Origin of the sequence: Streptomyces sp. NPDC086766 (assembly GCF_044746005.1) — a bacterium.
In the GTDB taxonomy this organism is placed as follows: domain Bacteria; phylum Actinomycetota; class Actinomycetes; order Streptomycetales; family Streptomycetaceae; genus Streptomyces.
The window spans coordinates 57,672-115,342 of sequence record NZ_JBIVBI010000014.1; the positions used below are offsets into that span (position 1 = coordinate 57,672).

A 57,671-nucleotide genomic window follows, 5' to 3' on the forward strand; every position below is an offset into this window, starting at 1 on the left:
CCGCGCGAGCGGACCCCCACCGCCGTCGACGTCCGATGTCCTACCGGGCCACGAACTTCCGGCTGACCGAGTCGTAGACGCCCTTGGCCACCGTGCCCAGGCGCGGTCCCGCCAGCCAGCCGGCCGTCACCGGACCGATCGAGGTGTTGGAGACCAGGGCGGGCTTGCCGTCCGGTCCCGTCTCGACCCAGCCGCCGCCGGAGGAACCACCGGTCATGGTGCAGCCGATGCGGTACATCGTCGGGTCCGGGGTGTTCAGCGACAGCCGTCCCGGCTTGTCCTGGCACTGGTACAGTCGCTGGCCGTCGTACGGCGGCGCCGCCGGGTAACCGGTCGCGGTGATGCTGTCCACCTTCGGTACGGCCGGGGCGTCGAAGTCCACCGGCAGCGCGCCGCCGACCGTCTCCTCCAGCGACTTGCCGTCGCCGCCCTTCTCCGGCGTCACATGGATGACCGCGAAGTCGTACGAGGCGCCCTGCCCGCCGGTCGAACCGCCCTGCTCGATCCACTGCTGCGAGGTCTGCGCCCAGTCGCCCCACCACACGCCCAGCGGGGCGACCTGCTCCCGGGTGGCGCCCTCCAACTGGCCCTCGCTGCGGCCCGCGTCGTTGTACGACGGCACGAAGGCGATGTTGCGGTACCAGCCGCCCTTCTTGCCGGCGTGCACGCAGTGCCCCGCCGTCCACACCATGTTGGACCTGCCCGGATGGGCCGGGTCCCGCACGACCGTCGCCGAGCAGACCATCGTGCCCTCGGGGGAGTCGAAGAACACCTTGCCCGCCGTCGCCGCGTTGGCGTGGTAGGCCGGCCGTACCGCCTGGGCCCTCACCGGCGCGGGAGTCGGGTCGGTGACCCCCTGGTCGCCGGAGAGGTCGTTGTCGTCGACCGGTTTGTCGGGGTCCTCGGCCCGGCGCATCCGGTCCGGGTTCCACAGACCCTTGATGATCGGGTTGACGAAGTCGTTCGCCTCGCGCAGCCAGTCGTCCCGGTTCCAGTTCTTCCAGGCGCCGTTCTTCCACCGGTCGACGTCGATCCCGTGTTCCTTCAGCTTCCGCCTGATGTCGTCCGGGATCCTGACCTTGCCGTCGCCGGTGGCGCCGGGGTCACCGGCGGTCGCGGAGGCGGTCGCGGCCCGGCCCTCCGCCGTGTCCTTCCCCGAGCCGCAGCCGGTGGCCGTGAGCGCCAGCGCCGAGACCAGGACAACGGCGGTCAGCGCGGGGGGACTTGCGTGACGGGCGCCTCCTCCTCGGCGGGCGGTGCGGGACGGCCGTATGGGTCGCATGCTGGTGACTCCCCCTGATGTGGTCGAACGCGTCGGTGCGGCCGCGGCACTCCACCGGCCGCGGCGGACGGCTCTCGGGACGTGCCCACGGCGAGCTGGAACGGCACCACACACTATGCGCTCGCGGTGGGGGGCCACCGACGGAACGGCAACGGTTTCGCTACGGGGGCGGCCCGGCCGGCGCTCCCGTTCCCCGGCTCTTTCCGTCTCCACGCGTGGATCTCCGAACAACCCGTAACCGAGCGGGCGTTCTGCGGTTGTAGCGGGTGGGGGGCCCGCTGCCCAAGTCCGGGTCCACCTGTGGCGAGGGCGGAAAGCCGCCTGGTCAGCGCGAGAGCGCCTGGGGACATCGGGAGGACAGAGAGCCGTGACCGTGACCGAGTCAGCGCCCGGGGAGTGCGCGCCCACGGGGGCGCGCGCCGCGCACGAGGGGATCCTGCGGCGCCAGTCGGCGCGCGAGTCCGCGGCGCGCACCTATGCGCGCGCCCTGCCGATCGTCCCGGTCCGGGCGCGCGGACTGACCATCGAGGACGCCGAGGGCCGGCGCTACCTCGACTGCCTCTCCGGCGCGGGCACCCTCGCCCTCGGGCACAACCATCCGGTCGTCCTGGAGGCCGTCCGCGCGGTCCTCGACTCGGGCGCGCCGCTGCACGCCCTCGACCTCGCCACACCGGTCAAGGACGCCTTCATCACCGAGCTGTTCCACACTCTGCCGCCGGGTCTCGCCGACCGCGCGCGCGTGCAGTTCTGCGGACCGGCCGGCACGGACGCGGTGGAAGCCGCGTTCAAGCTGGTGCGTGCCGCCACCGGCCGCACCACGATGGTCGCCTTCGCCGGCGCGTACCACGGGATGACCGCGGGATCCCTCGCCGCCTCCGGACACGCGGCCGACGTGCAGGTCGCCCGCCTGCCCTATCCGCAGGACTACCGCTGCCCCTTCGGCGTCGGCGGCCCGCGCGGCGCCGAACTCGCCGCCCGCTGGACCGAGTCCGTCCTGGACGATCCCAAGTCCGGAGTCCCGCTGCCGGCCGGGATGATCCTCGAACCGGTACAGGGGGAGGGCGGGGTGATCCCCGCGCCGGACGCCTGGCTGCGGCGGATGAGGCAGCTCACCGCGGACCGGTCGATCCCGCTCATCGCCGACGAGATCCAGACCGGTGTCGGGCGCACGGGCGCCTTCTGGGCGGTGGAACACAGCGGCGTGACACCGGATGTGATGGTGCTGTCCAAGGCCATCGGCGGCAGCCTGCCCCTGGCCGTCGTGGTCTACCGCGACGACCTCGACGTCTGGGCACCCGGCGCCCACGCGGGGACATTCCGCGGCAACCAGCTCGCCATGGCCGCCGGTACCGCCACGCTCGCGTACGTCCGTGCGAACGCGCTCGCCGAACGCGCCGCCACCCTGGGCTCCCGGATGCTGGCCCAACTGGAGCGCCTCGCCGCGGAGTTCCCGTGCGTCGGCGAAGTGCGCGGGCGGGGACTGATGATCGGGCTGGAACTGGTCGATCCGCGGGGGGAGGCGGGGGAGTCGGCCGGTGCTCAGGGGCCGCACCCCGCGGCGCCGGAACTCGCCGCCGCCGTACAGCGGGAGTGCCTGCGGCGCGGCCTGATCGTCGAACTCGGCGGCCGGCACGCGAGTGTCGTACGGCTCCTTCCGCCCCTGACGATCAGCGACGAGCAGGCGGCGGCGGTGCTCGACCGGTTGTCCGACGCGGTCGCGGCGGCCTCCCGCGCCCAAGACGAACGGCCCGGGCGGCCGGAATCGTCGAACGAGCGGCCGGGCCCGCCGAACGGACGTACGCACGAGTGGATGCCACGCCCGGCCGGGCCCGGGGTGGGGGCGGGGTAGCGCCGGGGAGCGGGTGCTCCGGCCGGGGCGCAACTGGCCGGGCCGGGTGCGGGCGCCCGGTCGGCGCGGGCGGCGGGGCCGACGCCCGACCTGACCGGGACCGCCCGCCGCCGTAACCGGCCCGGCAGAGAGTGCCTCGGCCCGAGGTGACCGGCCGGGGCCGGCCCTGCCGTCGCCGACCCGGCAGAGACTGTCCCGGCCCGACGTGACCCGACCGGGTCCGCCCCCGCCCGTAGCCGACCCGGCCGGGAGTGCCTCGGCCGGCGAAGACCCGGGCCGGGAGCTCCCCGGCCGGTGCGCCCGTCGGCGCGGAGCCGCCGCCCCCTCCGTCACCGCCCCGAACCCGCGACGACCCGAACGACCCAAGAGGACCTCCTTGAACACCACCCCCGCACCCGACGGCCGCTCCCGGACCCACGACGCGACCGAGATCGAGACCGTGCCCGAGACCGCGACCGCGACCGAGATCGAGACCGTGCCCGAGACCGAGTTCGAGGCCGCGACCGCGACCGAGATCGAGACCGAGTTCGAGGCCGCGACCGCGACCGAGATCGAGACCGAGTTCGAGGCCGCGACTGTGCCCGCGACCGCGACCGCGACCGCGACCGTGCCCGAGACCGAGTTCGAGGCCGAGACCGGAACGGTCCCGCACCAGCGGGAAGGGGCGGACGCCGGGCAGCGGCCGGACCCCGGGCCGCAACCGGGCCCGCGGCTGCGGCCGGACCCCGGGCATCGGTCGGACACCGTTCAGCAGGGGAACGGCGCGGCCGCCGACCTCCTGGACCACCCCGACCCGCACACCGCCGCCCAGGCAGCCGCCACCGAGAGCCTGCTGCGCTGCTGGGTCCGTGAGACCGGCACCGCCGCCCCCGGCGACGGCACCCTCCGCATCCCTCTCCCGGCCAGCGCCACGGCCCTGTGCGTGCCGGTACGTCACTGGTCCCCTACCGGCTGGCACCGCTTCGGCCCGCCGCGCCTCGCCGGAGCCCCCGAGGACGCCCCATCCGTCGACGCCCCCACCCTCGCGGCCCTGATCGCCCGGGAAACGCGCACACGGCCTTCCGCACCGGCGTTCCCGGAACCGGAGCCGCCCACTCCGTCACGGCCCCCGACCGGGGCACCGAGGGCATCGGCGTCCGCGGGCTCCGCCGACGCCGTCGATCTCGTCGCGCGGGTCGCCGACTCCGTCCGCCGTACCGCGCTCTTCCTGGCCGAACGCCGGGAACGCCCCGCCGACGGCCCCGACCTCTTCCTCTCCGCCGAACAGGCCCTGCTGTTCGGACATCCGCTGCACCCCACCCCGAAAAGCCGCGAGGGCCTGTCGGAAGCCGAGGCCCGCCTGTACTCACCGGAGTCGCGCGGCTCCTTCCCGCTGCACTGGCTGGCTGTCGCCCCGGCCGTACTCGCCGCCGACTCCGCCTGGACCGAACGCGGCCGCGCCGTCCCCGCAGCCTGGCTCACGACCCGGCTCGCCGGTGCGGACCTGCCGCTGCCCGACGGCCACGCGGCCCTGCCGCTGCACCCGTGGCAACTGCGGGAGGTCCGTCATCGCGCGGACGCGGCGGCCCTGTTCGATGCGGGACTGCTGCGCGACCTCGGCCCCCACGGCCCCTCCTGGCACCCCACGTCCTCCGTACGCACCGTGCACCGCACCGGTTCCCCGGCCATGCTCAAGCTGTCGCTGGGCCTGCGCATCACCAACTCGCGGCGCGAGAACCTCCGCAAGGAGCTGCACCGCGGCGTCGAGGTCCACCGGCTGCTGCGCACCGGTCTCTCCCGGCAGTGGCGAGCGGCCCATCCGGGCTTCGACGTCGTCCGCGATCCGGCCTGGCTCGCCGTGGACAGCGAGGACGGTGCCCCCGTACCCGGACTGGACGTGGTGATCCGGCACAACCCGTTCGGCCCGTCGGACGACGTCTCCTGCATCGCCGGCCTCGTCGCACCCCGCCCCTGGCCCGGCGCCGAGTCGGGCCCCCAGTCCCACGCGGGGGCCGCCGCCCCGCCCCTGCGCTCCCGGCTGGACGACGTCGTCACCCGCCTGGCCCTCCGCACCGGCCGCCCCCGGGGGGCCGTCGCCGCCGAGTGGTTCCTGCGCTATCTCGAACAGGTCGTACGACCCGTTCTGTGGCTGGACGGCGAGGCCGGTATCGCCCTGGAGGCCCACCAGCAGAACACCCTGCTCCTGCTGGACGCCGACGGCTGGCCCGCGGGCGGCCGCTACCGCGACAACCAGGGCTACTACTTCCGTGAGTCCCGACGGGCGGAACTCGACGCCCGGCTGCCCGGCATCGGCGAACCGAGCGACACGTTCGTGGCGGACGAGGTCACCGACGAGCGCTTCGTCTACTACCTCGCCCTGAACAACGTCTTCGGCCTCATCGGCGCCTTCGGCTCCCAGCGCCTCGCCGACGAACGACTGCTGCTGGCCGCCTTCCGCCGCTTCCTCGGCGCCCTCGCCACCGGTCCCGCCCGCATGCGCTCCACCCTCCCCGGCCGGCTGCTCGACTCACCGGTCCTGCGCTGCAAGGCCAACCTCCTGACCCGGCTGCACGGCCTGGACGAACTCGTCGGCCCGGTCGACACCCAGTCCGTCTACGTCACCATCGCCAACCCGCTGCACCCCTGACCGCCCCCGCCTCCCCCCTTCTCGTCTCCACGGGGCACGCCCCACCCCGTCTCCTGAGAGGAACCCGCCATGCCTCCCACCGACGCCGACGCCAGTACGGACGCCGGCCAGGCCTCCGCCACCGGGACCTCCCTCGGAACCGCCCCGGGGCCCGCCACCGGAGCCGCCCCCGGCCCCACCACCGCCGGCGCCCCGGTGGAGCCGGGCCGCGTGGACCCCGACACCGAGGACACGCTCGATCTGCGCCTGCCGGACGACTTCCTCGCCCTCTGCGCCGAGACGAAGCGGACCCACGCCCCCGCCCCGGCCGTGGACGACCTCCTCGACGACGTCGGCGGCTGGGGCCCCACCGCGACCCCGGCCGGCGCCTTCCACCTGGTCCCCGTCCGCCTCGATCGTGACCTCCCGCTCATCAGCGGCTGGATGAACGACCCCGCCGTCGCCAAGTTCTGGCACCTGGCCGGTACTCCGAGCGTGACCGAGGCCCATCTGCGCGCCCAGCTCGACGGCGACGGGCGCAGCGTGCCCTGCCTCGGCGTCCTGGAGGGGATCCCGATGAGCTACTGGGAGATCTACCGGGCGGACCTCGATCCGCTCGCGCGCCACTTTCCCGCCCGCCCGCACGACACCGGCGTCCACCTGCTCATCGGCGGTGCCGCCGACCGCGGACGAGGGCTCGGCCGTGTGCTGCTCAGAGCCGTGGCCGACCTGGTGCTCGACCGGCGGCCGGCCTGCGCGCGCGTCGTGGCGGAACCCGATCTGCACAACGCACCGTCCGTGGCCGCCTTCCTGAGCGCCGGCTTCCGGTTCTTCGCCGAGATCGAACTGCCCGCCAAGCGGGCCGCCCTCATGATCCGCGACCGATCCCTGCGCGACCAGCCGTGACACGAGGTCCCCGTGTGCCTCCGTCCGCCGTGCCACGCGTACGGATCCGGTTCCCGGTCCCTGCCGTACCCGGGGCAGCGTGCCCGGTCCCCGCTTGATCGCACCTTTGTCAGTCCCGAGCCGTAGGGTGGTCGCGCTATGACGAAGCCCTCCCTCCCCGAACTTCTGCACGCCGCCGTCTCCGCCGTCGGCGGCACGGAGCGCCCCGGCCAGGTGACCATGGCCCAAGCCGTCGCCGACGCGATCGACGACGGCTCACACCTGCTGGTCCAGGCCGGCACCGGCACCGGAAAGTCCCTGGGCTACCTCGTGCCCGCGCTCGCTCACGGGGAGCGGGTGGTCGTGGCGACCGCCACCCTCGCCCTGCAGCGTCAGCTCGTGGAGCGGGACCTGCCCCGCACGGTCGACTCCCTGCACCCCCTGCTGCGCCGCCGCCCGGAGTTCGCGATGCTCAAGGGCCGGTCGAACTACCTGTGCCTGCACCGCCTGCACGAGGGCATGCCGCAGGACGAGGAGGAGGGCCTCTTCGACCAGTTCGAGGCGGCGGCGCCCACCAGCAGACTGGGCCAGGACCTGCTGCGGCTGCGCGACTGGGCGGACGAGACGGAGAGCGGCGACCGCGACGACCTCACGCCCGGTGTCTCCGACCGGGCCTGGGCGCAGGTCTCGGTCTCCTCCCGTGAGTGCCTGGGCGCCTCCAAGTGCGCCTACGGAGCCGAGTGCTTCGCCGAGATGGCCCGCGAGCGCGCCAAGCTGGCCGAGGTCGTCGTCACCAACCACGCGCTGCTCGCCATCGACGCCATCGAGGGCGCGCCGGTCCTCCCCCAGCACGAGGTGCTGATCGTCGACGAGGCGCACGAACTGGTCTCCCGCGTCACCGGCGTCGCCACCGGCGAGCTCACCCCCGGCCAGGTCAACCGCGCGGTGCGTCGCGCCGCGAAACTGGTCAACGAGAAGGCCGCCGACCAGTTGCAGACCGCGGCCGAGGGCTTCGAGCGCCTGATGGAGCTCGCGCTGCCCGGCCGTCTGGAGGAGGTCCCGGAGGACCTCGGCTACGCGCTGCTCGCGCTGCGGGACGCCTCCCGCAACGTCATCTCCGCCATCGGCGCGACCCGCGACAAGTCCGTCCAGGACGAGGACGCGGTGCGCAAGCAGGCCCTGGCCTCGGTGGAGAACGTGCACGACGTGGCGGAGCGCATCACCGACGGCTCCGAGTGGGACGTCGTCTGGTACGAGCGGCACGACCGCTTCGGCGCCTCCCTGCGGGTCGCCCCCATGTCGGTGTCGGGCCTGCTGCGCGAGAAGCTCTTCACGGACCGCTCCGTCGTCCTGACCTCGGCCACCCTCAAGCTCGGCGGCGACTTCAACGGCGTCGGCGCGTCCCTGGGCCTCGCCCCCGAGGGCACGGAAGGGGACGACGTGCCGCAGTGGAAGGGCGTGGACGTCGGCTCGCCCTTCGACTACCGCAAGCAGGGCATCCTCTACGTGGCCAAGCACCTGGCGCGCCCCGCGCGGGACGGCGACCGGGGGGACATGCTCGACGAGCTCACCGAGCTGATCCAGTCGGCCGGCGGCCGGACGCTCGGCCTGTTCTCCTCGATGCGTGCCGCCCAGCTCGCCGCCGAGGACCTGCGCGCCCGTATCCCGGAGTTCCCGATCCTCCTCCAGGGCGAGGAGACGCTGGGCGAGCTGATCAAGAACTTCGCGGCGGACCCCCGGACGTGTCTCTTCGGCACGCTGTCCCTGTGGCAGGGCGTCGACGTGCCCGGCCCCAGCTGCCAGCTGGTCGTGATGGACAAGATCCCGTTCCCGCGCCCGGACGACCCGCTGATGAGCGCCCGCCAGAAGGCGGTCGAGGACGCCGGGGGCAACGGCTTCATGGCGGTCGCCGCCACGCACGCGGCGCTTCTGATGGCCCAGGGCGCCGGGCGTCTCGTCCGGGCGTCCGGGGACCGCGGTGTCGTCGCCGTTCTGGACCCGCGGTTGGCCACCGCCCGTTACGGCAGGTATCTCAAGGCGTCACTGCCGGACTTCTGGTACACCACTGACCGCAACCAGGTGCGCAGGTCGCTGGCCGCGATCGACGCGGCCGCGCAGCAGGCGGAGGCTCAGTGACGGTGCGGTGAGTCGCCGCGGCACCGATCGAGAGCCTGGCCCGGCACGGGCGAAGCGGCCCGGGACAGCTCCAGGGGACCGGTTCGGCACAGCTCAGGAGGCCCGCCCCGGCCCAGCGCACGGTGACGCAGGCCCGTCCGCGGCGCACGGTGACGCGGGCCCGGCACAGCACAGGGCCCCGGAACCGGCGCAGGGGTTCCGGGGCCCGGTCTGAAAGCGGATCCGCGTGATCCGCCGCCCGACCGCTCGGCGAGGCCCGCCATCAGGGCGCGTGAGGCGCGCGTCCCTGCGGCCGGCCGCTCGGCCGAGCGTCAGACGCGCCGCAGAACGGCCACCACCTTGCCGAGGATCGTCGCCTCGTCGCCGGGGATCGGCTCGTAGGCCGCGTTGTGGGGGAGGAGCCACACGTGGCCGTCCTCGCGCTTGAAGCGCTTGACGGTGGCCTCGCCGTCGATCATGGCGGCCACGATGTCACCGTTCTCGGCGACCTGCTGACGTCGGACCGTGACCCAGTCGCCGTCGCAGATCGCGGCCTCGATCATCGAGTCGCCGACGACCTTCAGGACGAACAGCTCACCGTCACCCACCAGCTGCCGGGGGAGAGGGAAGACGTCCTCGACGGACTCCTCGGCGAGGATCGGGCCACCGGCCGCGATCCGGCCGACCAGCGGGACGTAGGAGGCGGCGGGCTTGCCCACCGTGTCCGTGGACTGCAACGTCGCGGCCTGGTCGGAGCCGCGGACCTCGTAGGCGCGCGGGCGGTGCGGGTCGCGGCGCAGGAAGCCCTTGCGCTCGAGTGCCATCAGCTGGTGTGCGACCGAGGAGGTGCTGGAGAGGCCGACGGCCTGGCCGATCTCCCGCATGGACGGCGGGTAGCCGCGCCGCTGCACGGAGTCCCTGATGACCTCGATCACCCGGCGCTGCCGGTCGGTGAGTCCGGAGCTGTCCGCCCGGATGCCTGGCGGTCGGCCCGGCAGGGAGCGCTTGTGCCCCTCCGGATTCACGGCTTCGTTCATCGCATGCACCGGCTCGAGTCGGCCCTGGGAGCGGTCCTGGGCAGTGATGGTGGCGCTGTCTGCGGTGGTGGTCACGTCGGCCCCTCTCGATGGTCTCCCTGCTGCACAACGGTAGATGCTTTCGAAAGGTTGCGCCAAACACACGTTCGAGTGAAAAACCACGAATCACCGGACTTGATCATGGTCCGGGGTGTATGGCTGACAGGGCTCCTGGCGGACGAAAGGACTCATTGCTTGTACTCTTCTCCGCCGGGGCGGCGACCTCGTGGGCGCCTCCCCAGTCTGCCATCCGGTGCCCCGCCGACCGGCCGCCGACTCCCATCTGCCCGGGAGTCCCACGCACCCTCCGTGCGGCGCCCACGGTATCTCCGCAACGGCACCGGCGTACGTACGTGCGCGTCTCCGCGTGTTTCCCGCGGCGATGCGGGCACCTGTCGCCTGCGGGTACGCGCGTGGCGGCGGCCGACACGCGCTCGTGGCTTCGATGTAACGGCCAATCCCCACATCTAGTGGTTGGATGGCTACAGCAGCCCACAAGTTGTGGTCCCCCGGGTCTTCGGTCCCTCGATCATCGCCTATGCTTGGGGCTGCTTCGCGGGGCTCCTGGGGCTCGGCGAGGCTATTGAGTCTGCTGTGAGGAGGGTTGGAGCCCATGCACTGCCCCTTCTGCAGGCACCCCGACAGCCGTGTGGTCGACAGTCGTACGACCGACGACGGCACGTCGATCCGCAGGCGCCGCCAGTGCCCTGACTGCTCCCGACGGTTCACGACCGTGGAGACGTGCTCGCTCATGGTGGTCAAGCGGTCCGGAGTCACCGAGCCCTTCAGCCGTACCAAGGTCATCAACGGCGTGCGCAAGGCATGTCAGGGACGGCCTGTCACCGAGGACGCGCTCGCCCTGCTCGGCCAGCGGGTCGAGGAGGCGGTGCGGGCCAGCGGAAGCGCCGAGGTGGCCGCCCACGACGTGGGGCTGGCCATACTCGGCCCCTTGCAGGAACTCGACCTCGTCGCCTATCTGCGGTTCGCCTCCGTCTACCGGGCGTTCGACTCGCTCGAGGACTTCGAGGCCGCGATCGCGGAGCTGAGGGAGGGGACGCGACCCCCCGCCGCGGAGGACGTGGACGGCGACGGCGCCGTCGCGGGGAGCCAGGAAGACGACCGCGGGCGCGGTGGGACGGCTGAGGTCCCCGTGCCCGCGCGGGCCGCCGACTGATCGGCGCGCCGGCCCGGACCGCGTGTCCGGGGCCGGCCGGGCGGCGGCGACGAAGACCGGTTGCGGGCGGCAGCGACAGGGGTGCCCGCAGCACCAGACAGAACACCGTGTCTCCGGAACATCGGGGCACTTCAGGGCGTTTTCGCCCGTAGAGGGAGGCGGCATGACAGAGACGGCGAGCGGTCCGGCACGAGGTTCCCGCGCCAAGGGCGGCAAGGGCACCAAGGGACTGCACATCGAGCGCGTCCACACCACCCCCGGCGTACACCCGTACGACGAGGTGGCCTGGGAGCGCCGTGACGTCGTCATGACCAACTGGCGCGACGGCTCGGTCAACTTCGAGCAGCGTGGCGTCGAGTTCCCCGACTTCTGGTCGGTGAACGCGGTCAACATCGTCACCAGCAAGTACTTCCGCGGTGCCGTCGGCACCCCGCAGCGCGAGGTCAGCCTGAAGCAGCTGATCGACCGCATCGTGAAGACGTACCGGAAGGCCGGAGAGGACAACAAGTACTTCGCCTCGCCCGCCGACGCCGAGATCTTCGAGCACGAGCTGGCCTACGCCCTCCTGCACCAGATCTTCAGCTTCAACAGCCCGGTCTGGTTCAACGTCGGCACCCCGCAGCCCCAGCAGGTCTCGGCCTGCTTCATCCTGTCCGTCGACGACTCCATGGAGTCGATCCTCGACTGGTACAAGGAAGAGGGCATGATCTTCAAGGGCGGCTCCGGCGCCGGCCTGAACCTCTCCCGCATCCGCTCCTCCAAGGAGCTGCTCTCCTCCGGCGGCAACGCCTCCGGTCCGGTGTCCTTCATGCGCGGCGCCGACGCCTCCGCCGGCACCATCAAGTCCGGCGGTGCCACCCGCCGCGCCGCCAAGATGGTCATCCTCGACGTCGACCACCCCGACGTGGAGGACTTCATCGAGACCAAGGTGAAGGAGGAGGAGAAGATCCGCGCGCTGCGCGACGCGGGCTTCGACATGGACCTGGGCGGCGACGACATCACGTCCGTCCAGTACCAGAACGCCAACAACTCGGTCCGTGTGAACGACGAGTTCATGAAGTCGGTCGAGAAGGGCGGCAAGTTCGGCCTGCGCGCGCGGATGACCGGGGAGGTCATCGAGGAGGTCGACGCCAAGTCCCTGTTCCGCAAGATGGCCGAGGCCGCCTGGGCCTGCGCCGACCCGGGCATCCAGTACGACGACACCATCAACCACTGGCACACCTGCCCGGAGTCCGGCCGGATCAACGGCTCGAACCCCTGCAGCGAGTACATGCACCTGGACAACACGTCCTGCAACCTCGCCTCGCTGAACCTGATGAAGTTCCTGAAGGACGACGGCAAGGGCACGCAGTCCTTCGACGTCGAGCGCTTCTCGAAGGTCGTCGAGCTCGTCATCACCGCGATGGACATCTCCATCTGCTTCGCGGACTTCCCGACCCAGAAGATCGGCGAGAACACCCGCGCCTTCCGCCAGCTCGGCATCGGCTACGCCAACCTCGGCGCCCTGCTGATGGCGACCGGCCACGCCTACGACTCCGACGGCGGCCGCACCCTCGCCGGTGCCATCACCTCCCTGATGACCGGCACCGCGTACAAGCGCTCCGCCGAACTCGCCGCGGTCGTCGGCCCGTACGACGGCTACGCCCGCAACGCGCAGCCGCACCTGCGCGTCATGAGGCAGCACTCCGACGCCAACGCCACGGCCGTCCGCATGGACGACCTGGACACCCCGGTGTGGGCCGCGGCCACCGAGGCCTGGCAGGACGTGCTGCGCCTCGGCGAGAAGAACGGTTTCCGTAACTCCCAGGCGTCCGTCCTCGCGCCCACCGGCACCATCGGTCTCGCGATGTCCTGCGACACCACCGGTGTCGAGCCGGACCTCGCGCTGGTGAAGTTCAAGAAGCTGGTCGGCGGCGGCTCGATGCAGATCGTCAACGGCACCGTCCCGCAGGCACTGCGCCGCCTGGGCTACCAGGAGGAGCAGATCGAGGCGATCGTCGCCCACATCGCCGAGCACGGCAACGTGATCGACGCGCCCGGCCTCAGGCACGAGCACTACGAGGTGTTCGACTGCGCCATGGGCGAGCGTGCGATCTCCCCGATGGGCCACGTCCGCATGATGGCCGCGATCCAGCCGTGGATCTCCGGCGCCATCTCCAAGACGGTCAACATGCCGGAGTCGGCGACCGTCGAGGAGGTCGAGGAGATCTACTTCGAGGCCTGGAAGCTCGGCGTCAAGGCCCTCGCGATCTACCGCGACAACTGCAAGGTCGGCCAGCCCCTCTCCGCCAAGAAGAAGGAGGAGGAGAAGGTCGAGGTGACCGCCAAGACCGAGGCGGCGATCCGCGAGGCGGTCGAGAAGGTCGTCGAGTACCGCCCGGTCCGCAAGCGTCTGCCGAAGGGGCGTCCCGGCATCACCACCTCCTTCACCGTCGGCGGCGCCGAGGGCTACATGACCGCCAACTCCTACCCGGACGACGGTCTCGGCGAGGTCTTCCTGAAGATGTCCAAGCAGGGCTCGACCCTCGCGGGCATGATGGACGCCTTCTCCATCGCCGTCTCGGTGGGCCTGCAGTACGGCGTGCCGCTGGAGACGTACGTCTCGAAGTTCACCAACATGCGCTTCGAGCCGGCCGGTATGACGGACGACCCGGACGTGCGGATGGCGCAGTCGATCGTCGACTACATCTTCCGCCGCCTGGCGCTGGACTTCCTGCCCTTCGAGACGCGCTCCGCGCTCGGCATCCACTCCGCCGAGGAGCGCCAGCGTCACCTGGAGACCGGCTCCTACGAGCCGATCGAGGAGGAGGTCGACGTCGAGGGCCTGGCCCAGTCGGCGCCGCGCGCCCAGGAGCTGAAGGCCGTCGTCGCGCCGAAGGCCGAGGTCGAGGCGGCCAAGCCCGCTCCGAAGCAGGCGCACACCAGCGCCGAGCTGGTGGAGATGCAGCTGGGCATCCAGGCCGACGCCCCGCTGTGCTTCTCCTGCGGCACGAAGATGCAGCGGGCCGGCTCCTGCTACATCTGCGAGGGCTGCGGCTCGACGAGCGGCTGCAGCTGATCCGGACGGCGGCGCGGTGCCGTGACACCGTGAAGTGAGGTAAGGGGCGTCGGCCAAGGCCGACGCCCCTTACGCGTCTCCCACCGGCTACGACAGGTGCGCCCGGCCCATGCGGCGGGTGAACGTCACCGGATCGTCCTCGAAGCCGTGCGTGCCGGGTCGGAAGTCCCAGCTCCCGGACTCCTCGCGCACGAACTCCGCGACGGCCGCCGCCGTCGCCCCGGGCACCCCGCCGAAGCCGTCCTCGGCGAGGACGGTGTAGCCCTCGCGGATGCGCAGCCCCGGGCCGAGCACGTCGGCGAAGGTCCGGTGGTCGTCACCCTGCTGGATGACGACGCCGACCACCACGCGCGCGTACCGGTCGGCGACCCGGTCGAGCTCCAGCGTCATGATCTCGTCCCAGCCGAACCCCTTGCCGTCCCTGCTGTCCCGGTTGAGGTAGATCGTGCCGTCCGGGGAGCGGCTGTCGAAGTGCACCACGTACGCCGGGGTGCCGTGAGGATCGTCCGCGGTGTAGGCCGCGGCGACGATGTCCAGGTCCGTCGGCGGCTGCCCCGCCGGACTCGGGTCCCACCTCAGTGACACCTCGACCTTGCGGATCCCCTTGCTGAGCCCGCTCACCAGCCTCCCCCTTCTCCGGTCGCCGTGCCTCCCCGTGCCCCAACTGCGCGGCATCGGGGGCTCGTTGTCCATCGTGCCACGCGCGCGGGGGCGCTTGCGCGGGTGCTGTCCCCACGAGCGTGACCGGCGCCACGCTCCCTGGCCTTACGATGGCGCGGTGCTGGTCAAGTGGATTCGCTGCACCGTGGTGGACCGCCGCGGCTTCGAGCGGGGGCAGCGGAAATGGGCGGGGCTTCCGGGAGAGCCGGGATTCCGGGGGCAGGGCGGTGGCTGGAGCCGGCTGCGGCCGCAGGTGGCGCACGTCTTCGCCTTCTGGGAGAGCCGTGCCTTCTACGACTCCTTCATGGCCCGCTCCCACGACCGGCTGGCGGCGGCGCAGGCCGGCACGTTCAAGGACGCACAGGTCAGGCTGTTCGACTACCGGTTCGACGTGAAGACCGGCTTCGAGCCGCGCTTCACCGACGCCGACCTGCTGCGCGTGGCCCTCTGCCGCATCCACGAGGAGCGTGCCGAGCACTTCACGCTGATGCAGGAGAAGGTCTGGAACCCGGCGATGGCGGGCTCGCCCGGCATGGTCCGCGGCCTGTTCGGCGAGGCCCCGGGGAACGAGTTCCTGGTGCTGTCGATGTGGCGGTCCTCCGCCGAACACGGCAAGTACCGCACCGAGCGGGTGGAGCGGCTCGCCCTGCGCGCCCAGACGGAGGCCGACGTCGCCGCCCTTACGGGAGACATCGTGGAGCTGGAGCCCGGCTGGACGGTATGATCCCGCCGATCACCGGGAGGCGGTGGTCGTGTGCCCTGTGTGGTGCACGGTGCACGATCCGTGTGACCTACGCCGTAGGGCGCCCTTTCGAGTCCTCGTTCGGACGTCACCCGATCTAGTGTTCTGGCATGGTACGACCACGGCGCATCGTCCTTGTCCGGCACGGCGAGTCGACGGGCAATGTCGATGACTCCGTCTACGAGCGTGAACCCGACCACGCGCTGGCGCTGACCGAGCGCGGCTGGCGGCAGGCCGAGGAGACCGGCAAGACGCTGCGCGAGGTGTTCGGGCGCGAGCAGGTCAGCGTCTACGTCTCGCCCTACCGCCGTACCCACGAGACCCTCCGCGCCTTCCATCTCGACCCCGAGCTCATCCGGGTGCGCGAGGAGCCCCGGCTGCGCGAGCAGGACTGGGGGAACTGGCAGGACCGCGACGACGTACGCCTCCAGAAGGCCTACCGGGACGCCTACGGCCACTTCTTCTACCGCTTCGCCCAGGGCGAGTCCGGCGCCGACGTGTACGACCGGGTCGGCGGCTTCCTGGAGAGCCTGTTCCGCAGCTTCGAGGCCCCCGACCATCCGCCCAACGTGCTCCTGGTCACCCACGGGCTGGCCATGCGGCTGTTCTGCATGCGCTGGTTCCACTGGACGGTCGCCGAATTCGAGTCGCTGTCGAACCCCGGGAACGCCGAGATGCGGATGCTCGTTCTGGGGGACGACGGCAAGTACACCCTTGACCGGCCGTTCGACCGATGGCGGAACCCGGAACCGTACGGGATCACCGGATAGAGTGACAAAGCGATGACCCCTGACCTCTCTCCCGAAGGGCGCCTGGAGCGCGCCCACGCAAGCCTGCGCGGACTCGCGGTGGGTGACGCCCTCGGCTCCCAGTTCTTCGTGCCGGAGAACTACCCGCTGCTCAAGCGCCGCGAGCTGCCGCCCGGTCCGTGGCAGTGGACCGACGACACGGAGATGGCCTGCTCCGTGGTCGCCGTCCTGACCGCACACCACCGCATCGACCAGGACGCGCTCGCCCTGTCCTTCGCGACCCACCACGACTTCGACCGGGGCTACGGGCCCGCGGTCAACCGCCTGCTGCGCCTGGTCAGGGAGGGCGGCGACTGGCGCGAGCTCGCCGCCGCGCTCTTCAACGGCCAGGGGTCCTGGGGCAACGGCGCGGCGATGCGCATAGCCCCGCTGGGCGCCTGGTACGCGGACGACCCGGAGCAGGCCACCCACCAGGCCGAGATCTCGGCCTACCCCACGCACCAGCACCGCGAGGCCGTGGTGGGCGCCATGGCCGTCGCCGCGGCCGCCGCGCTGGTCGCCGCCCCGGGCGGCCCGCCGACGGCCGAGGCCCTGCTCGACGGGGTCATCGCCCTGGTCCCGGCCAGAAGCGCCGTGGGCGCGGGCCTGCGGCGCGCCCGCGACATGCTCGACTACGCCGATGCGGGCACCGTCGCCGCCGTCCTCGGCTGCGGCCGGCGGACGACGGCCCACGACACGGTGCCCTTCGCCCTCTGGTCGGCCGCGCGGGCCCTCGACGACTACGAGGCGGCCTTCTGGACGACCGCGCAGGCCGGCGGGGACGTCGACACCACCTGCGCCATCGTCGGCGGAGTGCTGGCCGCCGGGAAGGCCGGCGCTCCGCCCGGCCCGTGGCTTGGACGGACGGAGACACTGCCGGAGTGGATCCCGGCCGCCGTGTGAGGTTCCCGCGCACGCGATGTCGAAGTGCCCGGGATGCCGCTCGGACTCGTGGATGCAGAGCGGGGTCAGGAAGGCGATCAGCACACCCGGCGGCGGCCCAGGATGTGGCCGGCGCAGCGCCGAGGAGCAGCAGGCCGCCGAAGGTGAGCGTGTAGGCGCTGACGACCCAGGTCGGCTGCCCCGCCCGGACGGCCACCCCCGCCCGGCGCGGCGCCGTGCTCGAACGCGCCATCCTCGACGCCGTGATGGAGCGGCTCAGCACGGTCGGCTGGAAGGGGCTGACCATGAGGGCGTCGCCGCCGGCGCCCAGACCGGGAAAGCCGCCGTCTGCCGCCGCCGGCCCTCCAAGGATGGCCTCGTCGCCGACGCCCTTCAGGCCGGACTGCCCCCGCGTCGACGGAGCACCGGGTCTGGGAAGTGTGCGCGAGGACCTGCTGGCGCTCTGCCCTCAGGCCCGCGACGCGATGTACTCCCGCCCCGGCTTCGCGCTTCGCGTCGTGATTCACGAATGCGACCCGAGTCGGACGGAGCGCTTCCACGGCGTGATCTTCGAAGGTGTGGTGGAGCGGATGATCGACCTGCTCCGCGAGGTCATCGTCTCTGGAATAGAAGGCGGTGAGGTGCGTCCCGACGCGGCTCACGGCTATGTGTTCGACTCCGTACCCGCCATGATGATGTACCGCTCGAAAATGTGCACCAGTGAATGAAGCGATCAGGATCTGGAGGAGATGATCGACCGGCTGATGGTTCCGCTGCTGCGGCCCGGCGGCCCCTGAGCGCGCGCCCGAACGGCCGTGGAGCCACCAGGGGTGACCAGGGTGTCGCGACGGGATCCGGGCGGCGTACGCTAAGGGCGCCATGCCGTACGAACCACCCACTCACACCGTCGAGCGCTCCCTCCGGGCCACGACCGGAGCGAAGGTCATTGCCGGTGTCGACGAGGTGGGGCGCGGTGCCTGGGCCGGTCCCGTCACCGTCTGCGCGGCGGTCACCGGACTGCGCCGGCCCCCTGTGGGTCTCACCGACTCCAAGCTGCTCACCGTCAAGCGCCGTACCGCGCTCGCCGGGGAGTTGCGGGGCTGGGTGACGGCGTACGCGCTCGGTCACGCCTCCGCGCAGGAGATCGACGACATGGGGATGACGGCGGCGCTTCGGCTCGCGGCGGTGCGCGCCCTGGAGGGGCTGCCGGTCCGCCCCGAGGCGGTCATCCTCGACGGCAAGCACGACTACCTCGGCACACCCTGGACCGTCCGCACGGTCATCAAGGGCGACCAGTCGTGTGTGGCCGTCGCGGCGGCTTCGGTGATCGCCAAGGTTCACCGCGACAAAATGATGGCCGAACTGGGTATCGACCATGCAGACTTCGGTTTTGCGGCCAACGCCGGGTATCCGTCGCCCGTGCACCGGGCCGCGCTGGAGGAGCGGGGCCCCACCCCGTACCACCGGCTCACGTGGGCGTATCTTGATGCGCTGCCCCGGTGGCGGCACCTCAAGAAGGTCCGCGCCTGGGCGGACGGAGGCGCTCCGGAGATCGAGGGTCAGCTCGGCTTCGACTTCTGACGGTTCCATCCGCCCCGATGTGCCACCCGCCCACGCGGGCCGTACCAACGTTTGATAAACATCAGCCCATGCCTCTCCTTCCCGAGGAGCCTCAGATTCACGAGAGTGCCCAGGGTCCCCGCGTCGCTCCGGCCACCGGCCGCACCGCGCCGACCCCCCGTCCCGTACCCGGCCCCCGCCCCGCGGCTCCGTCGCGTCCCGGTCGTCCCGGCCCTGTGCGGCCGGCGCCGCCGGCGCAACGCGTGTCACGGGACGTGACCGCTGCCAAGCCCGGACCGTCGGCTCCGGCTGCCCCCGCGCCCTCGGGGAGCCCGCAGATCCAGCTGATCCCGGCTTCGGCCGAGGGCGCGCTGGACGCGGCCGAGGAAGCGGTCGACCTGCTTCTGGACTCGGGGCGCGCGCCCGGTGAGGTGCTGGTGGTCACCACCGGCGAGCCGCACCCGTGGGCCGCCCACGAACTGTCCTTCGGCGAAGCCGCCTACTGGGCCCAGCACGACGCGGGCGACGACGTGTTCTACGCGCACGCCTCCGCGGTCTCCCGTGCCGCGGGCCGTCCCGTGGTCGTGGTCGCCGTCAACGGCGGTGCGACCGCCGCCGTCGCCCAGGCTCTGCCCCTGGCACACACCCGGGCCGGTGCCCTGCTGATCGTCTGCGGCGACCCGCAGCAGATCAACTCGGTGCTGGGCGCGAGCCTGACCGTCTGACCGCCCGTTACCGGTATGCCGGGGGGCGGGTGCGTCGGTGCGCCGGGTGCGCCCGGGTACGCCTGTCCGGCAGGCGTCGGACGCGGCAGGTGCGTTCGGACGTACGGACGTGCGGACGCGGACGTACACGGTGGAGGCGCCCTTCCGGCGCCACGGCACAGCGGGCCCTCCGGCGTACCCGGACAACCGTGCCGGCCGGCCGCGCGCCGGACGGCCGGGGGCGGCCGGGAGTGGCCTGACGGGGGTGGCTGTGGCCGGTCGGCGCGGGCCTAGCCCGCCGCCGTCGCGGTCGTAACCGGTTCGTGTGGACGTGAGGCCGTGGTGCCCGTGTTAAGTCCGCGGTGCCCGTGGCGGGTCCGCGGCGCCCCGGGTGGCGCCGCGGTCAGCGGGCCGCCACGCGCCGCAGGACCTCGGACGCTGCCCCTCCGGTGCGCGGCAGCGGAGGCAGTGACGCGGCGGAACCGAACGGTTCGGGTGCCGAGTCCGCGTTCGGCCTGCGACCGCCGCGGCCCTCACCGAGCACCTGCCAGCCCTCCCGGGTGAGCGTGATGTACGCCCCGCAGCGCAGTCCGTGCAGGGTGCAGGCGTCACGCAGCCCCCACATCCAGGCGCCGTCCTCCTCCGTCCAACGCCCGTCCCCCTCACGGCAGTAGAGCAGCACGGCGGTGCGCACCGGAGTGCGGCGCCGCAGGTCGTGCGGGATGACGCGGCGCAACTGGGAGAGCAGCGCGTTGCGGAACATCCAGCCGTCGGCGGGCGCCGGGCGGCGCACGAAGGAGGCGCTCGCCTGCACCCGCTCGTCCGGGTCGAGGACCGCGACGACGGCGGTCGCAGGTCCGGGGTGATGCCGGGCATGCAGTCCGCTGACCACTTCCCGGGGGTTGCGCAGCAGAGGGATGCCCGCGGAGGCCCACTCGGCGGGTTCGAGCACACGATGGGCGGAGGCGGCGGACGTCGACAGCGAGGCCGCCGAGGACGGAGCGAATCCGAAGGTCACGTTCCTCCCTTCGGCTACGCGCCCACACTGCGGGCGGGGTCGGATTCGGGGGAGCGCACACCGCAACAGAGCCCTACCGGATCACGTCCGAGCCGTGCGGGGAGCGGACTTCAATTCTTCCTGCCGAACTTGGATGCGGCAACGAGCAATTGGGGCCACCGACCGTTATCGGGTGAGCCGTGGCTTATATCCTTACCCCGAGTGCACCCGCGCGACGCCTGAGCCGTTCCAACCTCCCACGTTCCTACGCCACGAAGCCCCGCGCGGTCCAGAGGGGCGCACGCTCCGTGACCGGGGGAACGCGGGCAGCTCCCCGCGCGGAGCCCGTTCAGCCCTGCACGGCCAGGACCAACGGCAGCACACCCTGGGCGCCGGACCTTCTCAGCAGGCGGGCGGCGACAGCGAGGGTCCAGCCCGTCTCGGTGTAGTCGTCGACCAGGAGCACCGGACCGGGGTTCCCGGCGAGGGCCGCGGCCAGGGCGGGCGGTACCGTCAGCGCCCCGTCGAGAGCTTTGAGGCGCTGGGCGCTGTTGCTCCGGGCCGCCCGGTGCGCCTCCCCGGCGTACTCCACGGTGCCCAGCAGCGGCAGCCTTCCGATCCGAGCGATGTGCTCGCCCAGGGAGTGGATCAGCCGCGGCCGGGTGCGCGAGGCGAGTGTGACGACGCCGACCGGGCGTGGTGCCCCGTCCGCAGCCCCCGCGGCCCAGCCGTCCGGCCCCTTCGCCCAGTCCGCCAGCACGTCCACCACGGCCCGCGCCACGTCCTCCGGCACAGGGCCGTCGGGCGCGTGCGGCGCGAGCATCGGGCGCAGCCGGTTGCCCCAGCCGATGTCCGACAGGCGCCCCAACGCCCTGCCCTGCCCCGCCTGTTCACCGGCGGGAATGCGCCCCTTGAGCTCGACGCCGATCGCCGGGAGGCCCGTCGGCCACATGCGGCGGGGCTCCACCTCGACGCCGGCCCGGCCGAGATCCACGCGCGCGGCCTCCACCGCCGCGGTCGACGTGTCCGCCGTGAACCGGGCGCCCGCGCAGGTGTCGCACCGTCCGCACGGCCTGGCGGTGTCGTCGTCGAGTTGGCGCTGGAGGAACTCCATCCGGCAGCCCGGCGTCGCCGCGTACTCCCGCATCGCCTGTTGTTCGGCCTTGCGCTGCTTCGCGACCCAGTCGTACCGCTCCGCGTCGTACGACCACGGCCGTCCGGTGGCGACCCAGCCGCCCTTGACCCGCCTGACCGCCCCGTCGACGTCGAGGACCTTGAGCATGGCCTCCAGGCGGGAGCGCCGGAGCTCGACCAGCGGTTCCAGAGCGGGCAGGGACAGCGGGCCCGCCGCGCGGGCGAGCACGTCCAGCGTCCGGCGCACCAGCTCCTCGGAGGGGAAGGCCAGCGACGCGAAGTACTCCCAGATCGCCTCGTCCTCCTTTCCCGGGAGGAGGAGCACCTCCGCGTGCTCGACACCGCGGCCGGCGCGGCCGACCTGCTGGTAGTAGGCGATCGGGGAGGACGGCGAGCCCAGGTGCACGACGAATCCCAGGTCGGGCTTGTCGAATCCCATGCCGAGCGCCGAGGTGGCGACCAGGGCCTTGACCTTGTTGGTCAGCAGATCGTCCTCGGCCTGCTGCCGGTCGGCGTTCTCCGTCTTCCCCGTGTAGGAGGCGACGGTGTGGCCGCGGCCGCGCAGGAAGGCGGTGACCTCCTCGGCGGCCGCCACGGTGAGCGTGTAGACGATCCCGGATCCGGGCAGTTCGTCGAGGTGGTCGGCCAGCCAGGCCATCCGGTGCGCGGCGTCGGGCAGTCGCAACACGTTCAGGCTGAGGCTCTCCCGGTTGAGCGGGCCGCGCAGCACCAGCGCGTCCGACGCGCCGCCGGTCCCCAGCTGCTCGGCCACGTCGGCGGTCACGCGTGCGTTGGCCGTGGCCGTGGTCGCGAGGACGGGCACTCCCGGAGGGAGCTCGGTGAGCATGGTGCGCAGCCGACGGTAGTCCGGGCGGAAGTCGTGGCCCCAGTCGGAGATGCAGTGGGCCTCGTCCACGACCAGCAGCCCGGTCGCTGCCGCGAGCTTGGGCAGGACCTGGTCGCGGAAGTCGGGGTTGTTCAGCCGCTCCGGGCTGACCAGGAGGACGTCCACCTCGCCCGCGGCGATCTCGCTCTGCACGGTGTCCCACTCCTCGGTGTTCGCCGAGTTGATGGTGCGGGCGTGTATGCCGGCGCGGGCCGCCGCCTCCACCTGGTTGCGCATCAGCGCCAGCAGTGGGGAGACGATCACCGTGGGGCCGCCGCCCCGCGCCCGCAGCAGGGAGGTGGCCACGAAGTAGACCGCGGACTTGCCCCAGCCCGTGCGCTGGACGACCAGGGCGCGGCGGCCCTCGGCGACCAGCGCCTCGATCGCCCGCCACTGGTCCTCACGCAGCCGTGCCGTACCCGTGCCGTCGCCGACGAGCCGGGCGAGAACCGCGTCGGCCGCCGCCCGGAGGTCCGCGTTGTTCGTGTGCTCCATGCGTTCCATACAACAGGACGGCACTGACAATCGGGACGGCGGCGGCCCCGCGCCGGGTGTGATTGATGTGTTCCTGATCGGACTTGTCCACAGGCCAAAGCGGAATTCGGTATTCCGCGAGATCGTCGGCGTATGACGAATCACAGCGAAACGACTGGATCCCCCGAAAGCGGAGACTTCGGCGCGGGCGAATACGGCGCGGGCGAGGGCGGGAAGGGCATGTCCGGCGAGGGCGTGTCCGGCGACCACAGGCGCGGAGGGGACGCGCAGGGGGAACCCGAGAGCGACGGCGGCGACATCGCCTACGACACTCTGGCCGGCCCGGGTTCAGGTCAGGGCCCGGAACATCAGGTGACCCTCCGCACCCCGGCCGAGCTCGCCGATGCCCTGCCCTACCTGCTCGGGTACCGCCCCGAGGACAGCATCGTCCTGGTCGCGCTCCACGACCGGGACGGACGCGGCCGGTTCGGCGGCCGGGCCAGGCTCGGCATTCCACCCGGCATGGACGACTGGCCGTCGGCCGCCCGGCAGCTGGCCCACGGCCTGATCACGGGCAGCGAGCGCCGGGGCGCCAAGCCCGAGCAGATGGTCGCCTTCCTCTGCCAGGAGCCGGCGGCGGGTGAGTCGGGACGACAGGTCGTGCGGCGGCTGGAGCCGCTCGCCCAGAAGCTGCGCACGGAATGCGGCCGGCTCGACGTCCCCGTGATCGAGGCGCTGTGCATCTCCGACGGCCGCTTCTGGTCGTACTGCTGTCCCTCCGAGGGATGCTGCCCCGACGAGGGGCTGCCGATGGGACTGCCCGGTACCTCCGTACTGGCCGCCGCGGCCGCGTACGCCGGAATCCAGGTGCGGGGAAGCCTGCGGGAGATGCGGGCCAGGCTGCTGCCCTGGGAGACCTCCGCGGCGCTGGACCAGGAGATCGCCCTCGACACCGCGGGCATGGACCTGGTGCCCCGGATCCTCGACGAGGGGAGCCGTGCTGCGGTGTCCCAGCAGACGCTGGAACTCGCCGAACGCGTCGTGCGGCGGTTCGCCGAGGCACCCTTCGTCCCCGGCAGCGCGCCGGCGGACCTGCGGGACGACGACCTGCTCGCGCACGAGGAAGCCGCGCTGCTGATCCTCGGCCTGCAGGACCGCGAGACGCGGGACCGCGCGGCCGAGTGGATGGAGGGTGACGAAGCCGGCCCGGCGCTCCGGCTCTGGCGGGCACTGGCCCGCCGCTGCGTCGGCCCCTACGGCGAGCACGCGGCCGCGCCGCTGACACTCGCGGGCTGGGTCGCCTGGTCCACCGGTGACGACCTCGAGGCCAGGGAGGCGCTGGCCATGGCACTGGGGGCGGACCCCGACTACCTCTTCGCCCGCCTTCTGCACCAGGCCTGCAACGAGGGGCTGGACCCGGAGTCGGTCCGCCGCTGCCTGCGCGCGGAGCGTGACGGACGGACGCGACCGAAGGCGGGGGGAGCTGAAGTCCCTGAGGCGGGGGGCGTCCCTGAGACGGGCGGGGCCGTCGGTGCTGTCGATGCTGACGGCGGGGAGACCAACGAGGCAGCGCGTCGCGAGGCGAACCCGACGGATGCCCGGGAGCCGCACGGCGCCGCGCCCCACGGTACGTCGGAGACCGCCGACTCGGCAGCCGGACCGGCTTCCGAGAGCGACACGGACACGTCGGCACCCCCGGACGCACGGGCCACCAGCGGTACCTGCCGGCCCCCGGTATCGGAGGTGGCGACGTTGCGTCGCAGGCGTCGAACCAGGGCCGGCCGACCGGACGCCTCGCGCTCCGGCCGGGAGGGTATGCGCCAGGGCGGGGACGGGAGGCGCCCGAGCGGGACGCGGCGGGTGACCAGGACGCACCCCGCGACGTCCTGGACCGACTCCGCGCACCCGGACTCCTCACGGCCGCCGGGCCGCCCGCGCCGAGGCGCCACGGCCGAGGACGGCGCCCCGGGCCGAGGCACCGCGGCCGAGGACCGCACCCGACGTCGAGGCGCCGCAGCGAGGCACGGCGTACCGCGCCGGGGCGCCGACAGCTCCCTACGCCCGGGTACGCGAGGCGATGCCCCCGACGACACCCCGTGAGCAGCAACCTCGGGCCGGGAGCGTGCGCTGCTGGGGCGAGTGGCCCTGGCAGAAGCAGGCGGGCTCACTGCTTCGGGGCGTCCTGGCGGAGGCCGAGGCGTTCGAGCACCGGCTGTCGGAGATGTACCCGGGGGAGCAGGGCACCGGCGGAGGCGCCCCCGATGCCCCCGTTCCCCACCCGGCGGCCCTCTGCCCCCCCCGGCCACGTCGGCGGCGGCCGGGGTGCTGCTGCCGACCGTGCTCGTGGGCGTGCGCCCCGACGCCCCGGACCGGACGGTCAGGCGCCGCCCGGTGCGCTCGCACTGCTCGGAAAGAGCGGCCTCACGGGGCTGCGGGTCGCCGGTGCCCCCTTCTCCGGACGGGGCAGCCGACTCGGACTGGCCTTGGTCGAGGAGGCCGCTGACGCACTGCAACGGGGAGCGTGGCCTCGGGCGACGCGGCGCCGGATGGCGGGAGGAGAGAACATCGTGAGCGCCGTGAGAACCGTGACCGATCGAAACGGACCGGTCATGGACGCCCTTGACGGAGGGAGTGTTTATCGTCAGGCAGACGACTATGATCGCGGCATGCCCTACGACCCGTCAGCCTTTCCGCCTTTCGCCGTCACCGTGGACCTGGTCGTGCTGACCGTGCGCCGCCATGCCCTGTGCGCGCTGGCGGTGCGCAGGGGGGAGCCCCCCTTCCAGGGGCGGTGGGCGCTTCCCGGCGGCTTCGTACGGGCCGACGAGGACCTGTCGCAGGCGGCGGCGCGCGAGCTGGCCGAGGAGACCGGGCTGCGTGCCCACGACCCGACCGTTCCCGCCCAGGACAACGGCGCCCACCTGGAGCAGCTCGCGACCTACGGTGATCCCAAGCGTGACCCCCGCATGCGCGTCGTCAGCGTTGCCCACCTGGCCCTCGCCCCCGACCTTCCCGCACCCCGGGCGGGCGGTGACGCCAGCAACGCGCGCTGGGCGCCCGTCGAGGAACTGCTGCAGCAGGGCGGATACGGCCGGGACGGCGAGCCGGTGGCCCCGCTCGCCTTCGATCACGCCCAGATCCTGGCTGACGGGGTGGAACGCGCCCGCTCCAAGATCGAGTACTCGTCGCTGGCGACCGCGTTCTGCCCGCCCGAGTTCACCGTCGGCGAGCTGCGCCGGGTCTACGAGGCGGTGTGGGGCGTGGCGCTCGACCCGCGGAACTTCCACCGCAAGGTGACGGGCACGCCCGGATTCCTGGTGCCGACCGGGGGCACCACCACCCGCCAGGGCGGCCGCCCGGCTCAGCTCTTCCGGGCCGGAGGCGCCACCCTGCTCAACCCGCCCATGCTGCGCCCGGAGGTCTGACCGCCGCGCCCCGGCAAAGAGGGCTCGTCACGGCCACGGGGCGGCCCGGGACGGCCTGGGCCCGATCTCCCCGGCGATCTTCACCCTGAACGGCCGACCCGGGACCGAGATGTGGCACGGGCGGAGATCAACGCGCGTCGCGATACCCGAAAAAACGGACATAACGCGCTATCTTGCTACGGGTGATCCAGGCCTTCGGATTGACCAGCAACTCCCGCAAGGGCCTTCCGCCCGCCGTCGACGACGTCTCCTTCGAAGCGGGGGCGGGACGTGTCACCGCGCTCCTCGGAACGCCGGGGGCGGGCAAGACGACGACGCTCAGACTCATGCTCGAACTGCAACAGGGCCGCGGCATCACCTACTTCAAGGGCCGGCCCCTGCATCGCATCGCCCACCCGTCGCACGAGGTCGGGGTCCTTCTGGGCGATGTCCCGGGACACCCCTCCCGAACGGTCCGCGGTCACCTGCGCATGCTCTGCGCCGCGGCGGGCCTGCCGGTCCGGCGCGCCGACGAAGTGCTGGAGGTCGTAGGGCTCGTCAGCCTGCGCGAAGAACGGCTGGGCACCCTGTCGCGGGGTATGGACCGTCGCCTGGGCCTGGCCTGCGCCCTGCTGTCCGACCCGCACACGCTGGTGCTCGACGACCCGGCCGCCGGACTCTCCCCCCGCGAAGCCCGCTGGTTCCACGGGATGCTCCGCGCCCACGCGACCCAGGGCGGCACGGTGCTGTACACCACGGCCGACTCCAAGGAGGCGGCGCGCACGGCCGACCGCGTCGTCACTCTCGCCCGGGGCAGCCTGGTCGCCGACCAGGAGGCCGCCGACTTCGCCCGAACCCGGCTGCGCCCCCGGGTCGCAGTCCGGAGCCCGCACGCCACCCGCCTCGCGGCCGCCCTGACCAAGGAGGCTCGCACCGCCCGCCACTCCGTGGAGGTCGTGCGGGAGGAGGGCAACCGTCTGTCCGTCTACGGCAGTACGTGCGCCGTCATCGGCGAGACGGCGTTCCGCCACGGCATCCTCATCCACCAACTCGCGGACGAGGTGGGCGACATGGGCCCAGGTGCCGCTGCGGTGCCCCTGGACGGCGCAGCGGCCTCCGGCGAGCCTCGGTCCGCGCCGGCGCCAGCGCGGACGCCGACGGCCACCGGGCAGCGAAAGGTCCCGGTGAACGTCGTACGCGCCCCGGAGCAGCCGGCCTCCCGGCGCTCCGCCGCCGAAGCGGGCACGCCGGTGAGCGAGGACGCGTCCCCGGCCGGCACCGCCCCCTCCGGCGACGAGGCATCCCCGGCCTCGTCCGACGTGGCGTCGGTCGCCGCACACGCCGAGGACGCGTCCGCGACGGCCGCTGCCGCCGGCGCGCCGGTGACAGCACCGGCCCAGAGCGCCTGCTCCTCGGCCCCCCTTCAGGACGTCTCCGCCGCGGACCGCTCCGAACACGCCCCCGCAGTCCGTCGGTCCCCAGGCCCCTACACCGCCTCCCACCCCGCGGAAGCCCATTCCGTGGGCACCCCCGCAGTCGTCCGCCCCCAGGATTCGTCCGCGGCACCCGCACCCACGCAGTCACCGACGCCTCGCCAACCCGGGAACTCATCCGCGCCCGGGCGCCCCGCAGGCGCGTCCGCGACCGCCACGCCCGCGCAGTCACCGACGCCACGCCAACCCGGGAACTCATCAGAGCCCGGGCGCCCCGCGGGCTCATCCGCGACCGAGCGTGCCGGGAATTCGTCCGCGGCCGGGAATCCCGGGCGCGTGTCCGCGCACTCACCCGCGACCAAGCGCCCCGCGCCCCCCTCCGCTGCCGTGCGCCCCGGGAGCAACGGCTATCCCGCCACGACGCGGTCCGCGGGAGACGCGCCCACCACCCGCGAGGCCGACCCCGGCGCGTCCGGCGCGGCGACCGGGCAGCCCTCGATTCCGACCCCGCGCCCGGCGGAGGCCGTCGCGCCAGCTCTCTCCACCCCCCTGCCGCCTCCCATCGCCGTCCGGCCCGGCCCCCGCCCTCTGCGTCCCCTCCGCTACGAGCTGCGCCGCGCCGCCGGGATCAGCACGGGCTTCGTCATCGGTGCCGCCGCCCTCGTCGCCTCCGCCCTCACGGCCCTGGTCCTGGGCCGACTCGGTCACACGCCTCAGCCGCGCCTGCTGGTCGCGTGGCCGCAGCAGTTCCCCCTGCCGCCCACGGCGCTCGCCGCCGGTCTGCTGGGCGCCCTCTCCTTCGGCGACGAGTTCCGCCACCCCGCCCTCGCCGCCGACCGTGGCTCCGTGCCCCGCCAGCTGGGACTGCTGACAGCGAAGCTCGTCGTCGCGGCCGCCTCCGGGCTGCTGCTGGCCTTCCTCACGGTGGGCTGTGACGCCGAAGTGCTCTACCTCGTCTACGGACGGGAACTCACCCAGGTTCCCGGAGACTGGCTCTCCCCGGCGGCGAGTTGGGGCGGTCTCGTGGTGGGGTGCGCCTGGGCCGGCGTACTGGCCGCCGGTTTGTTCCGGTCCACCACCGCCGGGCTCGCCGCGGTGCTCGCCGTGCCGGTGCTCGCCGTGCCCCTGGTGGAGAAGGTCTCGGCGGGAACCACGGCCGGGGCCGCCGCCGGGTTCCCCCAGCGTCTTCGTGAATCGTTCCTGCTGCAGTGGCCCTTCGGAGGGGACCGCTTTGTGGCCGCCGTGGCCCAGGTGGTCGCCCAACCCGTGGGCGGCGCACTGACGTTGTCGCTGGCCACGCTGTTGTGCGCCTACCTGCTGACGACTTTGCGAAGCAGGATCGGGTGAGCGCCCTTCGCGCCTTTTCGGTCGTGCGGCGGGCACAACTCCCCGAGGGGTGCTCATTTCTTTTCGGTAAGGCGTCAATTGCGAAGGAGTGAGCGATCACCCTTTCGTGTGCTTTTCACCAAAGACCTCAAGGGAGTTGGAGGCGGCGCCGACAAAGGATCCGTGAGTACCCTTGCGCACACCATGATGACCGCCGCCCGCTCCTCAGACTCCGGCCTCGTCGGACCGGGCGGACTAGACCGCTACCCCTACGCCGAAGCGCCCGTCCCCGATCGCGTCGGCGCCCCCTCCTGGGAGGGGCCGGAACCGGAGCTGGGCCGCGTGGGCAGGCGTGCCGCGGGCAGCCGCGGCCGCGGACTGCACGGCCAGCTCGTCCAGCAGCTGGGTCAGATGATCGTTTCCGGGGATCTGGGCGCGGACCGCCCGCTGGTGCCCGAGGAGATCGGCCAGCGCTTCGAGGTCTCCCGTACCGTCGTCCGCGAGTCCCTCCGCGTGCTGGAGGCGAAGGGCCTGGTCAGCGCCCGCCCGAACGTGGGCACGCGTGTTCGCCCGGTCAGCGACTGGAACCTGCTGGACCCCGACATCATCGAGTGGCGGGCCTTCGGGCCGCAGCGCGACGACCAGCGCCGCGAGCTGAGCGAGCTGCGCTGGACGATCGAGCCGCTCGCCGCTCGCCTCGCCGCCGGGCACGGGCGCGAGGACGTCCAGCAGCGTCTCGCCGACATGGTCGAGATCATGGGGCACGCCCTGGGGCAGGGCGACGCGCTCACGTTCTCCCGCGCGGACGCCGAGTTCCACACGCTGCTCATCCAGATCGCGGGCAACCGCATGCTGGAGCACCTCTCCGGCATCGTGTCCGCCGCCCTCCAGGTCTCCGGCGGCCCCGTCACGGGCTGCGAGCGGCCGAACGAGACCAGTCTGGCCCAGCACGCGCGGATCGTCGACGCGCTCGCGGCCGGCGACGGCGCCGCGGCGGAGGCCGCCATGCGTCAGCTGCTCACGGTGCACCCCGAGGTCGAGCGCGTCGTCCCCGCGCCGCGCGAGCACTGACCCGCGCGGACGACACGGCCGGGCTCTGCTGTCCCCTCGAGCGGACGGCACGGCCGGCTGCACCGACCCTCAGCCCCACCGAGGCGCCGGACCGCCGCTCGCCGGACCTCGCCGGATCCTTTGTGCATCCGGCGAGGTCCGCGAGCGACGGTCGAGAGCGACCGGGGGCGTCGACCGGCCGGGAGCGGACGGCGAGTGAGTGGCGAGCGGCGCGGAAGCGGCTCGGCGGGCGGCTCCCGAAGTGAAGTCCGCAGGCAGGGTCCGGTCAGCGACGCAGGTGATCCCAATTGCCTGTATTTGACCGTTCTTGAGTGCTTACGGGGTGTGACTCGGGCCACGCAGATTGGGCGTAACGCTCGTGGAGACAGCGCGATGACCTAAGAGGTGACAGCCGCGGAGGGAATACGGACGCCGTTCACGGCGCTGTGCCTCTTCCCGGCCCCCGCCCGCGCCGTCGGCCCATCCCCAGGCCGGTGGTCGGCTCCTGTCCGCCGTGGACGGGGCCGGAAGCCGTTTTCCAACGTTCCGAGAGGTTGTTCGTGTCGGCCAGCACATCCCGTACGCTCCCGCCGGAGATCGCCGAGTCCGTCTCTGTCATGGCGCTCATTGAGCGGGGAAAGGCTGAGGGGCAGATCGCCGGCGACGATGTGCGTCGGGCCTTCGAAGCTGACCAGATTCCGGCCACTCAGTGGAAGAACGTACTGCGCAGCCTCAACCAGATCCTCGAGGAAGAGGGTGTGACGCTGATGGTCAGTGCCGCGGAGCCCAACAAGCGCACCCGAAAGAGCGTCGCAGCGAAGAGTCCGGCCAAGCGCACCGCCACCAAGACGGTCGCGGCGAAGACGGTGACCACCAGGAAGGCCACCGCCACCGCCACGCCGGCGGAGCCCGCCGCCGACGCGCCCGTCGAGGACGACGCCCCCAAGAAGGCCGCCGCCAAGAAGACGACCGCCGCCAAGAAGACGGCGGCGAAGAAGACCACCGCCGCCAAGAAGACGGCGGCCAAGAAGACCACCGCCGCCAAGAAGGACGAAGGGGAGCTCCTCGAAGAGGAGGTCCTCGAGGAGGCCCCGAAGGCCGGCGACGAGCCCGAGGGCGCCGAGAGCGCCGGTTTCGTGCTCTCCGACGAGGACGAGGACGACGCCCCGGCCCAGCAGGTCGCCGCGGCCGGCGCCACCGCCGACCCGGTCAAGGACTACCTCAAGCAGATCGGCAAGGTCCCCCTGCTCAACGCCGAGCAGGAGGTCGAGCTCGCCAAGCGCATCGAGGCCGGCCTGTTCGCCGAGGACAAGCTGGCCAACGCCGACAAGCTCGCGCCCAAGCTCAAGCGCGAGCTGGAGATCATCGCCGAGGACGGCCGCCGCGCCAAGAACCACCTCCTGGAGGCCAACCTCCGTCTGGTGGTCTCCCTGGCCAAGCGCTACACCGGCCGCGGCATGCTCTTCCTGGACCTCATCCAGGAGGGCAACCTCGGTCTGATCCGCGCGGTCGAGAAGTTCGACTACACCAAGGGCTACAAGTTCTCCACGTACGCCACCTGGTGGATCCGCCAGGCGATCACCCGCGCCATGGCCGACCAGGCCCGCACCATCCGTATCCCGGTGCACATGGTCGAGGTCATCAACAAGCTCGCGCGCGTGCAGCGCCAGATGCTCCAGGACCTGGGCCGCGAGCCCACCCCGGAGGAGCTGGCCAAGGAACTCGACATGACCCCGGAGAAGGTCATCGAGGTCCAGAAGTACGGCCGCGAGCCCATCTCGCTGCACACCCCGCTGGGCGAGGACGGCGACAGCGAGTTCGGTGACCTCATCGAGGACTCCGAGGCGGTCGTCCCGGCCGACGCGGTCAGCTTCACCCTGCTGCAGGAGCAGCTGCACTCGGTCCTCGACACCTTGTCCGAGCGCGAGGCGGGCGTCGTCTCCATGCGCTTCGGTCTCACCGACGGTCAGCCGAAGACCCTCGACGAGATCGGCAAGGTCTACGGCGTCACGCGTGAGCGCATCCGCCAGATCGAGTCCAAGACCATGTCGAAGCTGCGCCACCCGTCGCGTTCGCAGGTGCTGCGCGACTACCTCGACTAGGTCGCTGCCGTACGGCTCCGAAGGCCCGGTTCCCCTCAGGGGGCGCCGGGCCTTTGTGCTGCGGCCCGCGCCGCTCTGGATCACTCTGGGTGTTCGATGACTTCCCAGGAGTGAGGAATGTGCATGCGAAGCCGTATTGCCCGGGCACTGGCCCGGCCGCTGGTCATGGCGGCCGCCACGGCCGCGATACCGCTGGTGAACGCCGCCCCGGCGGCCGCCGACGGCGTGGTCGTCGGTGGTACGCCCGTAGACGTGTCCGTGAGTCCGTGGGCGGTGGCGCTGTCCAGCCGTGACCGGTTCGGGGGTACCCGCGCCGGACAGTTCTGCGGAGGTGTGGCCATCGGCCGGACCACCGTGCTGACGGCCGCCCACTGCATGGCCGAGGAGGTCGTCGGCGCGCCACCGACACCCGATCTGAAAGTCATCACAGGGCGTACGGATCTGCTCTCGGACGAGGGCAAGGAGGTCTCCGTACGCAGCGTCTGGATCAATCCGAGCTATGACGGTGCCACCAACGCCGGCGACTTCGCCGTGCTCTCCCTCGATGAGCCGCTGCCCCAGAGCTCGGTCATCGCGATGGCGGGGCCGGGCGACCCGGCGTACACGCCGGGCACCGGCGCGACGGTCTACGGCTGGGGGGACACCACCGGCGGCTCGGCGTATCCGCACACCCTGCACGCCGCCGGCGTGCACATCCTGTCCGACGCCCGGTGCCGACGGGCGTACCCGGGCGGGGTCGACGGCACCTACATGCCGCAGACCATGCTGTGCGCGGGGGAGGAGGCGGGGGGCAAGGACGCATGCCAGGGGGACAGCGGCGGGCCGCTGGTCGCCGAGGGGCGGCTGGTGGGCCTCGTGTCCTGGGGGAGTGGCTGCGGACGGGCGGGGAGCCCGGGGGTCTACACCCGCGTGTCCGAGGTCGTACGGACGCTGAGCGCGGGAACCGGCAAGAACAAGACGCCGCACGGGTCCCGCCAGGGCTGACGGGGATCGGCGGGGCGTGACGGTGAGCGAAGGATCACCGACGCCTCAGGTGCGCGACGGCCACGTGGACGGGCGGCCGCTCCTGTGTGAGGAGTGGCCGCCCGTTCGCCGGCCTGCGCCGGCAGTGGCTCGTCGTGCGAGGTGTCAGCGCTCTTCTTCGGACACGGAAGCGGGAACGGTGGTGAGGCGCTCCGTCTCGTCCTGTATCTCAGCGGCGATCTTCTTGAGTTCCGGCTCGAACTTGCGGCCGTGGTGGGCGCAGAAGAGCAGTTCGCCGCCGCTCGCCAGGACGACGCGCAGGTACGCCTGGGCGCCGCAACGGTCGCAGCGGTCAGCGGCCGTCAGCGGGCTCGCGGGGGTCAGAACAGTAGTCACGTCGCCTCTTCTCTAGCTCGACGAGCTGTCGTACCAGGGTCAACATCCAACCAGCCCCAAACGTTCCCGCTCGTGGCTTTCTCTCGAAAAAACTTTCCGAGACGTCGGCTGCTGCCGGTTTGGCGGCGAATGTGCCGTATTGCGTTTCTGTGTGTCTTACGGTTTCGCGCGGTCGGTCATGGATCGGTCCTCCCGGCCGGGTTGCCGGTTGTTCATGAGGACGTGCCCGGAGCCTAAATGGTTCATGCCTGGAAGGGAACGTGATTCGTGCTTCACTCCATCGAAGGATCGAACATCCATACGACTCTCTACTACTCTGGGTCTCAGCCGAGGGTTGCGTTGCAAGGGCTCTACCAGGCCTCGGTACCCTCTGAGCGGCTACCGATGCCGCGCCCTCACCCCGCAGGGCCCACTCGAAATTCAGCGAGGAGCGAACCGCGTGACCGCCGAGACGTCCGTGCCGTCCACAGCTCTGCTGGCAGGAGCAGACCGGGACGGTTCCAACTACACCGCGCGGCACCTGCTCGTCCTCGAGGGGCTCGAGGCCGTACGCAAGCGCCCGGGCATGTACATCGGCTCGACCGACAGTCGCGGTCTGATGCACTGCCTGTGGGAGATCATCGACAACTCCGTGGACGAGGCCCTGGGCGGCTACTGCGACCACATCGACGTGATCCTGCATGACGACGGCTCCGTCGAGGTGCGGGACAACGGCCGGGGGATCCCGGTCGACGTCGAGCCCAAGACCGGCATGTCCGGCGTCGAGGTCGTCATGACCAAGCTGCACGCGGGCGGCAAGTTCGGCGGCGGCTCGTACGCGGCCTCCGGCGGTCTGCACGGCGTCGGCGCCTCCGTGGTCAACGCCCTGTCCGCCCGCCTCGACGTCGAGGTGGACCGCGGCGGCCACACCCACGCCATCAGCTTCCGGCGCGGCGTCCCCGGCGCGTTCACCGGCACCGGGCCCGACGCCAAGTTCGAGGCCAAGGGCGGCCTGCGGAAGGCGAAGAAGATCCCCAAGACCCGTAACGGCACCCGGGTGCGTTACTGGGCCGACCGGCAGATCTTCCTCAAGGACGCCAAGCTCTCCCTGGAGAACCTGCACCAGCGAGCCCGGCAGACGGCCTTCCTGGTGCCGGGCCTGACCATCGTGGTCCGCGACGAGTACGGGCTGGGCGAGGGCGGCAGCAAGGGCGAGGAGTCCTTCCGCTACGACGGCGGCATCAGCGAGTTCTGCGAGTACCTGGCCAGTGACAGGCCGGTCTGCGACGTCCTCCGCTTCACCGGGCAGGGCACCTTCAAGGAGACCGTCCCGGTCCTCGACGACCACGGCCAGATGACGCCCACCGAGGTCACCCGTGAGCTCGGCGTGGACGTCGCGCTGCGCTGGGGCACCGGCTACGAGACGACCCTCCGGTCCTTCGTCAACATCATCGCCACCCCCAAGGGAGGCACCCACGTCGCCGGCTTCGAGCAGGCCGTCGCCAAGACGATGAACGAGGTGCTGCGGGCGAAGAAGCTGCTGCGCGTCGCCGAGGACGACATCGTCAAGGACGACGCCCTCGAGGGCCTCACCGCGGTCGTCACGGTCCGCCTCGCCGAGCCGCAGTTCGAGGGCCAGACCAAGGAGGTCCTCGGCACCTCGGCGGCCCGCCGGATCGTGAACACCGTGATCAGCAGGGAACTCAAGGCGTTCCTGACCTCCACCAAGCGCGACGCGGCCCAGCAGGCCCGCGTGGTCATGGAGAAGGCGGTCGCCGCCGCACGCACGCGCATCGCCGCTCGGCAGCACAAGGACGCACAGCGCCGCAAGACGGCCCTGGAGTCCTCCTCGCTGCCCGCCAAGCTCGCCGACTGCCGCAGCGACGACGTCGACCGCAGCGAGCTCTTCATCGTCGAGGGCGACTCGGCCCTCGGTACGGCGAAGCTCGCACGGAACTCCGAGTTCCAGGCGCTGCTGCCGATCCGCGGCAAGATCCTCAACGTCCAGAAGTCGTCCGTGACGGACATGCTGAAGAACGCCGAGTGCGGGGCGATCATCCAGGTGATAGGAGCGGGCTCCGGCCGGACCTTCGACCTGGACGCGGCCCGCTACGGCAAGATCATCATGATGACCGACGCCGACGTGGACGGCTCCCACATCCGCACCCTGCTGCTCACGCTCTTCCACCGCTACATGCGGCCCATGGTCGAGGCGGGCCGGGTGTTCGCCGCGGTGCCGCCGCTGCACCGCGTCGAGCTGATCCAGCCGAAGAAGGGCCAGGACAAGTACGTCTACACGTACTCGGACCGCGAACTGCGCGACAAGCTGCTGGAGTTCCAGAGCAAGGGCATCCGCTACAAGGACTCGATCCAGCGGTACAAGGGCCTTGGCGAGATGGACGCCGACCAGCTGGCCGAGACGACCATGGACCCGCGCCACCGCACCCTGCGCCGGATCAACCTCTCCGACCTGGAGTCCGCGGAGCAGGTCTTCGACCTCCTGATGGGCAACGACGTGGCACCCCGCAAGGAGTTCATCGCGAGCTCCGCGGCGACGCTGGACCGCTCACGCATCGACGCGTAGCCGCTCCGCACGGCGGGTGCGAGGTGCCGGGGGAGTCCTTCTCCTCCCGCCTCCACCCGCGGGTGGAGAGATTGCGTGCGCCGGCTCCACCCTTGATCCACCCCGGCTCCGATCATCCGGCCCGCGGATTTCCGTAACGTCGAAGGCGTCGGCGGCACTCGGCCGCCGGCATCCCTCTTCCGTGCACGGAGGCGCCGATGTCCGGGCTGGTCAACGCGCTGGTGATCGTGGTCGTCGCCGCCCTGGTGATCGCGCGGCAGTTCCGCGCCCGCCGATTCGACACCGGTCGGCGCTGGTGGCTCCTGCCCGCGGTCCTCGCGGTCGTCGCGCTGCGCGATCCCGGCATGGTCGACGTCCGCCACCGCACCGAGTCCGTCGCGCTCCTCGCCGCCGAGGTCGCCGTCGGCCTCGCCATCGGCGCCGGCTGGGCCTGGACCACCCGTATATGGGTGGAGGCGGACGGCACCGTATGGACCAGGAGCGGCAGGGCCGGCGCGGCCGTCTGGATCGCGGGCATAGCCGTGCGCGGCGGCCTCTTCGGACTCGGTGTGCTGCTGGGCGTGCGTCAGAACAGTTCCGCCGTGACCCTCGCCCTCGCGGGGACGCTGCTGGTCCGCTCCGCCGTCCTGGCCTCGCGGACACGGGCCCTCGCCACGGCGGAGGTCCGTGTCCCGTCCGACCTCCGCGCCACGGCGGACGTCCCTGCCGCGGCGTACCGTGACGCCATGCCGCGGCCCGCGTGGAAGGAGCGCGTGTGACGCTGAACGTCTGGACGCGCTGGCCCTCGCGCGAGGCGCTCGGACGCGTGGGGATCTCCCGGGCGCGGCGGTTCCTGGCACTGTTCGCGAGGTTGCTGGTCCTGGGCATGCTGCTGTGGGGCGTCTTCACCGGAAGTCACGTCCACGGCTGGGCCGCGGCCGGGGCGGCGGTGGGCCTGCTTGCGGCCGCCCTGGCCTCCTGGGCCTTCTTCCGCACCACGCTCGATCACAGACTCCGGCCGTCCCTCGCTCTGGTCGCCGCGCTCATGGCCATCGGGGCGGTGGCACAGCTGACCGGCTTCCGGGTGCCGGCTCTGGTCCTCTGGTGCGGCTGCGCCGTGGTGTCGCTTGAGCGGCTGCCCCTGGCCGCCGCCCTGCCGGTGGCGTCGGCAGCCCTCGCCACATACGCGGCGGTCGACAGCGACCCGTGGCTGACCACCGCCGCCACCACCGCGGGACTGGCCCTCGCCGGATACGTCCTCCGTCTCGACGCGGAGGCCCAGGGCCAGGCCCAGCGGCTGCTCGTCCAGGAGCGGGCGGCGCGGGCCGCGGAGGCGGAGTCGGCGGCGCTGGCGGAGCGGGCCCGGATCGCCCGGGAGATCCACGACGTACTGGCCCACAGCCTCTCGGCGCAGCTCGTGCACCTGGAGGCCGCCCGGCTGCTGATCGAGCGGGGTGCCGACCGGGAGCAGATCCTCCAACGGGTGGTGGCGGCGCGGGGCATGGCCCGCGACGGCCTCTCCGAGACCCGGCAGGCGCTGTCCGCACTGCGCGGGGAGCTGACCCCGCTGGAGGACTTCCTCAACGGGCTCGTAGGGATGAACGACGGTGCCGAGGTCACCGTCACGGGTGAACGCAGACCGCTGCCGGCCGAGGCCTCGCAGACCGTGCGCAGGGTCGCCCAGGAGGCGCTGACCAACGTCCGCAAGCACGCCCCGGGCGCCCGGGTCCGGGTGCGGCTCGAGTACGGCGAGCACCACGTCACCCTCGCCGTACGGGACATGGGCGGCACGCCGGGGGAACTGACCGAGGCCGGAGGGGGGTACGGTCTGCTGGGCATGCGCGAGCGTGCCGAGCTGCTGGGCGGCTCGCTGGAGGCAGGGCCGCACGAGGAGGGTTTCGCGGTGACGCTGAAGGTGCCGGTATGACGGAGGAGGCCGGGAAGAAGCCCGCGCGTGTCGTCGTGGCGGACGACCAGACCGTCGTCCGCGAGGGCATCGTGATGCTGCTGGGGCTGCTGCCCGGGATCGAGGTCGTCGGGTCCGCGGGCGACGGGGACGAGGCGGTGGAACTCGTCGCCGAGCTGGCCCCGGACGTGGTCCTGATGGACCTGCGCATGCCCCGCTGCGACGGCGTGGAGGCCACCCGGCGGATCCGCTCGGACCATCCGGGGACGCAGGTGGTGATCCTCACGACCTTCGCGGACGACGACTCCCTCTTCCCCGCCCTCGCAGCGGGAGCCCGCGGCTACCTCACCAAGGACGCCGGCGGGGACGAGATCGTCCGGGCCGTGCAGAGCGTGCTGTCCGGGGACGCCGGATTGTCCCCCGGCATCCAGCGGCGCCTGCTGGAGCGGCTGGCCGAAGCGCAGCCCCCGCCCGCCGCCCCGGCCCCGGCGCCGGACGGGCTCACCGCGCGGGAGACCGAAGTGCTGGAGCTCATCGCCGACGGCCTGAGCAACCAGGAGATCGCCCGCCGGCTGCACGTATCGACCGCGACCGTGAAGACCCACATCAACAACCTGTTCGCCAAGACGGGCCTCAAGGACCGCGCGCAGGCGGTCCGTTACGCCTATGCGAAGGGGCTGGTCCGGCCACCGACCCGGCCGATCACCTAATGGGGTGAAGAGGACGGCGAAGAGAAGTCGGGGATCTTTCCGTTCTGTCCATCCTTGGACATGCAGTCAAGCAACGGTCGTTCCCGCGGTGGCGGTGAAGGTCCCGAGAACGTGGTCGAGAACCACGAGGGCCAGGATTCGTCATCCGGAGACATGAGGTATCAGGACCCCTGGTACGACGCGCTGGCCTCCGGATGGGGTGAGGGGGACGGCGTGCCCGTCCCGGCCGCGCCGGTACCGGGGGCGCGCCGGGAGGGTCAATCCGGCGGCGCCGTCGGCGCGGCGGCCGGCGTCTACCTCGAGGTGCAGCGCAGCGCGGCGTTCCGGGAAGTGCGCGGCCGGTACCGGAGGTTCGTGGTGCCGGCGGTCGCGGTCTTCTTCACCTGGTACGTGGGGTACGTGGTGACGGCGACGGCGGCGCCCGGTCTCATGGCGCGACCGGTACTGGGCGCGGTGAACGTGGGGATGCTGGCGGGGCTCGGCCAGTTCCTCAGCACGTTCCTCCTCACCTGGGCCTACGCGCGGCATGCGCGGCTGCGCCGGGACCGGGCCGCGTTGGAACTGCGCTGGGAAACCCAGGAGCTGACGCGCGGTGTGCGAGGCGGGGTTTCGTGACGAGCAACCATCAAACCCTGGCACTGCTGCTGTTCAGTGTGTTCATCGCCGTCACGCTGGGGATCACGACCTGGGTGAGCCGTCACCGGCACGGATCGGCGGAGGAGTTCTACGCGGGCGGCCGGCTCTTCTCGCCCATGGAAAATGGTTTTGCCATCGCCGGCGACTACATGTCGGCGGCGTCCTTCCTGGGCGTCGCGGGGCTCATCGCGCTGTTCGGCTACGACGGGATGCTCTACGTGGTGGGCTTCCTCGTGGCCTGGCTGGTGGTGCTGTTCCTGGTCGCCGAACTGGTGCGCAACTGCGGGCGGTTCACCCTGGCCGACGTGATCGCGGCCCGGATGAGCGAGCGGCCGGTGCGGATCGCGGCGGGAACCTCCTCGGTCACCGTCTCCGTCCTGTATCTGGTGGCGCAGATGGTGGGCGCGGGCAGCCTGGTGGCGCTGCTCCTCGGGCGGACCGGCCAGGGGGCGCAGGCCTGGACCGTCGTCGGCGTCGGAGCCCTGATGGTGGTCTACGTGTCGTTCGGAGGGATGCGGGCCACCACCTGGATCCAGATCGTCAAGGCGGTCCTGCTGCTGGGCGGCACCGTCGTGCTGACCGTGCTCGTCCTGGTCCGGTTCCACGGCGACCTCGACCGCCTGCTGCTCACCGCCGCCGAGCGCAGCGGCCACGGGGACGCCTTCCTGGCCCCCGGCCTGAAGTACGGCGGGGACTGGACGGCCCGCCTGGACTTCATCAGTCTCGGACTCGCCCTGGTGCTGGGCACGGGCGGACTGCCGCACATCCTGTCCCGGTTCTACACGGTGCCGACGGCGCGGGCCGCCCGCCGGTCGGTCATCTGGTCGATCGGCCTCATCGGAGGCTTCTACCTGATGACGATCGTCCTCGGCTTCGGGGCGGCCGCGATCGTCGGCCCCGCGGCCGTACGGGACTCCAACGCGGCCGGGAACACCGCGGTTCCGCTGCTCGCCCTCGACCTGGGAGGCGGCGCGGACTCCACGGGGGGCACCGTGCTGTTCGCGGTGGTGGCCGCCGTCGCCTTCGCCACGATCCTCGCCGTCGTCGCCGGGATCACGCTCGCCTCCTCGGCGTCGGTGGCCCACGACCTGTACGCCTCCCTGCGCCGCCGGGGCGCCCGGCAGCGCAGCGAGGTCGCCGTGGCGCGGGTCGCCGCGGTCGGCATCGGCGTGGTCGCGATCGCGCTCGGTCTGCTGGCCCGTGATCTGAACGTCGCCTTTCTGGTGGGCCTCGCCTTCGCCGTCGCCGCCTCCGCGAACCTGCCCGTGCTGCTCTACTCGCTGTTCTGGCGGGGTTTCACGACGCGCGGCGCCGTGTGGGCCGTGTACGGCGGGCTGGTGCCGGCGCTGGTGCTCGTCGTGGTGTCGCCGGTGGTGTCCGGCAGTCCCGACTCGCTGTTCCCGGGCGTCGACTTCCAGTACTTCCCGCTGCAGAACCCGGGCATCGTCTCCGTCCCGCTGGGCTTCCTCGCCGGCTGGCTGGGCACCGTCACCTCCGCCGAACCGCCGGACGAGGCCAAGCACGCGGAGACAGAGGTGCGGTCGCTGACCGGCGCGGGAGCCGTGTAGACGCCGTCTCCGGTGGATCAAGGGTGGATCAAGGGCGCGGGAAGACGGTGAGAAACGCCCTTGACCAGCGCCGATGAGACGGTGGCGTCCCGTCGCGGTGTCCGGGTGCCGGGTTACGGCGCCACCCACGCGTACCGGTGTTCGGGGCGGCCCGTGTCGCCGTATCTGAGGGAGAGGCGCAGACGTCCGGCCTGTTCCAGGTGGCGGAGGTAGCGCTGGGCCGTGGAGCGGCTGAGACCGGTCTCCGCGGCCACCTCGTGGGCCGACAGGGGCCCGCCGGCCCGGTGCAGGACGCCGCAGATCAGATCCGTGGTCGGCTCCGAGTGGCCGCTGGGCAGGCCCGGGGAGGACGGCGCGGGGCTGGTGCGCAGGGCACCGAAGATCCGGTCGACCTGTTCCTGCCCGGCCACCCCCCGGCCGCCGACGCGGTCGACGGTGCGGCGCAGGGCCGCGTAGGAGTCCAGGCGGGTGCGCAGCGCGGCGAAGGTGAAGGGCTTGACCAGGTAGTGCAGCGCGCCCAGGCGCATCGCCTGCTGCACGGTCGCCACGTCACCGGCCGCGGTGATCATGATGACGTCGGTGCCGTGGCCCTGTTCCCGCAGGTGATGGACGAGTTGCAGACCCGTCCGGTCGGGCAGGTAGTGGTCGAGCAGGACCAGGTCGATACCGCCGCGCTGGACGGCGGTCAGGGCCTGCGCGGCACTGTGTGCGCGGGCGGTCACCCGGAAACCGGGAACCTTTCCCACGTACTTGGCGTTGATCTCGGCGACACGGAAGTCGTCGTCGACCACCAGGACGTCAATCATCGGGCCTCTCTCCCTCAAGGCCTTGGCGAGCGTCAAGCCCGTTTTCGGCTCCGCTGTTGTAGCGCGAGCAAAACGAGCACAACAGGTGCTAGCGAGCAAAAGAACGGCTTGCGCCCAGAAGACTGCTGCTGTGGCCCGCACCACACCTACCGTCCCGGCCATGAGCGCAGACACCAGCCCCGCCATCGAACTGCGGGGCGCCAGCAAGACGTTCAGGACCCCGTCAGGGGGCCTGCACACGGCCGTGAGGGGCCTGGACCTCACCGTGGCACGCGGCGAGTTCGTGGCCGTCGTCGGCCCCACCGGTTGCGGCAAGTCGACCACGCTGACCCTGGTCAGCGGCCTGGAGGAGCCCAGCGAGGGCGAGGTGCTGGTCGCCGGCACACCGGTTCGCGGTGTCGGCGACAAGGTCGGGTTCGTCTTCCAGCAGGACGCCACCTTCCCCTGGCGGACCGTGCTGTCCAACGTGATGGCCGGGCCGCGCTTCCGCGGCGTACCGAAGACGGAGGCGAAGGACAAGGCGCGCGCATGGCTGGCCCGGGTCGGCCTCGCCGCCTTCGAGGACCGCTACCCGCACCAGCTCTCCGGCGGCCAGCGCAAGCGCGTCGCCCTCGCCGCCACCTTCGTCAACGACCCCGAGATCCTGCTGATGGACGAGCCGTTCTCGGCCCTCGACGTGCAGACCCGGGCGCTGATGTCGGACGAGCTGCTGGAGCTGTGGGAGGGCACGGGCGCCTCGGTCGTCTTCGTCACCCACGACCTGGAGGAGTCCATCGCGCTGGCCGACAAGGTCGTCGTGATGACCGCCGGTCCCGCGACGGTGAAGCACGTCTTCGACATCGACCTGCCCCGGCCGCGCAAGGTCGAGGAGGTGCGGCTGGAGCCGCGGTTCATCGAGATCTACCGCGAGATCTGGGAGTCCCTCGGCGAAGAGGTCCGCATCACCCGTGAGAGGGGTGCCGCCCATGTCGCCTGAGGTCCTCAGCACGCCCGTCGTCGACACGGCCAAGACCCCGGACCGCGCGCACTCCCGGGCCCGCGCCGCCCGCCGCCGCAGGACGATCGTGACCACCATGCGGGTCCTGCTCCTGGTCGCCGTGCTCGGCCTGTGGGAGGCACTCTCCCGGGCCAGGGTCATCGATCCGTTCAACTTCTCGATGCCCTCGAAGATCTGGGACCAGATCTGGACCTGGATCACCCACGGCACCGCGCTCGGCTCGCTGGGCGAGCAGATCTGGTTCACGCTCCACGAGGCGCTCCTCGGCTGGCTGTTCGGCGTCGTGGCCGGTGTGGTCCTCGGCATCGCGCTCGGCCGCGTCGCCTTCCTCGCCGACGTCCTCGGCCCCTACATCAAGGTGCTCAACTCCATACCGAGGATCGTCCTCGCCCCGATCTTCGTGATCTGGTTCGGGCTGGGACCGGCCTCCAAGGTCGCCTCCGCCGTGGTCCTGGTCTTCTTCCCGGTGTTCTTCAACGCCTTCCAGGGCGCCCGGGAGGTCGACCGCAACCTGGTCGCCAACGCCCGGATCCTCGGGGCGAGCGACCGCAGGGTGACCCTTCAGGTCGTCGTCCCGTCCGCCACCTCCTGGATCTTCACCAGCCTCCACGTCAGCTTCGGCTTCGCCCTCATCGGCGCGATCGTCGGCGAGTACATCGGCGCGACCAAGGGCATCGGCCTGCTCGTCGCGCAGTCCCAGGGCACGTTCAACGCGGCGGGTGTGTACGCCGCGATGGTGATCCTCGCCGTGGTCGCCCTCTTCGCCGAAGGGCTGCTCACCTTCGCCGAGCGCCGCATCTTCCGCTGGAAGCCCGCCGACTCCGGGGACTGAACGAACCCCTCCCGTACCGCAGTTCGCAGCACCAGCGCTTCTCCTGCCCGCACCGCCTCTCACAAGGACGTGAACTCCCATGCGCAAGACCGCCAGACTCGCCGCGTCGGCCGCCGCCGGCCTGCTCGCCGTCACCTCCCTCACCGCCTGCGCCAACGACGCGGCCAGTTCGACGTCCGACTCCGGGAGCGGCTCGGGCGGCGGCAAGGGCGAGCACGTCAAGATCATGGTCGGGGGCCTGGACAAGGTCATCTACCTGCCCGCGATGCTCACCCAGCGGCTCGGCTACTTCTCCGCGGAGGGCCTCGACGTCCAGCTGCTGAGCGAGCCCGCCGGCGTCCAGGCCGAGACCGCGCTCGTCTCCGGCCAGGTCCAGGGCGCCGTCGGCTTCTACGACCACACCCTCGACCTCCAGGTGAAGGGGAAGTCGGTCGAGTCCGTCGTCCAGTTCTCGCACGCGCCCGGCGAGGTCGAGGTCGTCTCCGACAAGGCTGCGGGCACGATCACTTCACCCAAGGACTTCAAGGGGAAGAAGCTGGGCGTCACCGGCCTCGGCTCCTCGACCGACTTCCTCACCAAGTACCTCGCGGTCAAGAACGGGGTCGAGGTCAGCGAGTTCACCCCGGTGGCCGTCGGCGCCGGACCGACCTTCATCTCCGCGCTCCAGAAGGGCGCCATCGACGGCGGTATGACCACCGACCCGACCGTCGCGACGATCCTGGACAAGAAGGCCGGGAAGGTCCTCGTCGACATGCGGACGCCGGAGGGTTCGCAGCAGGCGCTCGGCGGGCCGTACCCGTCGTCAAGCCTGTACATGCAGACGGACTGGGTCAACGGCCACAAGGACACCGTCCAGAAGCTGGTCAACGCGTTCGTCAAGACGCTCACGTGGATGTCCACGCACAGCGCCTCGGAGATCGCCGCCAAGATGCCCGCCGACTACTCCCAGGGGGACAAGGCGCTCTACGCCCAGGCGATCAAGAGCACACTGCCGATGTTCACCAAGGACGGCATCATGCCGGCCGACGGACCGCGGACGGTCGAGAAGGTCCTCAAGGCGTTCAACCCGAACATCAAGAACGCCAAGATCGACCTCAGCAAGACGTACACGACGGAATTCGCCGAGAAGGCCGCGGGCTGACATCCGTATGCAAGGGGGGCACGGTCCCTTCCCCCCGCCCCCTCGGGCCGTGCCCTCAGGCGCGGGTCGCCCACACGTAACGGTGTTCCGGGCGGCCCGCGTCGCCGTACCTCAGGGTCAGCCGTGCCCGTCCCGTACGCTCCAGCAGCTTCAGATAGCGCTGGGCGGTCTGCCGGCTCACCCCGGTCCGCTCCGCGATCTCCTGGGCGGACACGGGCGCGTGCGCGCTCATCAAGGATTCGCGGACGAGTTCGGCGGTGGCGGGGGAGTGCCCCTTGGGCAGCCCGGGCTCCGGCGCCGCGGCCAGTGTCCCGAAGATCCGGTCCACCTGCGCCTGTTCGGCCTCGCCGCCGCCGTCCAGGGTGCGCCGCAGCCGGGCGTACGCCTCCAGCTTGGCCCGCAGACCCGCGAAGGCGAACGGCTTGACCAGGTACTGCAGGGCTCCGTGCCGCATCGCCGCCTGCACGGTCGCCAGGTCCCGGGCCGCCGTCACCATGATCACGTCGAGCCGGTGGCCGCGCCGGCGCAGCTCCCGGACCACCGCCAGGCCCGTCCCGTCGGGCAGGTAGTGGTCCATGAGCACCAGGTCCACCTGCGGCAGCGTCTCCAGCCGGCGCAGCGCCTCCGCCGCGCTGTGCGCCTCGCCCGCCACGTGGAAGCCGGGCACCTTCTCGACATAGGCCGCGTGGACCCGCGCCACCCGGGTGTCGTCGTCCACGACCAGGACCTCGATCATCGCGACTCCTTCCCGGCGGCGCTCCCGGCCGCCCCCTCGGCGGCGGCGGCCGGTGCCGGTTCCGGTTCCGGGCCCGGCTCGGCGAGCGCCTCGGGCAGGACGACCGTGAACCGCGCGCCGCCGCCGTCGGCCTCGTCCACCGAAACGCTCCCGCCCTGCCGCTCGGCGAGCCTGCGCACCAGGGAGAGGCCGATGCCCCGCTTGCCGTGCGCCGGCGGCCGCTTGGTCGACCAGCCCTCCGTGAAGATCAACTCGCGCTGGTCCGCGGGAACGCCGGGCCCCGTGTCGCACACGCGGAGGACGGCGGTGCGTCCCTCGGCGCGCAGTTCGACCTCCACGCGCGCGTGCGGCGTGGCCGCGACCGCGTCCAGCGCGTTGTCCACCAGGTTGCCGACGACCGTCACCAGCCCCCCGGGATCGACCAGCCGGTCCGGCAGCCGGGTCCGGTCCGACACCCACAGCGCGACCCCGCGCTCGGCGGCGACGGTCGCCTTGCCGACCAGCAGGGCGGCGAGCAGCGGGTCCTGGATCTTCTCGGTGACCTGTTCCGACGTGGCCCGGTGGTCGCCGACCACCTCCCCGACGAACTCGACGGCGTCGTCGTACATCTCCAGCTCCAGCAGCCCGAGCAGGGTGTGCATCCGGTTGGCGTGCTCGTGGTCCTGGGCGCGCAGGGCGTCGATCAGGCCGCGTGTGGAGTCCAGTTCGCGGCCCAGCTGCTCCAGTTCGGTGCGGTCGCGCAGGGTCGCCACGGCGCCGCCGTCACCGGTGGGCATGCGGTTGGCCACGAGGACGCGCTGCCCGCGGACGGTGAGCAGGTCGGTGCCGGTCACCCGGCCGGCCAGGACGTCGGTCGTGCGGCCCGCGCCGAGGGCCTCGTCGAGGGACCGGCCGACCGCCTCGTCGCCGATGCCGAGCAGCCGCCGCGCCTCGTCGTTGAGCAGCCGGACGCGGCCGGTGCGGTCGAGCGCCACGACCCCCTCGCGGATGCCGTGCAGCATCGCCTCGCGCTCCGCGAGCAGCGCCGCGATGTCCGAGAAGGCCAGGTCCCGCGTCTGGCGCTGGACCCGGCGGGAGATCAGCCAGGCGGCCAGCGCGCCGACGGCGAGGGCGCCGCCCGCGTACGCGAGCAGCCCCGGGATGGCATGGAGCAGCCTGGCCCGGACGCTGTCGTACGCGATGCCGACGGAGACGGCCCCGACGATGCGGTGGTCGGCGCCGTACAGCGGCACCTTGCCGCGGGCCGAGCGGGCCAGCGTGCCCTTGTCGATCCCCATGACCTCCCTGCCGGCCAGCGCCTCGGTGGGGTCGGTCGACACCGGCCGGCCGATCCGCCGCGGGTCGGTGTGCGACCAGCGCACGCCCCGCCAGTCCATCACGACGATGTACTCGGCCCGCGTGGCCAGCCGGATCCGCTCCGCCGCCCGCTGCACGGGCCCGTCGGCCGTCGGGGCGGTGTTCTGCACGTCCCGCGCGATCTCGGGGTCCTGGGCGACGGTCCGCGCGATGGCGAGGGCGCGGCGCATCGCCTGGTCGTCCAGTTGATGGCTGAGCGGCGCCAGGAACAGCCCGGTCGCCAGCACCGCCACCCCCGCGGCGATCGCCAGCTGCATCAGCAGCACCTGCGAGAACACCCGCCGGGGCAGGCCGAGGCGCCGGCGGCGTGCCGGGGGAGTCGGGCTCATGCCATGACGGTACGACGGAGGGCGTGCGCCACCCCAGGGGTGTGGCGCGGATCTCGTGCCCCGTCGCGGGACGACGGGACCGCGCGGGAGCCGGCCCCGGCGCGGGCCGACGGGGTCAGCCGGCGGGCCGAGCCGCCGTCGGTTCGCGTACGGCCACCACGTCCATCCGGCCGGGCGTGCCCAGCACCGACGCGCCGCAGCTCTCGGGACCCGGCGGCAGCGAGGCGCCCTGCGCCACGGACACCTGCCACCGGCGTCCGTCCGCATGGGCCACGGTCACCTCCCAGCGGGGCGCGGACTCCTCGGAGCGCACGACGGCCGGCTCGGTGCGCACGACGGTCAGCGCCTCCGCTCCGTCCTCGCCCGTCGCCGCGCGCACGGCCAGCTCGGCGGCCTGCGCGGGCCGCTCCCACGCCGTGCGGCCCCGGCAGCCCTCGACGACGACCCGGCCCTCCCGCACGGCGTGCAGCACGTCCTTGACGGCGTGCGCCTCGGCCCGGCCGTAGGCGTATCCGTACGGCAGCACCAGCAGCGTCGGGGAGAAGCGGTGGCCGCCGAGGTGCGTGACCTCCCAGACGCCCTCGACTCCCGAGGCGGCGAGTTCGGTCGCCAGCGGACGGCCCAGCAGCGCGCAGCAGCGGTCGCGCTTGCCGTTGGTGCACACGAGCGCGAGCGGGTCGCCCGTGTGGGACCCGCCCCCCAGCACCGTGTCGAAGGAGTGGTGATCGCCCCGGCCCAGCGCGGCGAAGTCGAGGTCGAGCAGCCGCTCCGGGTCGGCGGTCAGGGCGCTGCGCAGCCACACCCTCCCCGGAACGGTGTGGGCGGCGTACACCCGCCGCACGGAGGGGGTACGGCGGTCGGCGTGCGGTCCGGGGCGGCGGATGAACGCGACACGGACGCCGCTGTCCCGCGTGGCCCGCTCCAGGGCGCGGCCCACGGCGGGGTCCAGGTGGCTCGAGGTGAGCGCCTTGGCACCCCAGGGGCCGGGCTGTTCCAGGAGCAGCCACGTCGTGGCCGTGGCCGCGGTGGCGGACAGCGGCTCGTCGTGATCCCGGGAGACGGACGCGCACGTACTCACACAGGTGAGCCTAACCTGACTCGGAGCGGAGCGAGGCCCGATCGTGCGTGTGATCTATTCCGGCAGCGGTTGCGGTGGCCGCGGTCCCACGTAGTGGCCGCTCGGGCGCATGCGCAGCGGACGCTCCCCGTACTCCTCCAGGGCGTGGGCGATCCAGCCCGCCGTCCGGGCCACCGCGAAGATCGTCTCGCTCGCGGTGTACGACATGCCGCTGGACGCGGTCAGCACGGCGAGCGCCAGGTCGACGTTGGCGTGCAGCGGGGTGCGGCGGGCCGCGGTGGCCTCGATGTCGCGGGCCGCGGCGAGGGCCGGGGCGGCGCCCGGGATGCCTTCCAGGATCTCGAACAGGGCACGCGCGCGTGGGTCCTCGCCCGGGTAGAGGCGGTGGCCGAGTCCCGGGATGCGGCGGCCGTCCCGGAGCTCCTCGGCGATCACGGGGCCCGCCGAGCCCCGGTCGAGCACCTCCAGCAGCAGCCGGTGGGCGAGCCCGCCGGCGGCGCCGTGCAGCGGGCCCTCGATCACGCCCAGCCCGGCGGAGACCGCCGCGTAGGCGTGCGCCCGGGCGGAGGCGGCGACGCGCACGGCGAGCGTCGAGGCGGCCAGATCGTGGTCGACGAGCAGGGCCAGAGCGGTGTCCAGGGCGCGCAGCGACACGTCGTCGGCGGGGCGGCCGCTCAGCCGCGCCCACAGACGGTGGGCGAGCGGACCCTGATCGCGGTGGTCCCCCAGGACCGGCGGCAGCGCGGCGACGAGGGTGGGGATGAGGATGCGCGCCGTGCCGAGCACCGCGTCCTCCGACAGGTCGAAGCGCAGCGGGTCCGCGGCCGCGGCGGCGATCGCGGCGACCCGCAGCCGGTCGGTGGGCCCGGCGTGCTCGGGCAGGGCCCGCACGGCGCGGCGGGCCACGGCCACGGAGGCGTCGGGCGCGGTGAAGGTGACACCGGGACGCAGTCGCCCCGTCCACAGCCACTCGGCGACCTCCTCGTAGGTGTACCGGGCGGCCAGTGCGGTCGCGTCGACGCCGCGGAAGTAGTACCGGTCCTTCTCGATGAGCGTGATGCGGGTGCGTACGGCCAGTTCGCCGCCCGGGGCCGCCGAACCGCCGCCGCCCTCCCGCCTGTTGCGTGCGGCGAGCCTCTCGACCTCTCGGGCGTCGAAGGTGCTGCCCCGGCCGCCCGGCGCACGCCGGCTGCTCAGCTGGCCGCGGCTCACATAGGCGTACACGGTCTCGGGCTTCACGCCGAGCAGTTCGGCCGTCTCCCTGGTGCTGAGCCGCCGCTCCGCGGAGCCGGGGGCGGGTTCTTGATCGCGCATGGGGCTCACGGTATCCGTCCGGTCGTACATTGATCGAATCAATATTGACACCAAACGAGTCAAGCATGGACAGTCGAATCAAGTCCAGGGAGGAAACATGACCAGCAGCAGGGCCGCAGCCACTCTTGTCGACGTACCGCGGGGACTCGCGGGAGTCGTGGTCACCGACACCCGAATCGGTGACGTCCGCGGACGCGAGGGCTTCTACCACTACCGGCAGTACTCGGCCGTCGAACTGGCGCAAACCCGCCGCTTCGAGGACGTCTGGCACCTGCTGGTGCACGGCGAACTGCCCGAGCCGGAGACCGGGGCCGCCTTCGCCGCGCGGACCGCGGCGCTGCGCCGGCTGCCCGAGGAGGTCCGGGCGGCGCTGCCCGCCGTCGCGGCCGCGAGTGCCCGGTCCGGCCCGCTCGCCGCGATGCGCACGGCGCTGTCCGTGCTGGGCGCGGCGCAGGGCTTCCGCCCGCTGTACGACATCGACCCGGACCGGCGGCGCGAGGACACGCTGACGGCCTGCGCGGCGGTACCCACCCTCCTCACCGCGCTGCACCGGCTGGGGAGGGGGCTGGAGCCGGTCGAGCCGCGCGAGGACCTGTCGTACGCGGCGAACTACCTGTACATGCTGACGGGTTCCGAGCCGGAGCCGGAGCGTGCCCGCGCGGTCGAGCAGTACTTGATCTCAACCATTGACCATGGATTCAACGCGTCAACCTTCACGGCGCGGGTCATCGCCTCGACGGGCGCCGATGTGGCGGCATGCCTGGTGGGGGCCGTCGGCGCCCTGTCCGGACCGCTGCACGGCGGCGCGCCCAGCCGGGCCCTGGACACCCTCGACGCCATCGGCACGCCCGACCGCATCGACCCCTGGATCCGGGAACGCGTCCTGGCGGGCGAGCGCATCATGGGCTTCGGCCACGCGGTCTACCGCACCGAGGACCCCCGCTCCCACATGCTCCGGGAGACGGCCCGGCGCTTCGGCGGCCCGCGCGTCGACTTCGCCGTCGAGGTGGAGCGCCGGGCCGAGGCGATCCTGGCCGAACTGAAACCGGGCCGCGAGCTGCACACGAACGTGGAGTTCTACGCGGGAGTGGTCATGGAACTCTGCGGTCTGCCCCGTGAGATGTTCACCCCGACCTTCGCCGCGGGACGGGTGGTGGGCTGGAGCGCGAACATCCTCGAACAGGCCGAGGATTCGAAGATCATCCGCCCGGTGGCGCGGTACGTCGGACCCCGGGCGCCGGTGACGGTGCCGGCGGCCTGAACGGCGGCCGGTCCGCAGCGGCGGCGGCAGCGAGGGGCGCACGGCCCGGCGCCGTGTCCGACGTCCGCCCCGTGTGAGCCGCCGGCAGTCGTTCACTCCGGCGGGCCTCCCGCGGCTCGTATCCTGTGTCGGCATTGAGTGTTGGTCCGCGCGTCGCGGGTGTGAGCCGGGGCGCGCGTCGGCGTGAGAGAGGTCGCACGGTGAGTCAGCCGAGCCCGCGTACGGGGCCCACCCCGCGTCCGAGTCCGAGCGCGGGCACCCGCCCCGATCCCCGCACGAGCACCCGGCAGATCCCGGTCGTCGTCCTCGCCGGATTCCTCGGCTCGGGCAAGACCACGCTGCTCAACCATCTGCTGCACCGCAGCGGCGGCAGCCGCATCGGCGCGATCGTCAACGACTTCGGCGCCATCGAGATCGACGCCATGGCGGTCGCGGGCGCGCTCGGGGACTCCACCGTCTCCCTCGGCAACGGATGCCTGTGCTGCGCCGTCGACGCCAGTGAGCTCGATCTGTATCTCGACCGGCTCACCGCGCCCGCCGCCGGGATCGACGTCGTCGTCATCGAGGCCAGTGGGCTCGCCGAGCCGCAGGAGCTGGTCCGCATGGTGCTGGCCAGCGAGAACCCCGCCGTCGTCTACGGCGGCCTGGTCGAGGTGGTCGACGCCGCGGAGTTCCACGGCACCCGGGCGCGGCACCCCGAGATCGACCGCCACCTGGCGCTCGCCGATCTCGTCGTCGTCAACAAGGTCGACCGGACCGACGACGGCGAGAAGCTGGTGGAGCTGGTGCGGTCCCTCGCCGACGGGGCCGCCGTCGTCCCGGCCCGCTACGGTCGCGTCGACCCCGAGTTCCTCTTCGACTGCCGCCCCGCCGGGGAGCGCGTCGGGCAGCTCTCCTTCGACGATCTGCACGACGGCCCGCCGCACGAGGGCGCGGAGGACGCCCCCGCCGGGCACCTGCACACCGGCTACGACAGCCTCTCCTTCACCTCCGACCCGCCCCTGGACCCCCGCAGGCTGATGCGGTTCCTCGACAGCCGCCCCGACGGGCTCTACCGGATCAAGGGCTACGTCGGATTCGGCCCCCACGACCCGCGCAACCGCTACGCCGTGCACGCCGTCGGCCGGTTCCTGCGCTTCTACCCCGAACCCTGGCCGGCCGGCGACCCGCGCCGCACCCAACTCGTGCTCATCGGCTCCGCCATCGACACCGAGACCCTCGGCAAGGAGCTGGAGGCGTGCAGGAGCGACGCCCCGCACGCCGACGAGCACGGCATGTGGGGCGTCCTTCGCTACGTACGGGACCCCGGCCAGGGGGAGGTACAGGACCCCGACGAGCCCGAGCCCGTTCCGGGGTCCTGACCCGAGCCCGAGCCCGGTCCCGGGCCCCGCTCCACGGGGCAGCACCCCGGCCCCCGGATCCCCCGGACGCGCTCTGGGCGAGAGGGCCCCGGCCCGTCACCCCTAGACCGGCCCCGCCACCGCGGCGACCGTCTTCGCCAGTGACACGCCCGAGCCGTCGCGGCGCGGGTCCGTCTCCGGCAGCTCGGCCGGGGTGCCGTTCTTCTGCGCGGCCCGTGCCGGGGTGGGACCCGCCCAGGCGAAGGACAGGCAGTCCTCGCCCTTGAGGAACCGCTGGCAGCGGACCCCGCCGGTCGCCCGGCCCTTGCGCGGGTACTGGTCGAACGGTGTCAGCTTGGCCGTCGTGTGGACCGAGTCGTCCAGCGTGCCGCGCGAGCCGGCCACCGTGAAGACGACCGCGTCCGCGGCCGGGTCGACGGCCGTGAACGAGATGACCTTGGCGCCCTCGGCGAGCTTGACGCCCGCCATGCCGCCGGCCGGGCGGCCCTGCGGACGGACCTGCCCGGCCTGGTAGCGCAGCAACTGGGCGTCGTCGGTGATGAAGACGAGGTCCTCCTCGCCGGTGCGCAGCTCGACCGCGCCGACGATCCGGTCGCCGTCCCTGAGGGTGATGACCTCCAACTCGTCCTTGTTGGACGGGTAGTCGGGCACCACACGCTTGACCACACCCTGCTCGGTGCCCAGCGCCAGGCCCGGCGAGGACTCGTCCAGGGTGGTCAGGCAGACGACGGTCTCGTCGTCCTCCAGGGAGACGAACTCGGCGAGCGGCGCGCCCCCGGAGAGGTTCGGCGCGGTCGCCGACTCCGGCAGCTGGGGCAGGTCCACGACGTTCAGCCGGAGCAGCCGGCCGGAGGAGGTCACCACGCCCACCTCGCCCCGGGCCGTCGCCGGGACCGCCGAGACGATCACGTCGTGCTTGTGGCGCCTGCCCTCCTGGGGCAGCGGCTCGCCGGTCGTCGTGCGGGCCAGCAGGCCCGTCGAGGACAGCAGGACCCGGCACGGGTCGTCCGCGACCTGGAGCGACACGGCCGTGGCCGGGACGGCCCCGGCCTCCAGCAGCAGAGTCCGCCGGGGCGTGGCGAACTTCTTGGCCACCGCCGCCAGTTCGGCGGAGACCAGCTTGCGCAGCTCCGCGTCCGACTCCAGGATCCGGGTCAGCTCCTCGATCTCCGCGACGAGCCTGTCCTTCTCCGCCTCCAGCTCGATGCGGTCGAACTTGGTCAGACGGCGCAGCGGCGTGTCGAGGATGTACTGGGTCTGGACGTCGCTCAGCGAGAAGCGACGCATCAGGCGCTCCTTGGCCTGTGCGGAGTTCTCGCTGGAGCGGATCAGGCGGATCACCTCGTCGATGTCCACCAGCGCCGTGAGCAGGCCCTCGACCAGGTGCAGCCGGTCGCGCCGCTTGCCCCGCCGGTACTCGCTGCGCCGCCGCACCACCTCGAAGCGGTGGTCGAGGTAGACCTCCAGCAGCTCCTTCAGGCCCAGCGTCAGGGGCTGGCCGTCCACCAGCGCGACGTTGTTGATGCCGAAGGACTCCTCCATCGGCGTGAGCTTGTACAGCTGCTCCAGGACCGCTTCGGGCACGAAGCCGTTCTTGACCTCGATGACCAGGCGCAGGCCGTGCTCGCGGTCGGTGAGGTCCTTGACGTCGGCGATGCCCTGGATCTTCTTGGAGCCGACCAGGTCCTTGATCTTGGCGATCACCTTCTCCGGGCCGACCGTGAAGGGCAGCTCCGTCACGACGAGGCCCTTGCGGCGCGCCGTCACCGTCTCCACTGTGACCGTCGCGCGGATCTTGAAGGTGCCCCGGCCGTTCTCGTAGGCGTCGCGGATGCCGGACAGGCCCACGATCCGGCCGCCGGTGGGCAGGTCCGGGCCCGGGACGTGCTTCATCAGGGCGTCCAGATCCGCGTTCGGGTGCCGGATCAGGTGGCGGGCGGCCGCGACGACCTCGCCGAGGTTGTGCGGCGGCATGTTCGTGGCCATGCCGACCGCGATCCCCGACGCGCCGTTGACCAGCAGGTTCGGGAAGGCCGCCGGCAGGGCGACGGGCTCCCGCTCCTGGCCGTCGTAGTTCGGCGCGAAGTCGACCGTGTCCTCGTCGATCGACTCCGTCATCAGGCTCGTCGCCTCGGTCATGCGGCACTCGGTGTACCGCATGGCGGCGGGCGGGTCGTCGTTGCCCAGGGAGCCGAAGTTGCCGTGGCCGTCGACCAGGGGCACCCGCATGGAGAAGGGCTGCGCCATGCGCACCAGGGCGTCGTAGATCGACGCGTCGCCGTGCGGGTGGAGCTTGCCCATGACCTCGCCGACGACGCGGGCGCACTTCACGTAACCGCGTTCGGGGCGCAGGCCCATCTCGTTCATCTGGTAGACGATGCGGCGGTGGACCGGCTTGAGGCCGTCCCGGGCGTCCGGCAGGGCGCGCGAGTAGATGACCGAGTACGCGTACTCGAGGAAGGAGCCCTGCATCTCGTCGACGACGTCGATGTCGAGGATCCTCTCCTCGTACGGCTCGTCGGGCGGCGGGGTCTTCGTGCTGCGGCGGGCCATCGCTGCCGGCTCCTTGCTGAAGCGTGGACGGGATCTGACGCGGACCATTGTGGACCGCGCGACTGACAGCGCGGACCAGGACCCGGCACCTGCCGCTGCGCCGGGGGTTCCGAGGGGCCGTCGGCGCCGCCTGCGGGGGGTGGCGAGGCGACGGTTCGCGGCACCCGCGGAGCGTGCGCGGCGCGGCGGCCCGCTCCCGCTTCCGGGCCGCCCTTTCGTTCTCGCTCTCGGCGTACGGCCTCCGGGAACTTCGCCAGGCGTCCGCGCGCTTGCATACAGTGGCAGGACGGCAGGAAAACGGCGGTTTCGACGACCGCCACCGCGATCGAAGGGACGTACATGCCCAAGGGTCACACGGCCACAGCCGAGGCAGGCTCCGGCGGCCTGACAGCGACCGAGCACCGTTTGGCCAACGGCCTGCGCGTGGTGCTCTCCGAGGACCACCTGACCCCGGTCGCGGCGGTGTGCCTCTGGTACGACGTCGGCTCCCGCCACGAGGTCAAGGGACGTACCGGTCTGGCTCACCTTTTCGAGCACTTGATGTTCCAGGGCTCCGCGCAGGTCAAGGGCAACGGCCACTTCGAGCTGGTGCAGGGCGCGGGCGGCTCGCTGAACGGCACCACCAGCTTCGAGCGCACCAACTACTTCGAGACCATGCCCGCCCACCAGCTGGAGCTCGCCCTCTGGCTGGAGGCCGACCGCATGGGCTCGCTGCTCGCCGCCCTCGACGAGGAGTCGATGGAGAACCAGCGGGACGTCGTCAAGAACGAGCGCCGCCAGCGCTACGACAACGTTCCGTACGGCACCGCGTTCGAGAGGCTCACCGCGCTCGCCTACCCGGAGGGCCACCCGTACCACCACACGCCCATCGGCTCGATGGCCGATCTGGACGCGGCCACCCTGGAGGACGCGCGCGCGTTCTTCCGCACGTACTACGCGCCCAACAACGCCGTCCTGTCCGTGGTGGGCGACATCGACCCCGAGCGGACGCTCGCCTGGATCGAGAAGTACTTCGGCTCCATCGCCTCGCACGACGGCAAGCCGCAGCCCCGCGACGGCTCCCTGCCCGAGGTCATCGGCGAGCAGCTGCGCGAGGTCGTCGAGGAGGAGGTCCCGGCGCGGGCGCTGATGGCCGCCTACCGGCTCCCGCACGACGGCACGCGCGCGTGCGACGCGGCGGACCTGGCCCTGACCGTCCTGGGCGGCGGCGAGTCCTCCCGCCTCTACAACCGGCTGGTGCGCCGGGACCGTACGGCCGTCGCGGCCGGGTTCGGCCTGCTGCGGCTGTCCGGCGCGCCCTCCCTGGGCTGGCTGGACGTGAAGACCTCCGGTGACGTCGAGGTCCCGGTCATCGAGGCCGCCATCGACGAGGAGCTCGCCCGGTTCGCCGAGGAGGGCCCGACGGCCGAGGAGATGGAGCGCGCCCAGGCCCAGCTGGAGCGCGAGTGGCTGGACCGGCTCGGCACCGTCGCGGGCCGCGCCGACGAACTGTGCCGCTACGCCGTCCTGTTCGGCGACCCGCAGCTCGCGCTCACCGCCGTGCACCGTGTCCTGGAGATCACGCCCGAGGAGGTCCAGGAGGTCGCCAAGGCCCGCCTGCGCTCCGACAACCGCGCGGTGCTCGTCTACGAGCCGGTCGCGGCCGAGACCGAGACCGAGGGCGCGGACGCCGCGGCCACCGACGACACCGAGGAGGCGGCGAAGTGACCGAGCTCGCCACGATGGAGTTCCACCCCCGGCCGCAGGCGGGCGAGGCCAGGCCGTGGGCGTTCCCGGCGCCCGAGCGGGGGACGCTGGACAACGGTCTGACGGTGCTGCGCTGCCACCGCCCCGGCCAGCAGGTCGTCGCCGTCGAGGTGCTGCTGGACGCGCCCCTGGAGGCGGAGCCGGCCGGCGTGGACGGCGTCGGCACGATCATGGCGCGCGCCTTCTCCGAGGGCACCGACAAGCACTCCGCCGAGGAGTTCGCCGCCGAGCTGGAGCGCGCCGGCGCCACCCTCGACGCGCACGCCGACCACCCCGGCGTCCGCTTGACCTTGGAGGTCCCGGCGTCGCGCCTGGCCAAGGGGCTCGGCCTGCTGTCCGACGCGCTGCGGGCCCCCGCCTTCGCCGAGAGCGAGGTCGAGCGGCTGGTGCGCAACCGGCTCGACGAGATCCCGCACGAGCTGGCGAACCCGTCCCGCCGCGCCGCCAAGGAGCTCTCCAAGGAGCTGTTCCCGGCCTCCTCGCGCATGTCGCGCCCGCGCCAGGGCACCGAGGAGACGGTCCGGGCCATCGACTCGGCGGCGGTCCGCGCCTTCTACGACCGCCACGTCCGCCCCGCGACGGCCACCACCGTGGTCGTCGGCGACCTCACCGGCATCGACCTCGACGCGCTGCTCGGCGAGACCCTGGGCGCGTGGACCGGCTCGCAGGCCAAGCCCCGTCCCGTGCCGCCGGTCACCGCCGACGACACCGGCCGCGTGGTGATCGTGGACCGCCCGGGCGCCGTCCAGACGCAGTTGCTCATCGGCCGGGTCGGCCCCGACCGGCACGACCGCGTGTGGCCCGCCCAGGTGCTCGGCACCTACTGCCTCGGCGGCACCCTCACCTCCCGTCTGGACCGCGTCCTGCGCGAGGAGAAGGGCTACACCTACGGCGTGCGGGCGTTCGGCCAGGTGCTGCGCTCCGCTCCCGACGGCTCGGGCGCCTCGATGCTCGCGATCAGCGGCTCCGTCGACACCCCGAACACCGGCCCGGCGCTGGGGGACCTGTTCACGGTGCTGCGCAAGCTCGCCGCCGACGGCCTGACCGACGCCGAGCGGGACGTCGCCGTGCAGAACCTGGTCGGCGTGGCACCGCTCAAGTACGAGACGGCGGCGGCCGTGGCGGGCACGCTGGCCGACCAGGTCGAGCAGCACCTCCCCGACGACTACCAGGCGACGCTGTACCAGCAGCTCGCGGCGACCGGCACGGTGGAGGCCACGGCGGCGGTCGTCAACGCCTTCCCGGTGGACCGCC

At 72.4% G+C, this 57,671-nt stretch carries 42 protein-coding genes and 2 pseudogenes (1 of these 44 only partly in view); 32 read left to right on the forward strand and 12 right to left on the reverse strand.

Annotated elements, in window-relative coordinates:
• Nucleotides 1-40: 40 nt before the first annotated feature.
• Nucleotides 41-1,282, reverse strand: coding sequence for a trypsin-like serine peptidase (locus ACIPM1_RS24470; RefSeq protein ID WP_402438035.1), 1,242 nt, complete (start codon nucleotides 1,280-1,282; stop codon nucleotides 41-43).
• 367 nt (nucleotides 1,283-1,649) lie between these two features.
• Between ACIPM1_RS24470 and ACIPM1_RS24475 the strand changes: the two genes are divergently transcribed.
• From ACIPM1_RS24475 to ACIPM1_RS24490, 4 genes are all read left to right on the forward strand, one after another.
• Complete coding sequence (locus ACIPM1_RS24475; protein ID WP_402438038.1) at nucleotides 1,650-3,131, forward strand: diaminobutyrate--2-oxoglutarate transaminase family protein; 1,482 nt, start codon at nucleotides 1,650-1,652, stop codon at nucleotides 3,129-3,131.
• 712 nt (nucleotides 3,132-3,843) lie between these two features.
• A complete protein-coding gene (locus ACIPM1_RS24480) occupies nucleotides 3,844-5,757 on the forward strand; it encodes an IucA/IucC family protein (RefSeq protein WP_402438380.1) in 1,914 nt (637 codons plus the stop codon).
• Between the two features lie 69 nt (nucleotides 5,758-5,826).
• Complete coding sequence (locus tag ACIPM1_RS24485; protein ID WP_402438041.1) at nucleotides 5,827-6,642, forward strand: GNAT family N-acetyltransferase; 816 nt, start codon at nucleotides 5,827-5,829, stop codon at nucleotides 6,640-6,642.
• A 138-nt stretch (nucleotides 6,643-6,780) separates the two neighbouring features.
• On the forward strand, nucleotides 6,781-8,757 hold the full coding sequence (locus tag ACIPM1_RS24490; RefSeq protein WP_402438044.1) for an ATP-dependent DNA helicase: 1,977 nt from the start codon (nucleotides 6,781-6,783) through the stop codon (nucleotides 8,755-8,757).
• A gap of 311 nt (nucleotides 8,758-9,068) precedes the next feature.
• On the opposite strand, the gene lexA is transcribed toward ACIPM1_RS24490, so the two are convergent.
• Nucleotides 9,069-9,848: a transcriptional repressor LexA gene (lexA, locus tag ACIPM1_RS24495; protein ID WP_402438047.1), complete on the reverse strand. Its 780-nt coding sequence runs from the start codon at nucleotides 9,846-9,848 to the stop codon at nucleotides 9,069-9,071.
• Between the two features lie 577 nt (nucleotides 9,849-10,425).
• On the opposite strand from lexA, the gene nrdR reads away from it, so the two are divergent.
• Together nrdR and ACIPM1_RS24505 are read left to right on the forward strand one after the other, a co-directional pair.
• A complete protein-coding gene (gene nrdR / locus ACIPM1_RS24500) occupies nucleotides 10,426-10,986 on the forward strand; it encodes a transcriptional regulator NrdR (RefSeq protein ID WP_356193669.1) in 561 nt (186 codons plus the stop codon).
• 163 nt (nucleotides 10,987-11,149) lie between these two features.
• Nucleotides 11,150-14,044 carry a vitamin B12-dependent ribonucleotide reductase gene (locus ACIPM1_RS24505; protein ID WP_402438050.1) on the forward strand — a complete coding sequence of 965 codons (2,895 nt, stop codon included), beginning with the start codon at nucleotides 11,150-11,152 and terminating at the stop codon, nucleotides 14,042-14,044.
• An 87-nt stretch (nucleotides 14,045-14,131) separates the two neighbouring features.
• Here ACIPM1_RS24505 and ACIPM1_RS24510 read toward each other — a convergent pair whose 3' ends face one another.
• Complete coding sequence (locus ACIPM1_RS24510; RefSeq protein ID WP_402438053.1) at nucleotides 14,132-14,665, reverse strand: TerD family protein; 534 nt, start codon at nucleotides 14,663-14,665, stop codon at nucleotides 14,132-14,134.
• Between the two features lie 157 nt (nucleotides 14,666-14,822).
• Between ACIPM1_RS24510 and ACIPM1_RS24515 the strand changes: the two genes are divergently transcribed.
• The 6 genes and pseudogenes from ACIPM1_RS24515 to ACIPM1_RS24540 all read left to right on the forward strand — a co-directional run bounded on the left by ACIPM1_RS24515 (nucleotide 14,823) and on the right by ACIPM1_RS24540 (nucleotide 19,401).
• Nucleotides 14,823-15,428 carry a YdbC family protein gene (locus ACIPM1_RS24515; RefSeq protein WP_356193661.1) on the forward strand — a complete coding sequence of 202 codons (606 nt, stop codon included), beginning with the start codon at nucleotides 14,823-14,825 and terminating at the stop codon, nucleotides 15,426-15,428.
• A 128-nt stretch (nucleotides 15,429-15,556) separates the two neighbouring features.
• Complete coding sequence (locus ACIPM1_RS24520) at nucleotides 15,557-16,216, forward strand: histidine phosphatase family protein (protein ID WP_402438057.1); 660 nt, start codon at nucleotides 15,557-15,559, stop codon at nucleotides 16,214-16,216.
• Between the two features lie 12 nt (nucleotides 16,217-16,228).
• Nucleotides 16,229-17,137, forward strand: a complete 909-nt coding sequence (locus ACIPM1_RS24525; protein WP_356193657.1) for an ADP-ribosylglycohydrolase family protein — start codon at nucleotides 16,229-16,231, stop codon at nucleotides 17,135-17,137.
• Nucleotides 17,138-17,295: 158 nt separating this feature from the next.
• Nucleotides 17,296-17,913 (forward strand): annotated as a pseudogene (locus ACIPM1_RS24530) (TetR/AcrR family transcriptional regulator C-terminal ligand-binding domain-containing protein).
• An 82-nt stretch (nucleotides 17,914-17,995) separates the two neighbouring features.
• Nucleotides 17,996-18,697, forward strand: a complete 702-nt coding sequence (locus ACIPM1_RS24535) for a ribonuclease HII (RefSeq protein ID WP_356188295.1) — start codon at nucleotides 17,996-17,998, stop codon at nucleotides 18,695-18,697.
• A 68-nt stretch (nucleotides 18,698-18,765) separates the two neighbouring features.
• Entirely contained in the window at nucleotides 18,766-19,401 is a 636-nt protein-coding gene (locus ACIPM1_RS24540) for a hypothetical protein (protein ID WP_402438060.1), read from the forward strand.
• Nucleotides 19,402-19,783: 382 nt separating this feature from the next.
• Here the strand turns inward: ACIPM1_RS24540 and ACIPM1_RS24545 are convergent, their stop codons facing one another.
• Nucleotides 19,784-20,398: a hypothetical protein gene (locus ACIPM1_RS24545; RefSeq protein WP_392195161.1), complete on the reverse strand. Its 615-nt coding sequence runs from the start codon at nucleotides 20,396-20,398 to the stop codon at nucleotides 19,784-19,786.
• A 328-nt stretch (nucleotides 20,399-20,726) separates the two neighbouring features.
• Entirely contained in the window at nucleotides 20,727-22,892 is a 2,166-nt protein-coding gene (locus tag ACIPM1_RS24550; protein WP_402438064.1) for a RecQ family ATP-dependent DNA helicase, read from the reverse strand.
• A gap of 132 nt (nucleotides 22,893-23,024) precedes the next feature.
• Between ACIPM1_RS24550 and ACIPM1_RS24555 the strand changes: the two genes are divergently transcribed.
• From ACIPM1_RS24555 to ACIPM1_RS24585, 7 genes and pseudogenes are all read left to right on the forward strand, one after another.
• Nucleotides 23,025-24,971 (forward strand): DUF4192 family protein, encoded by a 1,947-nt coding sequence (locus tag ACIPM1_RS24555; RefSeq protein WP_402438066.1) that lies wholly within the window; start codon nucleotides 23,025-23,027, stop codon nucleotides 24,969-24,971.
• A 46-nt stretch (nucleotides 24,972-25,017) separates the two neighbouring features.
• Nucleotides 25,018-25,390, forward strand: a pseudogene (locus ACIPM1_RS24560) (glycogen debranching protein); the annotation flags it as partial.
• A gap of 147 nt (nucleotides 25,391-25,537) precedes the next feature.
• Nucleotides 25,538-26,296: an NUDIX hydrolase gene (locus ACIPM1_RS24565; protein ID WP_356188285.1), complete on the forward strand. Its 759-nt coding sequence runs from the start codon at nucleotides 25,538-25,540 to the stop codon at nucleotides 26,294-26,296.
• A 182-nt stretch (nucleotides 26,297-26,478) separates the two neighbouring features.
• Complete coding sequence (locus ACIPM1_RS24570) at nucleotides 26,479-29,055, forward strand: ATP-binding cassette domain-containing protein (RefSeq protein WP_402438069.1); 2,577 nt, start codon at nucleotides 26,479-26,481, stop codon at nucleotides 29,053-29,055.
• Nucleotides 29,056-29,217: 162 nt separating this feature from the next.
• Nucleotides 29,218-30,105, forward strand: a complete 888-nt coding sequence (locus ACIPM1_RS24575; protein WP_402438072.1) for a FadR/GntR family transcriptional regulator — start codon at nucleotides 29,218-29,220, stop codon at nucleotides 30,103-30,105.
• Nucleotides 30,106-30,644: 539 nt separating this feature from the next.
• On the forward strand, nucleotides 30,645-32,186 hold the full coding sequence (locus tag ACIPM1_RS24580) for an RNA polymerase sigma factor (protein ID WP_402438074.1): 1,542 nt from the start codon (nucleotides 30,645-30,647) through the stop codon (nucleotides 32,184-32,186).
• 123 nt (nucleotides 32,187-32,309) lie between these two features.
• Complete coding sequence (locus ACIPM1_RS24585; RefSeq protein ID WP_402438077.1) at nucleotides 32,310-33,170, forward strand: S1 family peptidase; 861 nt, start codon at nucleotides 32,310-32,312, stop codon at nucleotides 33,168-33,170.
• Between the two features lie 144 nt (nucleotides 33,171-33,314).
• Here ACIPM1_RS24585 and ACIPM1_RS24590 read toward each other — a convergent pair whose 3' ends face one another.
• Nucleotides 33,315-33,545, reverse strand: a complete 231-nt coding sequence (locus ACIPM1_RS24590; protein WP_402438080.1) for a hypothetical protein — start codon at nucleotides 33,543-33,545, stop codon at nucleotides 33,315-33,317.
• Between the two features lie 439 nt (nucleotides 33,546-33,984).
• Between ACIPM1_RS24590 and ACIPM1_RS24595 the strand changes: the two genes are divergently transcribed.
• The 6 genes from ACIPM1_RS24595 to ACIPM1_RS24620 all read left to right on the forward strand — a co-directional run bounded on the left by ACIPM1_RS24595 (nucleotide 33,985) and on the right by ACIPM1_RS24620 (nucleotide 40,907).
• The gene (locus tag ACIPM1_RS24595) at nucleotides 33,985-36,108 is read left to right on the forward strand and encodes a type IIA DNA topoisomerase subunit B (protein ID WP_402438083.1); all 2,124 of its coding nucleotides are present in this window, start codon (nucleotides 33,985-33,987) and stop codon (nucleotides 36,106-36,108) included.
• Nucleotides 36,109-36,305: 197 nt separating this feature from the next.
• On the forward strand, nucleotides 36,306-36,866 hold the full coding sequence (locus ACIPM1_RS24600) for a DUF1453 domain-containing protein (RefSeq protein WP_402438086.1): 561 nt from the start codon (nucleotides 36,306-36,308) through the stop codon (nucleotides 36,864-36,866).
• Nucleotides 36,863-38,014 carry a sensor histidine kinase gene (locus tag ACIPM1_RS24605; protein ID WP_402438088.1) on the forward strand — a complete coding sequence of 384 codons (1,152 nt, stop codon included), beginning with the start codon at nucleotides 36,863-36,865 and terminating at the stop codon, nucleotides 38,012-38,014. The genes ACIPM1_RS24600 and ACIPM1_RS24605 overlap by 4 nt, the downstream gene beginning before the upstream one ends.
• The gene (locus ACIPM1_RS24610; protein WP_402438091.1) at nucleotides 38,011-38,703 is read left to right on the forward strand and encodes a response regulator; all 693 of its coding nucleotides are present in this window, start codon (nucleotides 38,011-38,013) and stop codon (nucleotides 38,701-38,703) included. Before ACIPM1_RS24605 ends, ACIPM1_RS24610 begins: the two co-directional genes overlap by 4 nt.
• Nucleotides 38,704-38,763: 60 nt before the next feature.
• Entirely contained in the window at nucleotides 38,764-39,318 is a 555-nt protein-coding gene (locus ACIPM1_RS24615; RefSeq protein ID WP_402438094.1) for a DUF485 domain-containing protein, read from the forward strand.
• Nucleotides 39,315-40,907 (forward strand): cation acetate symporter, encoded by a 1,593-nt coding sequence (locus tag ACIPM1_RS24620; RefSeq protein WP_402438096.1) that lies wholly within the window; start codon nucleotides 39,315-39,317, stop codon nucleotides 40,905-40,907. The genes ACIPM1_RS24615 and ACIPM1_RS24620 overlap by 4 nt, the downstream gene beginning before the upstream one ends.
• A gap of 113 nt (nucleotides 40,908-41,020) precedes the next feature.
• On the opposite strand, the gene ACIPM1_RS24625 is transcribed toward ACIPM1_RS24620, so the two are convergent.
• The gene (locus ACIPM1_RS24625) at nucleotides 41,021-41,713 is read right to left on the reverse strand and encodes a response regulator (protein WP_356188262.1); all 693 of its coding nucleotides are present in this window, start codon (nucleotides 41,711-41,713) and stop codon (nucleotides 41,021-41,023) included.
• A 160-nt stretch (nucleotides 41,714-41,873) separates the two neighbouring features.
• On the opposite strand from ACIPM1_RS24625, the gene ACIPM1_RS24630 reads away from it, so the two are divergent.
• The 3 genes from ACIPM1_RS24630 (at nucleotide 41,874) to ACIPM1_RS24640 (ending at nucleotide 44,683) form a co-directional block, all read left to right on the forward strand.
• Nucleotides 41,874-42,689 carry an ABC transporter ATP-binding protein gene (locus ACIPM1_RS24630; protein ID WP_356188260.1) on the forward strand — a complete coding sequence of 272 codons (816 nt, stop codon included), beginning with the start codon at nucleotides 41,874-41,876 and terminating at the stop codon, nucleotides 42,687-42,689.
• Complete coding sequence (locus ACIPM1_RS24635; protein ID WP_402438100.1) at nucleotides 42,679-43,542, forward strand: ABC transporter permease; 864 nt, start codon at nucleotides 42,679-42,681, stop codon at nucleotides 43,540-43,542. Before ACIPM1_RS24630 ends, ACIPM1_RS24635 begins: the two co-directional genes overlap by 11 nt.
• Before the next feature lie 79 nt (nucleotides 43,543-43,621).
• Nucleotides 43,622-44,683 carry an ABC transporter substrate-binding protein gene (locus ACIPM1_RS24640; RefSeq protein WP_402438103.1) on the forward strand — a complete coding sequence of 354 codons (1,062 nt, stop codon included), beginning with the start codon at nucleotides 43,622-43,624 and terminating at the stop codon, nucleotides 44,681-44,683.
• Between the two features lie 55 nt (nucleotides 44,684-44,738).
• On the opposite strand, the gene ACIPM1_RS24645 is transcribed toward ACIPM1_RS24640, so the two are convergent.
• The 4 genes from ACIPM1_RS24645 to ACIPM1_RS24660 form a co-directional block, all read right to left on the reverse strand.
• Nucleotides 44,739-45,419: a response regulator gene (locus ACIPM1_RS24645; RefSeq protein ID WP_402438106.1), complete on the reverse strand. Its 681-nt coding sequence runs from the start codon at nucleotides 45,417-45,419 to the stop codon at nucleotides 44,739-44,741.
• Entirely contained in the window at nucleotides 45,416-47,104 is a 1,689-nt protein-coding gene (locus ACIPM1_RS24650) for an ATP-binding protein (RefSeq protein ID WP_402438109.1), read from the reverse strand. The genes ACIPM1_RS24645 and ACIPM1_RS24650 overlap by 4 nt, the downstream gene beginning before the upstream one ends.
• A gap of 115 nt (nucleotides 47,105-47,219) precedes the next feature.
• The gene (locus tag ACIPM1_RS24655; RefSeq protein WP_402438112.1) at nucleotides 47,220-48,182 is read right to left on the reverse strand and encodes a sucrase ferredoxin; all 963 of its coding nucleotides are present in this window, start codon (nucleotides 48,180-48,182) and stop codon (nucleotides 47,220-47,222) included.
• Between the two features lie 54 nt (nucleotides 48,183-48,236).
• The gene (locus ACIPM1_RS24660) at nucleotides 48,237-49,496 is read right to left on the reverse strand and encodes a citrate/2-methylcitrate synthase (RefSeq protein WP_402438115.1); all 1,260 of its coding nucleotides are present in this window, start codon (nucleotides 49,494-49,496) and stop codon (nucleotides 48,237-48,239) included.
• A gap of 97 nt (nucleotides 49,497-49,593) precedes the next feature.
• Here ACIPM1_RS24660 and ACIPM1_RS24665 point away from each other — a divergent pair, with 97 nt between their 5' ends.
• The gene (locus tag ACIPM1_RS24665) at nucleotides 49,594-50,757 is read left to right on the forward strand and encodes a citrate synthase/methylcitrate synthase (protein ID WP_402438118.1); all 1,164 of its coding nucleotides are present in this window, start codon (nucleotides 49,594-49,596) and stop codon (nucleotides 50,755-50,757) included.
• Nucleotides 50,758-51,047: 290 nt separating this feature from the next.
• A complete protein-coding gene (locus ACIPM1_RS24670; protein ID WP_402438383.1) occupies nucleotides 51,048-52,118 on the forward strand; it encodes a CobW family GTP-binding protein in 1,071 nt (356 codons plus the stop codon).
• 102 nt (nucleotides 52,119-52,220) lie between these two features.
• Here ACIPM1_RS24670 and ACIPM1_RS24675 read toward each other — a convergent pair whose 3' ends face one another.
• Entirely contained in the window at nucleotides 52,221-54,671 is a 2,451-nt protein-coding gene (locus tag ACIPM1_RS24675) for a DNA topoisomerase (ATP-hydrolyzing) subunit A (protein ID WP_402438121.1), read from the reverse strand.
• Between the two features lie 339 nt (nucleotides 54,672-55,010).
• Here ACIPM1_RS24675 and ACIPM1_RS24680 point away from each other — a divergent pair, with 339 nt between their 5' ends.
• Together ACIPM1_RS24680 and ACIPM1_RS24685 are read left to right on the forward strand one after the other, a co-directional pair.
• Nucleotides 55,011-56,378: a M16 family metallopeptidase gene (locus ACIPM1_RS24680; RefSeq protein ID WP_402438124.1), complete on the forward strand. Its 1,368-nt coding sequence runs from the start codon at nucleotides 55,011-55,013 to the stop codon at nucleotides 56,376-56,378.
• Nucleotides 56,375-57,671, forward strand: the 5' portion of a protein-coding gene (locus ACIPM1_RS24685; protein ID WP_402438126.1) for a M16 family metallopeptidase. It continues 92 nt past the right edge of the window; the window shows 1,297 of its 1,389 coding nt (coding positions 1-1,297); it begins with the start codon at nucleotides 56,375-56,377; its stop codon lies off the right edge, out of view. The genes ACIPM1_RS24680 and ACIPM1_RS24685 overlap by 4 nt, the downstream gene beginning before the upstream one ends.

Bases quoted from the DNA above. Each gene is read 5' to 3' on its own strand.
- ACIPM1_RS24665 (WP_402438118.1), top strand. From the start codon at position 49,594: ATGACCAGCAGCAGGGCCGCAGCCACTCTTGTCGACGTACCGCGGGGA.
- ACIPM1_RS24645 (WP_402438106.1), bottom strand. From the start codon at position 45,419: ATGATCGAGGTCCTGGTCGTGGACGACGACACCCGGGTGGCGCGGGTC.
- ACIPM1_RS24625 (WP_356188262.1), bottom strand. From the start codon at position 41,713: ATGATTGACGTCCTGGTGGTCGACGACGACTTCCGTGTCGCCGAGATC.
- ACIPM1_RS24555 (WP_402438066.1), top strand. From the start codon at position 23,025: ATGACGAATCACAGCGAAACGACTGGATCCCCCGAAAGCGGAGACTTC.
- ACIPM1_RS24615 (WP_402438094.1), top strand. From the start codon at position 38,764: ATGCAGTCAAGCAACGGTCGTTCCCGCGGTGGCGGTGAAGGTCCCGAG.
- ACIPM1_RS24490 (WP_402438044.1), top strand. From the start codon at position 6,781: ATGACGAAGCCCTCCCTCCCCGAACTTCTGCACGCCGCCGTCTCCGCC.
- ACIPM1_RS24600 (WP_402438086.1), top strand. From the start codon at position 36,306: ATGTCCGGGCTGGTCAACGCGCTGGTGATCGTGGTCGTCGCCGCCCTG.
- ACIPM1_RS24540 (WP_402438060.1), top strand. From the start codon at position 18,766: ATGCCTCTCCTTCCCGAGGAGCCTCAGATTCACGAGAGTGCCCAGGGT.
- nrdR (WP_356193669.1), top strand. From the start codon at position 10,426: ATGCACTGCCCCTTCTGCAGGCACCCCGACAGCCGTGTGGTCGACAGT.
- ACIPM1_RS24565 (WP_356188285.1), top strand. From the start codon at position 25,538: ATGCCCTACGACCCGTCAGCCTTTCCGCCTTTCGCCGTCACCGTGGAC.
- ACIPM1_RS24520 (WP_402438057.1), top strand. From the start codon at position 15,557: ATGGTACGACCACGGCGCATCGTCCTTGTCCGGCACGGCGAGTCGACG.
- ACIPM1_RS24525 (WP_356193657.1), top strand. From the start codon at position 16,229: ATGACCCCTGACCTCTCTCCCGAAGGGCGCCTGGAGCGCGCCCACGCA.
- ACIPM1_RS24550 (WP_402438064.1), bottom strand. From the start codon at position 22,892: ATGGAGCACACGAACAACGCGGACCTCCGGGCGGCGGCCGACGCGGTT.
- ACIPM1_RS24660 (WP_402438115.1), bottom strand. From the start codon at position 49,496: ATGCGCGATCAAGAACCCGCCCCCGGCTCCGCGGAGCGGCGGCTCAGC.
- ACIPM1_RS24680 (WP_402438124.1), top strand. From the start codon at position 55,011: ATGCCCAAGGGTCACACGGCCACAGCCGAGGCAGGCTCCGGCGGCCTG.
- ACIPM1_RS24535 (WP_356188295.1), top strand. From the start codon at position 17,996: ATGCCGTACGAACCACCCACTCACACCGTCGAGCGCTCCCTCCGGGCC.
- ACIPM1_RS24650 (WP_402438109.1), bottom strand. From the start codon at position 47,104: ATGAGCCCGACTCCCCCGGCACGCCGCCGGCGCCTCGGCCTGCCCCGG.
- ACIPM1_RS24635 (WP_402438100.1), top strand. From the start codon at position 42,679: ATGTCGCCTGAGGTCCTCAGCACGCCCGTCGTCGACACGGCCAAGACC.
- ACIPM1_RS24470 (WP_402438035.1), bottom strand. From the start codon at position 1,282: ATGCGACCCATACGGCCGTCCCGCACCGCCCGCCGAGGAGGAGGCGCC.
- ACIPM1_RS24505 (WP_402438050.1), top strand. From the start codon at position 11,150: ATGACAGAGACGGCGAGCGGTCCGGCACGAGGTTCCCGCGCCAAGGGC.
- ACIPM1_RS24485 (WP_402438041.1), top strand. From the start codon at position 5,827: ATGCCTCCCACCGACGCCGACGCCAGTACGGACGCCGGCCAGGCCTCC.
- ACIPM1_RS24640 (WP_402438103.1), top strand. From the start codon at position 43,622: ATGCGCAAGACCGCCAGACTCGCCGCGTCGGCCGCCGCCGGCCTGCTC.
- ACIPM1_RS24610 (WP_402438091.1), top strand. From the start codon at position 38,011: ATGACGGAGGAGGCCGGGAAGAAGCCCGCGCGTGTCGTCGTGGCGGAC.
- ACIPM1_RS24675 (WP_402438121.1), bottom strand. From the start codon at position 54,671: ATGGCCCGCCGCAGCACGAAGACCCCGCCGCCCGACGAGCCGTACGAG.
- ACIPM1_RS24630 (WP_356188260.1), top strand. From the start codon at position 41,874: ATGAGCGCAGACACCAGCCCCGCCATCGAACTGCGGGGCGCCAGCAAG.
- ACIPM1_RS24585 (WP_402438077.1), top strand. From the start codon at position 32,310: ATGCGAAGCCGTATTGCCCGGGCACTGGCCCGGCCGCTGGTCATGGCG.